This window comes from Rhizobium viscosum (assembly GCF_014873945.1).
In the GTDB taxonomy this organism is placed as follows: Bacteria; Pseudomonadota; Alphaproteobacteria; order Rhizobiales; family Rhizobiaceae; genus Rhizobium; species Rhizobium viscosum.
In genome coordinates this window covers 169099-224314 of sequence record NZ_JADBEC010000001.1, presented here as the reverse complement: position 1 = coordinate 224314, position 55216 = coordinate 169099, and the positions used below count along the sequence as shown (strand labels likewise).

57 protein-coding genes and 2 tRNA genes (2 of these 59 running past the window's edge) are annotated in these 55216 nt (G+C 59.4%); 33 read left to right on the top strand and 26 right to left on the bottom strand.

Annotation, left to right across the window (positions count from 1 at the left end; genetic code table 11):
• The 3 genes from H4W29_RS01150 to H4W29_RS01140 all read right to left on the bottom strand — a co-directional run.
• Window positions 1–414 carry the start of an NAD(P)/FAD-dependent oxidoreductase gene (locus tag H4W29_RS01150; RefSeq protein ID WP_192727321.1) on the bottom strand. Its footprint begins 924 nt before the window's first position, so the window shows 414 of its 1338 coding nt (coding positions 1–414); the start codon lies at window positions 412–414; its stop codon lies off the left edge, out of view.
• Entirely contained in the window at window positions 411–1862 is a 1452-nt protein-coding gene (locus H4W29_RS01145; protein WP_192727320.1) for a cryptochrome/photolyase family protein, read from the bottom strand. The genes H4W29_RS01150 and H4W29_RS01145 overlap by 4 nt, the downstream gene beginning before the upstream one ends.
• Before the next feature lie 103 nt (window positions 1863–1965).
• Window positions 1966–2289: a hypothetical protein gene (locus H4W29_RS01140; RefSeq protein ID WP_192727319.1), complete on the bottom strand. Its 324-nt coding sequence runs from the start codon at window positions 2287–2289 to the stop codon at window positions 1966–1968.
• A 199-nt stretch (window positions 2290–2488) separates the two neighbouring features.
• On the opposite strand from H4W29_RS01140, the gene H4W29_RS01135 reads away from it, so the two are divergent.
• From H4W29_RS01135 to H4W29_RS01120, 4 genes are all read left to right on the top strand, one after another.
• Window positions 2489–2770: a hypothetical protein gene (locus H4W29_RS01135; protein ID WP_192727318.1), complete on the top strand. Its 282-nt coding sequence runs from the start codon at window positions 2489–2491 to the stop codon at window positions 2768–2770.
• Between the two features lie 142 nt (window positions 2771–2912).
• Entirely contained in the window at window positions 2913–3500 is a 588-nt protein-coding gene (locus H4W29_RS01130; protein WP_192727317.1) for an RBBP9/YdeN family alpha/beta hydrolase, read from the top strand.
• An 88-nt stretch (window positions 3501–3588) separates the two neighbouring features.
• On the top strand, window positions 3589–4152 hold the full coding sequence (locus H4W29_RS01125; protein ID WP_192727316.1) for a methylated-DNA--[protein]-cysteine S-methyltransferase: 564 nt from the start codon (window positions 3589–3591) through the stop codon (window positions 4150–4152).
• Between the two features lie 75 nt (window positions 4153–4227).
• Window positions 4228–4617, top strand: a complete 390-nt coding sequence (locus H4W29_RS01120; RefSeq protein WP_192727315.1) for a RidA family protein — start codon at window positions 4228–4230, stop codon at window positions 4615–4617.
• A gap of 124 nt (window positions 4618–4741) precedes the next feature.
• Here the strand turns inward: H4W29_RS01120 and H4W29_RS01115 are convergent, their stop codons facing one another.
• From H4W29_RS01115 to H4W29_RS01090, 6 genes are all read right to left on the bottom strand, one after another.
• Complete coding sequence (locus tag H4W29_RS01115) at window positions 4742–5323, bottom strand: NAD(P)H-dependent oxidoreductase (protein WP_192727314.1); 582 nt, start codon at window positions 5321–5323, stop codon at window positions 4742–4744.
• Window positions 5320–6729 carry an FAD-binding oxidoreductase gene (locus tag H4W29_RS01110; protein ID WP_192727313.1) on the bottom strand — a complete coding sequence of 470 codons (1410 nt, stop codon included), beginning with the start codon at window positions 6727–6729 and terminating at the stop codon, window positions 5320–5322. The genes H4W29_RS01115 and H4W29_RS01110 overlap by 4 nt, the downstream gene beginning before the upstream one ends.
• A 1-nt stretch (window position 6730) precedes the next feature.
• Window positions 6731–8044 carry a cytosine deaminase gene (locus H4W29_RS01105; protein ID WP_192727312.1) on the bottom strand — a complete coding sequence of 438 codons (1314 nt, stop codon included), beginning with the start codon at window positions 8042–8044 and terminating at the stop codon, window positions 6731–6733.
• Window positions 8044–8898: an ABC transporter permease gene (locus H4W29_RS01100; protein ID WP_192727311.1), complete on the bottom strand. Its 855-nt coding sequence runs from the start codon at window positions 8896–8898 to the stop codon at window positions 8044–8046. The genes H4W29_RS01105 and H4W29_RS01100 overlap by 1 nt, the downstream gene beginning before the upstream one ends.
• Entirely contained in the window at window positions 8898–9722 is an 825-nt protein-coding gene (locus H4W29_RS01095; protein ID WP_192727310.1) for an ABC transporter ATP-binding protein, read from the bottom strand. Before H4W29_RS01095 ends, H4W29_RS01100 begins: the two co-directional genes overlap by 1 nt.
• A 67-nt stretch (window positions 9723–9789) precedes the next feature.
• Window positions 9790–10806, bottom strand: coding sequence for an ABC transporter substrate-binding protein (locus H4W29_RS01090; protein WP_192727309.1), 1017 nt, complete (start codon window positions 10804–10806; stop codon window positions 9790–9792).
• 184 nt (window positions 10807–10990) lie between these two features.
• Here H4W29_RS01090 and H4W29_RS01085 point away from each other — a divergent pair, with 184 nt between their 5' ends.
• The gene (locus H4W29_RS01085; protein WP_192727308.1) at window positions 10991–11941 is read left to right on the top strand and encodes a LysR family transcriptional regulator; all 951 of its coding nucleotides are present in this window, start codon (window positions 10991–10993) and stop codon (window positions 11939–11941) included.
• On the opposite strand, the gene H4W29_RS01080 is transcribed toward H4W29_RS01085, so the two are convergent.
• On the bottom strand, window positions 11942–12739 hold the full coding sequence (locus H4W29_RS01080; protein ID WP_192727307.1) for a creatininase family protein: 798 nt from the start codon (window positions 12737–12739) through the stop codon (window positions 11942–11944). It abuts the gene before it with no gap.
• A gap of 277 nt (window positions 12740–13016) precedes the next feature.
• Here H4W29_RS01080 and H4W29_RS01075 point away from each other — a divergent pair, with 277 nt between their 5' ends.
• Window positions 13017–13676 (top strand): peroxiredoxin, encoded by a 660-nt coding sequence (locus tag H4W29_RS01075; protein WP_007815641.1) that lies wholly within the window; start codon window positions 13017–13019, stop codon window positions 13674–13676.
• Window positions 13677–13865: 189 nt separating this feature from the next.
• On the opposite strand, the gene H4W29_RS01070 is transcribed toward H4W29_RS01075, so the two are convergent.
• The 7 genes from H4W29_RS01070 to H4W29_RS01040 all read right to left on the bottom strand — a co-directional run bounded on the left by H4W29_RS01070 (window position 13866) and on the right by H4W29_RS01040 (window position 18149).
• Window positions 13866–14414 carry a nuclear transport factor 2 family protein gene (locus H4W29_RS01070; RefSeq protein WP_192727306.1) on the bottom strand — a complete coding sequence of 183 codons (549 nt, stop codon included), beginning with the start codon at window positions 14412–14414 and terminating at the stop codon, window positions 13866–13868.
• A 70-nt stretch (window positions 14415–14484) separates the two neighbouring features.
• On the bottom strand, window positions 14485–15288 hold the full coding sequence (locus H4W29_RS01065) for an SDR family oxidoreductase (RefSeq protein WP_192727305.1): 804 nt from the start codon (window positions 15286–15288) through the stop codon (window positions 14485–14487).
• Window positions 15289–15328: 40 nt separating this feature from the next.
• Window positions 15329–15730 (bottom strand): GlcG/HbpS family heme-binding protein, encoded by a 402-nt coding sequence (locus H4W29_RS01060; protein WP_192727304.1) that lies wholly within the window; start codon window positions 15728–15730, stop codon window positions 15329–15331.
• A 171-nt stretch (window positions 15731–15901) separates the two neighbouring features.
• Window positions 15902–16789, bottom strand: a complete 888-nt coding sequence (locus tag H4W29_RS01055; protein ID WP_192727303.1) for a helix-turn-helix domain-containing protein — start codon at window positions 16787–16789, stop codon at window positions 15902–15904.
• Between the two features lie 89 nt (window positions 16790–16878).
• A complete protein-coding gene (locus H4W29_RS01050; RefSeq protein WP_192727302.1) occupies window positions 16879–17145 on the bottom strand; it encodes a hypothetical protein in 267 nt (88 codons plus the stop codon).
• 143 nt (window positions 17146–17288) lie between these two features.
• A complete protein-coding gene (locus H4W29_RS01045; RefSeq protein ID WP_192727301.1) occupies window positions 17289–17516 on the bottom strand; it encodes a hypothetical protein in 228 nt (75 codons plus the stop codon).
• A 558-nt stretch (window positions 17517–18074) separates the two neighbouring features.
• Window positions 18075–18149, bottom strand: a tRNA-Asn gene (locus H4W29_RS01040).
• Between the two features lie 118 nt (window positions 18150–18267).
• Between H4W29_RS01040 and H4W29_RS01035 the strand changes: the two genes are divergently transcribed.
• On the top strand, window positions 18268–18561 hold the full coding sequence (locus H4W29_RS01035; RefSeq protein ID WP_192727300.1) for a hypothetical protein: 294 nt from the start codon (window positions 18268–18270) through the stop codon (window positions 18559–18561).
• A gap of 99 nt (window positions 18562–18660) precedes the next feature.
• On the opposite strand, the gene H4W29_RS01030 is transcribed toward H4W29_RS01035, so the two are convergent.
• A complete protein-coding gene (locus tag H4W29_RS01030; protein ID WP_192727299.1) occupies window positions 18661–19050 on the bottom strand; it encodes a KTSC domain-containing protein in 390 nt (129 codons plus the stop codon).
• Between the two features lie 461 nt (window positions 19051–19511).
• Between H4W29_RS01030 and H4W29_RS01025 the strand changes: the two genes are divergently transcribed.
• The 7 genes from H4W29_RS01025 (at window position 19512) to exoR (ending at window position 28366) form a co-directional block, all read left to right on the top strand.
• Window positions 19512–19585: transfer RNA gene (locus H4W29_RS01025), tRNA-Cys, on the top strand.
• Window positions 19552–19926 carry a hypothetical protein gene (locus tag H4W29_RS01020; RefSeq protein WP_192727298.1) on the top strand — a complete coding sequence of 125 codons (375 nt, stop codon included), beginning with the start codon at window positions 19552–19554 and terminating at the stop codon, window positions 19924–19926. Before H4W29_RS01025 ends, H4W29_RS01020 begins: the two co-directional genes overlap by 34 nt.
• A 493-nt stretch (window positions 19927–20419) precedes the next feature.
• Window positions 20420–21085 carry a protein-L-isoaspartate O-methyltransferase family protein gene (locus H4W29_RS01015; protein ID WP_192727297.1) on the top strand — a complete coding sequence of 222 codons (666 nt, stop codon included), beginning with the start codon at window positions 20420–20422 and terminating at the stop codon, window positions 21083–21085.
• Window positions 21086–21316: 231 nt separating this feature from the next.
• The gene (locus tag H4W29_RS01010; RefSeq protein WP_192727296.1) at window positions 21317–22213 is read left to right on the top strand and encodes a DUF2497 domain-containing protein; all 897 of its coding nucleotides are present in this window, start codon (window positions 21317–21319) and stop codon (window positions 22211–22213) included.
• A 119-nt stretch (window positions 22214–22332) separates the two neighbouring features.
• Complete coding sequence (locus H4W29_RS01005; RefSeq protein WP_192727295.1) at window positions 22333–25176, top strand: valine--tRNA ligase; 2844 nt, start codon at window positions 22333–22335, stop codon at window positions 25174–25176.
• Between the two features lie 391 nt (window positions 25177–25567).
• The gene (locus H4W29_RS01000; RefSeq protein WP_192727294.1) at window positions 25568–26848 is read left to right on the top strand and encodes an OmpP1/FadL family transporter; all 1281 of its coding nucleotides are present in this window, start codon (window positions 25568–25570) and stop codon (window positions 26846–26848) included.
• Between the two features lie 714 nt (window positions 26849–27562).
• Window positions 27563–28366: an exopolysaccharide production regulator ExoR gene (exoR, locus tag H4W29_RS00995; RefSeq protein WP_192727293.1), complete on the top strand. Its 804-nt coding sequence runs from the start codon at window positions 27563–27565 to the stop codon at window positions 28364–28366.
• Between the two features lie 75 nt (window positions 28367–28441).
• Here exoR and xth read toward each other — a convergent pair whose 3' ends face one another.
• Window positions 28442–29233: an exodeoxyribonuclease III gene (gene xth, locus H4W29_RS00990; protein WP_192727292.1), complete on the bottom strand. Its 792-nt coding sequence runs from the start codon at window positions 29231–29233 to the stop codon at window positions 28442–28444.
• Between the two features lie 120 nt (window positions 29234–29353).
• Window positions 29354–29686: an iron-sulfur cluster insertion protein ErpA gene (erpA, locus tag H4W29_RS00985; RefSeq protein WP_112968516.1), complete on the bottom strand. Its 333-nt coding sequence runs from the start codon at window positions 29684–29686 to the stop codon at window positions 29354–29356.
• 220 nt (window positions 29687–29906) lie between these two features.
• On the opposite strand from erpA, the gene H4W29_RS00980 reads away from it, so the two are divergent.
• From H4W29_RS00980 to H4W29_RS00920, 13 genes are all read left to right on the top strand, one after another.
• Window positions 29907–31124, top strand: a complete 1218-nt coding sequence (locus H4W29_RS00980; protein ID WP_192727291.1) for a deoxyguanosinetriphosphate triphosphohydrolase — start codon at window positions 29907–29909, stop codon at window positions 31122–31124.
• A 62-nt stretch (window positions 31125–31186) separates the two neighbouring features.
• Window positions 31187–32944, top strand: coding sequence for an arginine--tRNA ligase (gene argS / locus H4W29_RS00975; RefSeq protein WP_192727290.1), 1758 nt, complete (start codon window positions 31187–31189; stop codon window positions 32942–32944).
• 61 nt (window positions 32945–33005) lie between these two features.
• A complete protein-coding gene (locus tag H4W29_RS00970) occupies window positions 33006–36287 on the top strand; it encodes an SPOR domain-containing protein (protein ID WP_192727289.1) in 3282 nt (1093 codons plus the stop codon).
• A gap of 108 nt (window positions 36288–36395) precedes the next feature.
• On the top strand, window positions 36396–37409 hold the full coding sequence (gene nagZ, locus H4W29_RS00965; RefSeq protein WP_192727288.1) for a beta-N-acetylhexosaminidase: 1014 nt from the start codon (window positions 36396–36398) through the stop codon (window positions 37407–37409).
• 25 nt (window positions 37410–37434) lie between these two features.
• Window positions 37435–38295, top strand: a complete 861-nt coding sequence (locus H4W29_RS00960) for a segregation and condensation protein A (RefSeq protein WP_192727287.1) — start codon at window positions 37435–37437, stop codon at window positions 38293–38295.
• On the top strand, window positions 38292–39014 hold the full coding sequence (gene scpB, locus H4W29_RS00955; protein ID WP_192727286.1) for an SMC-Scp complex subunit ScpB: 723 nt from the start codon (window positions 38292–38294) through the stop codon (window positions 39012–39014). Before H4W29_RS00960 ends, scpB begins: the two co-directional genes overlap by 4 nt.
• Before the next feature lie 183 nt (window positions 39015–39197).
• Window positions 39198–39389 carry a twin-arginine translocase TatA/TatE family subunit gene (locus tag H4W29_RS00950; protein ID WP_007813596.1) on the top strand — a complete coding sequence of 64 codons (192 nt, stop codon included), beginning with the start codon at window positions 39198–39200 and terminating at the stop codon, window positions 39387–39389.
• A gap of 51 nt (window positions 39390–39440) precedes the next feature.
• Complete coding sequence (tatB, locus tag H4W29_RS00945) at window positions 39441–40067, top strand: Sec-independent protein translocase protein TatB (RefSeq protein WP_192727285.1); 627 nt, start codon at window positions 39441–39443, stop codon at window positions 40065–40067.
• On the top strand, window positions 40064–40891 hold the full coding sequence (tatC, locus tag H4W29_RS00940) for a twin-arginine translocase subunit TatC (RefSeq protein ID WP_192727284.1): 828 nt from the start codon (window positions 40064–40066) through the stop codon (window positions 40889–40891). The genes tatB and tatC overlap by 4 nt, the downstream gene beginning before the upstream one ends.
• 91 nt (window positions 40892–40982) lie before the next feature.
• A complete protein-coding gene (gene serS / locus H4W29_RS00935) occupies window positions 40983–42266 on the top strand; it encodes a serine--tRNA ligase (protein WP_192727283.1) in 1284 nt (427 codons plus the stop codon).
• 4 nt (window positions 42267–42270) lie between these two features.
• Window positions 42271–43044 (top strand): 5'/3'-nucleotidase SurE, encoded by a 774-nt coding sequence (gene surE / locus H4W29_RS00930; RefSeq protein WP_192727282.1) that lies wholly within the window; start codon window positions 42271–42273, stop codon window positions 43042–43044.
• A complete protein-coding gene (locus H4W29_RS00925; RefSeq protein WP_192727281.1) occupies window positions 43041–43694 on the top strand; it encodes a protein-L-isoaspartate(D-aspartate) O-methyltransferase in 654 nt (217 codons plus the stop codon). Before surE ends, H4W29_RS00925 begins: the two co-directional genes overlap by 4 nt.
• Before the next feature lie 162 nt (window positions 43695–43856).
• A complete protein-coding gene (locus H4W29_RS00920) occupies window positions 43857–45470 on the top strand; it encodes a M23 family metallopeptidase (RefSeq protein ID WP_192727280.1) in 1614 nt (537 codons plus the stop codon).
• Between the two features lie 149 nt (window positions 45471–45619).
• Here H4W29_RS00920 and H4W29_RS00915 read toward each other — a convergent pair whose 3' ends face one another.
• Window positions 45620–46492 carry an ATP-binding protein gene (locus H4W29_RS00915; RefSeq protein ID WP_192727279.1) on the bottom strand — a complete coding sequence of 291 codons (873 nt, stop codon included), beginning with the start codon at window positions 46490–46492 and terminating at the stop codon, window positions 45620–45622.
• A 209-nt stretch (window positions 46493–46701) separates the two neighbouring features.
• Here H4W29_RS00915 and yajC point away from each other — a divergent pair, with 209 nt between their 5' ends.
• The 5 genes from yajC (at window position 46702) to H4W29_RS00890 (ending at window position 51391) form a co-directional block, all read left to right on the top strand.
• Entirely contained in the window at window positions 46702–47049 is a 348-nt protein-coding gene (yajC, locus tag H4W29_RS00910; RefSeq protein ID WP_007813582.1) for a preprotein translocase subunit YajC, read from the top strand.
• 43 nt (window positions 47050–47092) lie between these two features.
• A complete protein-coding gene (secDF, locus tag H4W29_RS00905) occupies window positions 47093–49612 on the top strand; it encodes a protein translocase subunit SecDF (protein ID WP_192727278.1) in 2520 nt (839 codons plus the stop codon).
• A gap of 4 nt (window positions 49613–49616) precedes the next feature.
• The gene (locus tag H4W29_RS00900; RefSeq protein ID WP_192727277.1) at window positions 49617–50003 is read left to right on the top strand and encodes an Mth938-like domain-containing protein; all 387 of its coding nucleotides are present in this window, start codon (window positions 49617–49619) and stop codon (window positions 50001–50003) included.
• A 2-nt stretch (window positions 50004–50005) separates the two neighbouring features.
• Window positions 50006–50854, top strand: coding sequence for a phytoene/squalene synthase family protein (locus H4W29_RS00895; protein WP_192727276.1), 849 nt, complete (start codon window positions 50006–50008; stop codon window positions 50852–50854).
• Between the two features lie 69 nt (window positions 50855–50923).
• Window positions 50924–51391, top strand: a complete 468-nt coding sequence (locus tag H4W29_RS00890; protein ID WP_192727275.1) for a hypothetical protein — start codon at window positions 50924–50926, stop codon at window positions 51389–51391.
• Between the two features lie 57 nt (window positions 51392–51448).
• Here the strand turns inward: H4W29_RS00890 and trmFO are convergent, their stop codons facing one another.
• The 5 genes from trmFO to H4W29_RS00865 form a co-directional block, all read right to left on the bottom strand.
• The gene (trmFO, locus tag H4W29_RS00885) at window positions 51449–52882 is read right to left on the bottom strand and encodes a methylenetetrahydrofolate--tRNA-(uracil(54)-C(5))-methyltransferase (FADH(2)-oxidizing) TrmFO (RefSeq protein WP_192727274.1); all 1434 of its coding nucleotides are present in this window, start codon (window positions 52880–52882) and stop codon (window positions 51449–51451) included.
• Window positions 52883–52959: 77 nt separating this feature from the next.
• Window positions 52960–53274 carry a hypothetical protein gene (locus tag H4W29_RS00880; RefSeq protein WP_192730813.1) on the bottom strand — a complete coding sequence of 105 codons (315 nt, stop codon included), beginning with the start codon at window positions 53272–53274 and terminating at the stop codon, window positions 52960–52962.
• A 4-nt stretch (window positions 53275–53278) separates the two neighbouring features.
• Window positions 53279–53518: a hypothetical protein gene (locus H4W29_RS00875; protein WP_192727273.1), complete on the bottom strand. Its 240-nt coding sequence runs from the start codon at window positions 53516–53518 to the stop codon at window positions 53279–53281.
• Window positions 53519–53641: 123 nt separating this feature from the next.
• The gene (locus tag H4W29_RS00870; protein ID WP_112545790.1) at window positions 53642–53785 is read right to left on the bottom strand and encodes a DUF1127 domain-containing protein; all 144 of its coding nucleotides are present in this window, start codon (window positions 53783–53785) and stop codon (window positions 53642–53644) included.
• Between the two features lie 295 nt (window positions 53786–54080).
• A complete protein-coding gene (locus H4W29_RS00865; protein ID WP_003558908.1) occupies window positions 54081–54227 on the bottom strand; it encodes a DUF1127 domain-containing protein in 147 nt (48 codons plus the stop codon).
• An 852-nt stretch (window positions 54228–55079) separates the two neighbouring features.
• On the opposite strand from H4W29_RS00865, the gene H4W29_RS00860 reads away from it, so the two are divergent.
• Window positions 55080–55216 carry the 5' end (the start) of a DUF2157 domain-containing protein gene (locus tag H4W29_RS00860; protein WP_192727272.1) on the top strand. Its footprint extends 982 nt past the window's final position, so 137 of the gene's 1119 nt are visible here — the first part of the coding sequence; the start codon lies at window positions 55080–55082; the stop codon falls past the right edge of the window.

Sequence of the window (55216 nt, the reverse complement as noted above, 5' to 3'; positions counted from 1 at the left end):
GTTGAAGCGGAGGATCTCGCGGATCATCCAGAGGAAAGAGGGGTTCAGCAGATTGCGCTTCTGCGCGAATATCGACGACAGCCCGCCGCCGCTCCACTCCAGCCTGCCCTGATCCAGCGACAGCGAAAAACTCATGTCGCTGGCATGCGTGGCGACGCCGAGCTCCGCAAAGAGCGCGGTGAGATTGGGATAATTGTGTTCGTTGTAGACGATGAAGCCGGTATCGACCGGAATGTTCAGCCCGTCATAGTCGACATCGACCGTTGCCGTATGGCCGCCCGGCCGGGCATCTTTCTCGTAGAGCGTTACGTCATGGACAGGATTGAGCGCCCAGGCGGCCGATGCACCGGATATGCCCGACCCGATGACGGCGACTCTGAGGCGGCGTAGCAGCGAAGGAACATGCGCGTTCATGCTGCGTCCTTTATGGCATTATAGACCCTCAGCGCCCGACGACGTGCCGTGGCGTGATCGACTATGGGTTCCGGATAGGTTTCACCAAGCGTGATCCCGGCATTTTCCAGAACGCTCTTCGGGGCGTCGAACGGCCGATGGATATATTTGTCGTCGAGCTTTTCGAGCTCCGGCACGAACTGCCTGATATAGTCGCCACCAGCATCGAACTTTTCGCCCTGCAGAACCGGATTGAAGATCCGGAAGAAGGGAGAAGCATCGGCGCCTGAACCTGCCACCCACTGCCAACTGGCCGCATTATTGGCATGGTCCGCGTCGACGAGCGTGTCGCGGAACCAGGCCTCGCCTCGGCGCCAGTCGACCAGCAGGTCCTTGACGAGAAACGAGGCCGTTATCATCCGCACACGGTTGTGCATCCAGCCATGGCGCCAGAGCTGGCGCATGCCTGCGTCGACGATGGGATAGCCGGTCTGGCCGTTGCACCAGGCATGGAATCCATCTTCATCCTCCCGCCAGCCGAAGCCGTCGAAACTGTCGTTCCAATTGTCTCTGGCCAGTTCCGGAAAATGGAAGAGCAGGTGATAGGAAAATTCTCGCCACGCCAGTTCCTTGCGGAAGCCTACGATATTGTCGGATGGGATGCTGCGGGAAAGGCCTTTTGTCGCTTCCCAGATGCGTGCCGGCGAAATCTCGCCGAACGCCAGATGCGGAGAGAGCAGGGAGGTCGCTGCCTTTCCGGGGAAATCCCGATCGGCAGAATAGTCTTGAAGTCTGTTTTCGATGAAATCCTGGAGCTTTTCATGGGCCGCCGCTTCGCCTGGCGTCCACATGTCGGGGAAGGATTTCGCCCAGTTCGGCTTGTTTGGCAGAAGCTTCCAGGAGGCGAGCGTTTCAGACGCAGGAAACTGCTTGGGGAAGCGCAAGTGCCGGGGCGTATCGACGGTTTCCGGCTCTCCGCTTTCTTCGAGCGCTCGCCAGAACGGCGTATAGACGCGATAGGGCGTGCCGTCTGATGTCTTGAGTTTCGTCGGCTCATGCAGGAGTTGGCCGGCGAAGCTGCGCACCTCCATCGCCTGCTTTTCCAGTCCATGCTTGAGGTGCATGTCGATTGCTGTGCCCGGCGGATCGTAGCGGCGGTTCCAGAATACCGCCTCCGCACCGCTTCGCTTGATGATGTCGCCCAGCACATTTCGGGCATGACCGCTGGCTAATACGAGCTTGCCGTCGTGTTTTCTGAGGGCTGTATCGAGCGCATGCAGCGAATGATGCAGCCACCAGGCCTGAGCTGCCCCGAGCGGCCCGGTGCCGTCTTCGCCAGGTTCTTGGATATAAAGCGGAATGACCGGCCGCCCCGATGCGCATGCCGCATGCAGGGCCTTGTTATCGTCAAGGCGCAGATCCTTGCGAAACCAGACGATTACCGGTCTTGCAACAGTCTCCCGTGCCAATGGCTGCTCCCCGTCTTGCCTCTCTGTCTGTTACGGAAGTACGAGGCAATCGGATCAGCAGTTTCATCAGCCGGCCTTTTTCAACGAACGGGTCCTTGCCCGATTAGTTGTCGTATTCACGGCATGCGTCGCTGATCGAAGCGCCGCTTTCACCGCCGCGTGTATCGATGCCCGTGTTCTGCTGCGGCATTCCCGGGCATTCGATTGCCTGACCGCCGATACTCTGCGTCGTGGTCGGGTCTAGCGGGCTTGCGGGAACCGGATGAATACCGTTGTCGTCATTCGTATAGTCTGACGAATAGTTGCCCGAGCCCGGGTCTGTGGAGCCGCCATTTGTCGGGCCGATGGTGTCAGGGTTGGACTGGGCAAATGCCGACGAAGCCATGCCGATGGCAAGCAGCGAGGCGGCGATAAGGGATCTGTGCATGGGAGCTATCCTCCTTGGATTTTCATCTTTGGTGACATTCTCCTAACCCCCGAGGCGATTGCTTGTTCCGAAATTTAAGCGGGGCGGTTGAATTGATTGCCATGGTTACGCGTAAACCTTAACCGCGAAACCCGCTTTGCCTTCGCTCTCCCTTGCCCTACCTGCGCAGCGAAACCCCTGTTTATGGCATGAGGCCGCCATGTTCATTTCACCGCGCGAGGCAGGCGATCTTTGCCTTCAGATGGCGCTTGCTCTCACATTGACCGTGGGCGGCATGGCGCTCGCCTCCACCGTTGTAAAAGCAACGGAGCAGCGGGCTTCCGCCATTGATGTCAACCGTCCGTCGCTCTGGTCGGCTGGCCCTGTCCGCGTCGAAAGCATCCAGCTTTTCGCCGGGCAAGAAATGGCTGCAGGCGATGGAACGGCCTGCAACGACACCATCGGCCTCAGAATATCCTGCGACCTGCTGACTTTTCGTTGAGCGGCAACCTCCTATCCCAGCGATGGATTTTCCAGCTTTCTCACTGGTTTTGGAGCTTCATTTCTTTAGTCCATAAATTTTATGGATAATTCTGGCCGAGATGTGTCGCACCAGTTTGCTGCGCATGCGCCAGGAGATAGCAATGACAAAAATCCTGATCGTGCCGGGTCTCTTCGGTTCCGACGAGGGGCATTGGCAGCACTATTGGCTTGATGACGTGTCGCAGAGCCGGATGGTCGGTCAGGACGACTGGAACCACGCTCGTCTGGACCGCTGGATGGAACGGCTGGAACAAGCATTGCTGGAGGCGGGAGAAGCCTATATCGTTGCCCATAGCCTCGGCTGCATTCTGACGGCGCGGCTCGCCGACCGGCCAGTGGCCCGCCGGGTAAAGGGAGCGCTTCTGGTCGCCCCGTGCGATTTGCCGGCCACGGAAAGGCTGCATCCCGGTTCGCTCGCTTTCGGCCCCATGCCGACAAAACCGCTCGCCTTTCCGAGCCTCACCGTCGGCAGCCTCGACGACAAATACATGTCGCTCGACCGTTTGAGCTTCTACACCCGCCTCTGGAAAACCGAGGTCCGCAACATAGGCCTCGCAGGCCATATCAACATTGCCAGTGGTTTCGGCCGTTGGACCGGCGGCTACACGCTGTTCGATGCTGTAAAAGACAAGGCGAAGGCAAAGAGACCGGAGGTATCCAAACTCAATGCGGCTGCTGCATCGGCATGACGCTTTATCGGCGCATGCGCAAGAAACGGGTTGAACTTACGCTTCCGCGGTACGATTCTGATATCAGACGGAACGCGAGGGCTTCATCATGGCTCAGAAAATGCATCAATACCTGATCTTCGAAACCGCGGGTGGCTTCTGCGGCATTGCCTGGAGCGATGCCGGCGTGACGCGATTCCAGTTGCCGACGAAGAGCGCCGAGTCGACAGAACGCTTGTTGCTGCGCCGTTTGCCGACCGCCGAACCGGGCAAGCCGACGCCGCAGATTCTGGACGCCGTTGCTGCGGTGAAGCACTATTTCGAAGGTGAGGAAGTCGATTTCTCCAGCGTCGCCGTTGACCTTGACGGCCAGGACGCATTCTTCTGCGATATCTATGCTGCCGCGCGCCGTGTCAGTTGGGGCCGCACGACGACCTACGGCACGCTGGCGAAGGAGCTTGGTGCAGGGCCGGAGGCAGCGCGCGACGTCGGTCAGGCCATGGCCAAGAACCCTGTCGCGCTCATCATTCCCTGCCATCGTGTACTTGCCGCGGGCGGCAAGATCGGCGGTTTTTCGGCACCCGGCGGTTCGACCTCCAAGCTTCGTATGCTGGAGCTGGAAGGCGTGCATGTCGGCCCGCCCGCGCCTGCCCAGCAATCCCTCGATTTTTGAGGGCACACTGCAAGCAAGTGCTTGGAATCTGCTGAAAAACCTCGCTATAAATCTCTGTCTGTAGCGAGGTTTTTCATGAAGAAGATTTTCAACCCGCCATCTGTCCGCCGTCCCTTCGGAAATTACAATCACGGCCTGCTCGTACCGCCCGGCGCATCCCTGCTGGTCACGTCCGGCCAGCTTGGAATCGGTCTCGATGAAAAGGTCCCTCAGGATGTGGCGGCCCAGGCCGAACTCTGCTTCGAGGCGATCAAGGTGATCCTTGCCGAAGCCGAGATGAGCTTTGCCGATGTCATCCGCATTTCCGGCTTCGTCACGAAGCGGGAAGATTTCCCGGCCTATATGGCAGTGCGCGACCGCTTCACGCTCGACCCGAAACCTGTCTCGACGCTCATCATCATCAACGGCTTTACCCGGCCGGAATTCCTGGTCGAGGTGGAAGTAACGGCCGCGAAGGTTTTCTAAAGTTCGATCGCAAGCTCCGCAGCGATCACGACCGCGCAGCTCACCAGCGTGCGCAGCACGCATGCAAGCCGCTTGCTAAAGGGTATCGCAATCTTTCAGATCCGCTGCACATTTTTGCGCGACTTTAGAAGCGCTCCATCGCGCTCTTCACCTTGGCGAGAAACTCTGCCCGCGTCTCCGGGGTGCAATTGTTCATGTCGTAATGAGCGAGAAAGGTGACCGGCTTGAGCGGATTGATCTGCGCCCGCAAAACACGCTTCACGATCTTCTTGGGGGGATTGCCGGCGACGAAAGCGCGGAAAGGTGTCGCGCCGTAGGTAAGCACCGCACCGAGCTTCCTGATATGGCGCAGGCGGGATTGAACCTTGCCTTCGACAAGTTCGAAGGAAACACCGGGGAGCCAGACCCGGTCGAAATAGCCCTTGAGGATCGCCGGGAAACCGAAGTTCCAGACCGGCGTGCAGATGACGAGCGCCTCGGCCTGCTTCAGCCTCTCGACATAGGGTTTCACCAGTGACGTATTGTCGGGATAATCGTGATAGACGAGCCGGTCATGTTTCGACAGGATGGGGTCGAAATTCTCCGCGTAGAGATCGCACGCATCCACCTCGTGCCCGGCCTTGGCGAGGCTCTCCAGGGTCTGTCTGTAGAGCGCCTTGCCGTAGCTTTCCTCGACCGGGTGCGAGTGGAGGACAAGAACCCTCATGAAGCCTCCATGACGGCGGCAAGGCCCGGGAAGAGGTAGTTCTTGCCGGCATTGAAATCGAAATTGGGATTCTCCCAGGCGATCATCTTGCCGGGGTTGAGCAGCCCTTTCGGATCCGTCTCATGCTTGAAGGCAAGCTGCACCTTGTCGGTGCGCTTCATGCCGCCTTCTTCCAGCGTATAGCGGTGCGGGTTGAAGATCGGGCAGCCATGATCCTGATGGATCTTGATGATCTCTTCCAGCCGCTCCTCTGTCGTGTAGCGCACCAGCGGCAGGCCCGAGCACTGGATCTGTCCGTCGAACTTGATGAATTCGAGATGGCCAGGCACCTCGTCCCCGAAAATCTCCACCATCTTCTGCACCTTGGCGACATGATCCGGCCCCGGATACTGCACCTGAAGATAGGTGAAATTCGGATCGACCTTAAGCGCCCGCAGCGTCGTATGGTTCCAGGCAAGCTCGTAGGCATGCGGGATGCCGCGCATGCTCTCGACCTTGTCGGAGCGGAACATGATCTCGCCCTTCTGCGCTGCCGTGAAGGCCAGGAAAGCATCCATGGAATGCGGAGCGATCATCAGCACGACGACCGACTGGCCCTGACGGATATAGGGCTTGTGACGGGTGAAATAGTCATGCGGGATCGGCGCGGCGATCGGCGCGATTTCCTTGACGAGAATGCCGTTGCATTTCGCCAGCGCGTCGGAGAAACGCACCGCGTCCATGAAGGTGTCATAACCGACGAGAACATCCACCCAGTCATAGGCCGGCGCGAGCGGCATTTCGATTTCGGTGATGATGCCGTTGGTGCCGTAGGCATGGCTGACCTTCTGCAGATCCCAGCCGGTAAGGTCGAGTACCCGCGGCTCCGCTTCCATGGTCACGACACGCAGGCGCAGGATATTGCCGAGGTCGCGCAACCCGCCCCAGGTGATCGAGCCCACACCGCCGGAACCGCCGGCAATGAAACCGCCGACCGTCGCCGTCTGCGCCGTCGAAGGATGAAAACGCAATTCCTGGCCGGAATGCGCGTTGGTCTGCTTGTCAAGCTGGGCAATTACGATGCCGGGTTCGCAGATGACGCGGCCCGGATGGATCTCCTTGATCTTGTCCATGGCCGCAAGGTTAAGCACGATCCCGCCGGAAAGCGGCATGGCCTGGCCGTAATTGCCCGTGCCTGCACCACGCGGTGTGACGGGCACGCCATGAGCGAAGGCGACCTTCAGCGTCTGGATGACTTCGGCCTCGTTCTTCGGCGTGACGACGATATCGGCGGTCACATTGTCGAGCTGCGCTTTCAGGATCGGTGAATACCAGTAGAAATCCCGGCTCTTCTGGCGAACGAGCGCCGGATTGTCCTCGATCGCGATACCTTCGAGTTCTTTTTTGATCTTCTGATAATCGGCCATGTCAGCCTCCAACGACGCTATCGAGTTCACGGTAATCCGGCAGGCTGCGGTCGATCACCTTGCCGCGACGAAGCACGACGCGGTCAGACTGCGGACGGGAAAGGAATTCGCTCCAGCGCCGGGCGCTGAAGAGCACGAGATCAGCAGGGCTGCCGACGGCAATACGGCCCATCTGCGGCTTGCCGGCAATCCTGGCCGGCGAGGTCGTGACGACTCGCGCCGCAGTGTCGAGCGGATGGTCGAGATGCAGGATGCGAACGGCCTCGCGAAACACTTCCACCGGATCGAGATCGCCATAGGCGTAGAAGGGGTCGCGCGTATTGTCGGAGGAGACAGCCGTCTCGACGCCGGCAGCCGCCAGTTCCTTGAACAGCGTGACACCGCGCCAGCGTGGCGTGCGGCTGGGATAACGATCCTGCAGGTACATATTGCACATCGGCAGCGAGATGACCGAAACCCCTGCTTTTTGAACAAGTTCCACTGTCCGCTGCGCCGTATCGTCGTCCTGCCGAGCGAGCGAGCAGCAATGGCCTGCTGTCACCTTGCCTTCGAACCGGTTGCGCAGAACGGCTTCAGCGATCGCCTTCAGTGTTTCTGCGCCAGGGTCGTCCGTCTCATCGACATGCAGATCGACATCGAGACCATTCTCCGCCGCTGCCCGCAAAAGCGTATCGAGTTGCCAGTCGAGCGTTGGTCCTATCCTGGTGACACCGCCAAGCAGCCCACCCTTGTCCTTTACGACAGCAACGAGATCAGCGAAAAATGCCTCGTCGACCATATTGTCCAGCGGGAAGAGAGCGACTGCCTGCAAGGCGATCTTGTCTTTCCATTCCTCCTGGATCTCGGCAAAGACCTCGAAGGAAATACGGTGCTGGGGTGCCAACGAATCCAGATGCGTGCGGATCAGCCCGGTGCCATGCGCATAGGCCGAGCGAAGTGAAAATTCCATGCGCTTGCGCACATCTGCGGCCGACCAGTTTGCCTCACGGTCCCGGCCAACCGCCTCCAGCGCACCCATGAAAGTCCCATCGGGATTGGGTTTGCGCGGCCAGATATGGCCCTTGTCCAGATGCGTATGGATATCGGCAAAGCACGGCCAGACCATGCCCTCTTTCATATCGGACTTGGCGAATTCGGCCGGTGCTGTTCCGGAAGGCAGGATTGCCGCGATGAAGCCGTCGGCAATCACGATATCCGCCTTGACGAGGCCTTCATTGGAGGCAGCAGCAAAGCCGCTGATGGCGACGGCAGGAAGTGTCGCATTGGCCAGCACGAAGCGGCTCGCATTCGGGGGAGACATGAAGGAATAGGTCATCAATTTTCCCGCTTCAGGCTGCTCTCATGCCAGCGATGCAGGCTGAGCCATGAAATGAAGGAGGTAATGGCGAAGATCGCGACGCCGAGCATGGAGAGCATGAAGAGCGCCGCAAAAAGGCGGGGAATGTTCATGCGATATTGCGATTCCAGCAGGCGGAAGGCGAGGCCGGAGCCTGCACCTGCGGAGCCTGCGGCGAATTCGGCAACCACGGCGGCAATCAGTGCAAGTCCGCCGCCGATGCGAAGCCCCGTCATGAAATATGGCTGGGCTGCCGGGATCTTCAGATAGATCAGCGTCTGCCAGCGCGAGGCGCCGTAAAGTTCGAAGAGATTGATCAGGTTGTGATCGACGCTCTTCAGGCCCTGGACCATGTTCGACAGGATCGGGAAGAAGGCGACGAGGAAGGCACAGATCAAAAGCGCCACCTGCGTTGACGGCGCATAGATCAGGATCAGCGGCGAGATCGCTACGATTGGGGTCACCTGCAGGATGACCGCGAGTGGATAGAAGGCGATTTCGATCCAGCGCGATTGCACCAGGAAGATCGCAAAGCCGACGCCGCCAATCAGCGCCAGTATCAGTGAGATGAACGTGATCTGAGTCGTGACCCAGAGGGCAGGGGCAAGTGTGCCCCAGTCGTTGATGAAGGCAGAAGCGACTGCGCCGGGGCCAGGCAGGATGTAAGGCGGAACGCCCGAGAGCACCACATAAAGCTCCCAGATGACGATGAGCACGCCGATGACCAGGAAGGGCACGACAATGCGTAGCGCCAGATCGCGCCTGCTGGCATTGACGGGATTGGGAAGGGGCAGGGGCGCGACCTCGGTCGGTTCGATGCTATCGACGCTCATCAGTGTTCCTCCGCCCCACCAATGGCCTCGATCAGCGAGCGTGACGCCGTTTCGCAGGCCTGCCGGTATTCTTCCGAGGTTCGGTAATGCGAATCCCGCTCCAGGCTGGTCGTCAGCGGAAAGTCCGCGTGGACACGGCCCGGCCGCGCCTTCATCACCACGATGCGGTTGGAGAGATAGGCAGATTCAAAGACGGAGTGCGTCACGAAGATCACCGTAATGCCCGTTGCCTTCCATAGCCGCAGAACGTCGTCATTGAGCTTCTGTCGGGTGATCTCGTCGAGCGCTGCGAAAGGCTCGTCCATCAACAAGAGCTTCGGGTTGGTCACCAGCGCGCGGGCGATCGAAACGCGCATTTTCATGCCGCCCGAGAGCTCACGCGGATAGGCATCGGCAAATTCCTCAAGGCCGACGGTTGCAAGCACCTCCATGATCCGGGCACTTGCTTCCGCCTTGGAAACGCCGCGCAGTTTCAGTGGCAGGTAGACATTGCCGAACACGGTCTTCCACGGCATCAGCGTCGGCTCCTGGAAGACGAAGCCGATATCGCCCTCCGGCAGGCCCTTCGAATTGATGCGCGAACTTGGCCAGTCGATCTTGCCCGACGTGGCGTCGCCAAGACCGGCGATGATGCGCAAGGCCGTGGATTTACCGCAGCCGGAAGGGCCGAGAAGGCTGATGAATTCGCCACTCTCGACCGTCAGCGACATGCCTGAAAGCGCGATCGTGCCGCTGGAAAAGACCTTCGAGACGGACTGCATGACGACCAACGGCCGCTTGCGTATTTCCTTCGAAGGCGCCGCCTTGGTTTCGGCTAGGGACATTGTCTCGCTCTTTTATCGAAGGGAAACGGCCCGCCGCCGGATGGCGACGGACCTTGCCTTGGGAGGCTTATTTCTTCAGCGATACACCGACGCTCTTGCAGACGAATTTCGTCGTAAAGGCCTTGGTGTAGTCGGTCTCAGGCTTGAAGACCTTGATCGCCACCATTTCGTCGAAGAACTTCTTGTAGTGAGCGTCGGTGATGCAGCCGATGCCCTTTTCCAGCCCCTCACCGGATTCGATGATGCCGTATTCCTTCATCTTGCCGATCGAATAAGCGATCTGGCCATCGGTGATTTCCGGATTGTCCTTCTTGATCAGCGCATTGGCCTTGCTGTTGTCGCCGTAGAGATAGCTGTACCATCCCTCGATCGAGGCATCGACGAAGCGCTGCACGACGTCAGGTTTGGTCTCAACCATCTGCTGGGTCGTGGTGATCATCGTCGAATAGGGTGAATAGCCATTATCGGCGAGAAGAAAGACCTTCGGCTCCCAGCCGGTCTGCTTCTGGATCTCGTAGGGCTCCGAGGTCAGGTAACCCTGCTGGGCGGATTGCTTGTCGGCGAGGAAGGGGCCTGGATTGAAATTGTAGGGCTTGTACTGCTCATCCTTGAACCCCGGAAAATTTGCCTTCATCCACTCGAAATAGGTGAGGTAGCCATCCTTGCTGAGGAACAGGGTCTTCAGTTTCGCGAGATCCCCGAACTTGTCGACGCCGACGTCGGGATGAGCGATCAGGATCTGCGGGTCTTTCTGAAAGATCGCAGCGACATCGACGAGTGGAATACCCTGTTCGACGGCGGAGATTTCGCCCTGCGGCCCGCCCATATAGAAGTCGATCTTGCCTGAGATCAGCAGCGCGTTGTTGGCGGCATTCGGCCCGCCCTGTACGATGGAAACGTCAAGGCCATATTTTGCATAGGTTCCGTCGGCGACCGCTTGATAGAAGCCGCCGTGCTCGGCCTGTGCGAGCCAGTTGGTGCCATAGCTAACCTTGTCGAGCGCATAGCCGGGCACGCTGGCGGCAAGCATGCCGCCAAGCCCAAGAACTGCAGAAAATACGGATGTTTTCAATATGTTGGACATGGTGGCGTTCCCCTTCTGGTGCCTTGGAAGCTCGTTTTCGGCCCCCGATTTTCTTCATTTGAGCGATTGCTTCGCTCTTTGAAAAGCAGCAAAATTCGTGCGCAGTGATGCCTTTTTGGCATCTCACTAGATGTCTGTGCCTAATTTGGGCGCTGTGCTTAAAAACGATGCAACGAGGTCCGCGATGCTGCACTCCAGAAAGCTTCTCTACATCAACGAGATCGCCAGGACGGGCTCGATCCGGAAGGCAGCAGCACGCCTCAACGTCGCCTCTTCGGCGATCAACCGGCAGATATTGGCACTCGAAGAGGAGATGGGCGCACCGCTCTTCGAACGCCTGCCGCGCGGCCTCCGTCTGACGGCCGCGGGCGAACTCTGCATCGAGCATATTCGCGAGGTTCTAAAGAACTACGAGCGGCTGGAAGGGCGCATCAGAAGCCTGAAAATGCAGCAGGCCGGCAAGGTGCGGCTGGTAACGACGGTCGGTCTCGCGGCAGGGCCGTTGCCGGAAATCATCGCTCGCTTTCAGTCGGAGCATCCGCGCGTTTTCATCCACCTGCGCAACGATGCCGGTACGATGACGGTCAATCCGGTGCTGTCGGGTGAGGTGGATATCGGCCTCGGCTTCAACATTCCGGCAACACCCGGCATCCGCACGCTCGGCAATTTCGATATCCCGATCGGCGTTATCCTGCCGCCAGGCCATCCGCTGATCGGACCCGGACCGATCAGCCTGGCCGATGTCGTACAGGAGCGGCTGGTGCTTGCGCAGCAGGGTACCAGCCTGCGTGAGGTCATCAACCTCGCAATGGCGAGGCTCGATGTCCCTATCGAGCCGGTTCTGGAGACCAACGCCTCGGAAATGCTGAAGAAACTGGTCAAATGCGGGGCGGGGCTCTCCATGCTGAACCCGCTCGATGTCATCACCGAATGCCGCCAGGGCGAACTGGTATTCCGCCCGATTGCCGAGCCGCACAGCCGCCATCAGCCGATGAAGCTCTTCGCCCGCGCCCGCGCGCCGCTCGATTCCGCGACCAGCCTCTTCGTTGAATATTTGCTGGCCGAGCTTGCCGGCCTTGTTCAGGAACTGCAGGCCAAGGGGCACATACCGTTGGAGCGGCCTGTCGTCGCCTGATTACTGCGAATAAAGGTTGGAGAGTGGATAGCGCTTCAAGTCATGGAGAAGCTCAACAAAGCCCTTCACCTGATGGCGGCAGATCGCTTCACCCTTTTCGGCCGTGCCTTTCGAGGCGTCGCCGACAACGCCGTTCGGATTGAGATCGTGCGCGATCCAGGCGAGCGAATGCGGCGGCAGCGGCTGGATATACTGCGATTGTTCCCGCATCCATTCAGCCTTCGATGTGAAATTCTCAGCCTTCTCCATCCGCACCAGTTCCGGCCGGAAATGCAGCATCAGCGAGGTTTCTACCTCGCCGCCATGAATGCCGTACCGCGTCTCGTGCTCGCTGATCATGCCGTCAGGATTGCCGAACCGGCCCCATTGTGTGGAAACGACGGCCATCTGATAGCGCACACGCAACTCGCGGGCGACGATACTCATGATATCGACATTGCCGCCATGAGAATTGACGATGACGAGCTTGCGCAGCCCGGCTTCCGCCACCTTCGCGCCAATCGCAGTCCAGACGGGGATCAGCAGCTCGGCGCCGAGGGAAAGCGTGCCTGGACCGTAGACGTGCTCATTGGCCTTGCCGATTTCCTGGGTCGGCAGGACGAGGATATCGAGGTCCTCTGGCCGTTGCCGGCGCAGTTCCGCCAGCATACCGTTGGCAATCGCTACATCGGTTGCTATGGGCAGATGCGGACCGTGTTGCTCTGTCGAAGCGATCGGCAGGATGGCGATGGTCGTGTCGGCAGAGAGAGCGGCAAAATCATAGGTGTTCAGTTCATTCCAGTAGAATGGTGTCGCCATCGCCGCTTCCCTCTTTGTCATTCTTCGATAGTGAGTAGGGAATAACGCGGCATGCGAAAAGCATCGATTTGCGCGCGCGCCGCTGCCTTTTTGCGCGCAGGATGTCGCTAAGCCTACCTCCCGCCACGCCTGCACGCGGAAATAAATATTCCGCCGTTGCCCCTTTCGGGGAAGGCTTTGGTTTGACCGCGCTCGGCGCAGGTCTGTAGATAGTCATCTGCACGCAGAACTGCCTGTGAGTGCTCAGATTTAACGATCCGCAATTGGAGGGCCGACCATGAGCCTACGTATCAACGATATTGCTCCCGATTTCACCGCCGACACAACCCAGGGCCCTGTTCAGTTCCATGACTGGATCGGCAATGGCTGGGCCGTCCTCTTCTCGCATCCGAAGAACTTCACGCCGGTCTGCACGACTGAGCTCGGCACCATGGCTGGCCTCGAAGGTGAGTTTAAGAAGCGCGGCGTCAAAATCATCGGCATCTCAGTCGATCCGGTTGAAAGCCACGGCAAGTGGAAGAACGACATCAAGACGGCGACCGGCTTCGATGTCGAATATCCGCTGATCGGCGACAAGGACCTCAAGGTCGCCAAGCTCTACGACATGCTGCCCGCCGGTGCCGGCGAGAGCTCCGAAGGCCGCACGCCCGCCGACAACGCCACTGTGCGCTCGGTCTTCGTTATTGGCCCGGACAAGAAGATCAAGCTGATCCTCACCTACCCGATGACGACGGGCCGCAATTTCAACGAGATCCTGCGCGCCATCGATTCTATCCAGCTGACCGCCAAGCACCAGGTTGCAACGCCGGCCAACTGGAACCAGGGCGACGACGTCATCATCACTGCCGCGGTCTCCAACGAAGACGCCATCGCCCGCTTCGGCTCTTTCGATACGGTTCTGCCCTATCTCAGAAAGACGAAGCAGCCGTCTGCGTGAGTTAGCCACTGCGCTGCTACTGTGATTGGATCAAAAGACGCCCCGGCATCCGGGGCGTCTTTATTTTTTCGGTGGCGCAGGCCTCGAGCAGAGACGCATTCTCGCTTGCCGCGAACGAGAATGGTTGCCGCGAATGTCGAAGTAGGATTGCCCGCTGCGGCGCCGCTTTGGAACGCAGGTCGGCCCGGCCTATTCGGACGGCGTTACACGGGTCCAGAAGTCGTTGAACGCGACCGAATCGAAGAAGGCCGAAGCGCGGACGATCCGGTCGTCGCGCATGTCGAGGAACCAGGCATAGGTGTTGACGTAGGGTTTCCCGTCGCGGGCGATGCCGCGGGCATCGAAAAAGACGATCACGGTGTCGCCGTCGGCATAGACGTTGCGGATCACGGGCTTCAGCGGTGCCTTCATCCGGGCATTGAACGGGCGGATCACCTCCCGCAGAAACGCCTCGCGGCTCGGATAGGTCTTCGATGCCAGCGAGTAGCCCTCGATCGTCCAGCGGACGTCGTCGGCGAGCAGGTCATAAGGGCTGCCCGTGCCGGTCGCCCAGGCGTCAAAGCCGGCCTCCACGGTTGCCTTGTTGCGGCGTTCGGTTTCGGTCTGCGCCTGTGGTGCTGCGCGCGCTTCCAGCCCTCCCAAGGCCAGGATAGCAGCGGCAATGCCGAGGGCAGCGTTGAAGATGCGGCGGGCGAGAGATCCCGGGCTGTGGACGGTTGCGCTTGCGGTGATGGACATGGCTTCCTCCAAAGATTGATGGTGGTGCGACACCCGCTGATCGGGCGTCGCCTGCGAGGCTCTGCGCCGATCAGATCTGGTTTTCCCAGGCCTTGAGCTGGTGCTCCTTCAGCATGTCTTCGATGACCTTCGGAACCACGTTGCGAAACTTGCCTGTGTCGGCGGGGACGACCTCGATCATCCGGTCGATCATTTCCTGCGGGTCCATCTTGCCTTCAGGGGTGGCGAAGAAGTCGTTGAAGCCGTTGCGCAGGTCTGCCCGCTTGGTGAAGTTCTTGCTGTCATCGAGCCAGCGGAACGGATTATCGGCCATGGTCTCGTTATAGCCGGTGTAGTAGGCGCCCGGATTGATCGTCTGGATCTTGATGCCGTAAGAACCAAGCTCCTGCTGCAGCGCTTCGGCGATTGATTCCAGAGCGTGTTTGGTGGAGACGTAGGTGCCCCAGTTGGCAGGAGTGAACAGGCCGCCCATCGAGGAGGTGAAGACCACTTTGCCCTTCTTGCCTTGGCGCACCCATTTCTGGACGACACCCTGGGTCAGTACCAGCGGCAAGAAGACATTGACTTCATAGTTCTTGCGGACGAGTTCGACCGGAATTTCCCAGACTGGGCCGGCCTCGCCCATGCCTGCATTGTTCCACAGCACGTCGAAATCCCAGCCCTGCGCCTGTTTGATGTCATAGGGGTCGGTGAGGTCGAGGCGCTCGACGCGAAAGTTCTTCAGGCCGAGAGCGGCCGCTTCTTCGCGCAGCGGCGTGACCTGCGACGAAACCTGCGTGGTGGCGATGATGGTATGGCCGTTCTTGGCCATGCCGATGCCGGCGGCTTTGCCGAAACCGGACCCTGCGCCAGTGATGAGAATGGTCTTGGTCATAATAACGTCCTTTCGATGTGCTTGGGGTTGAAAAAGCATTTCAAGCGGCGAGGGCGGCCGCTGCAGCCTGGGCAATTTCGAGGTCCTGGGCGACGGCGCCTCCCGATACTCCGACCGCACCGATCACGATGTTGCTTCCATCGGTGAGGGGAATGCCGCCGGCGAAGACGACGAGGCCGCCATTGGTCTGCTCCAGGCCGAACGAGGTGCCGCCGGGTCTGCAGAATTCGCCGATTGCTTCGGTGCGCATGGAAAACAGTGCCGCCGTCCGGGCCTTGTTAACGGCGATGTCGATGGAGCCCAGCAGGGCTCCGTCCATGCGGACAAACGCCTTCATATGGGCGCCTGCGTCGAGGACCGCGATATTGGCTGGAACGCCGATTTCTCTTGCCCGCGCCTCACCGGCGGCGATGACCCTGCGGGCTTCGTCAGTGGTAATCATTTCCCTGTCTCCCGTTTCGTTCGGGGATTAATGCTCCCCGTTCGATGAGACAGGTGTAGGCCGGAAGGCGCTTTGCGGTATTTCCATCTCTTGCTGCAGTATTTGCAGATCTTGCGCTCGGACTGGCGCACAAAGGGCGGGCGAACGCGTCAGGACGGCGGATATTGCTATTTAGGAGGTGAAGAGTGCGCGGTACTGGCCAGGCGTCAAGCCGGTCATCTTACGGAAGACACGAGTGAAATTGGCCTGCGAGCCGAAGCCTGTATCGATGGCAATCTCCACCAGCGAGGACTGCGCTAGCCGCAGCTTCTCCTTGGCCGCCTCGATCCGTCGCAGGGTGACGTATCGATGTGGTGCGAAACCGGTGGCCGCACGAAACGTGCGGGAAAAATGAAAGGGGCTGAGGCAAGCCTCGGCGGCAAGGTCTTCGAGCGAGATCTCCGCCGCGATGCGGGCCTCGATGAAATCTAGGACGCGCCTTAGCCTTTTCGGATCGATGGCGGGTGTCCGCGTCGGCGGACGCCAGCGGGTGGACGAATAGGTGCCGAGCAAATGCGCCGCGAGGGCCAGCTGAATCCCGTCGAGAAACAGCCGGTCCGTCGCTTCCAGCTTTCGATTCAGCACGCCACGAAAGAGCTCACCGATCTGCAAGACCACTGGATCAGGGACACCGCCCGCATAGGCGAGCTGCACCTTGGTCGGGTCTATGTCGAAATTCGACAGCGCGTGCTCACCGACGAGCGATGGCGGCAGGAAGATGTGAAGGGACTCGGGCATGCTGCCGACGATCTCTACGGCGCTTTCATTGACACCGGCAGGACATACCCATGCGACGCCGGGGCGGGCGATTGCCTCCCGCCGGTGACCGTCGCCGGTCCACCTGATCTTCGACTGACCCGACAACAGGACTGCTATTTCCGTGCATTCGAGTGTAAGATCGACCTGCCAGCCCGGATCGAAGCGCCGGAGTTCGACCTGCAGCCCTGAACATTCAACAAGCCCGCCCACCTGCTTGCTGGTCGGATATTTTCTGTCCCCTTGCGATGCGTCGAAATCCATATCGCATCCTCGTCGTGAAGATCGGTCTTCTATTTTGATTTATGAATGAAAATCGGGTCACGCTGATATAGGGAGCCCGCGCATTGCGATCAGGATTTTGACGAAAATTCAGGCGAGTGCAAGTACGCACCGCTACCGTCGGCCGATGCAAAGAGGCTATCGGCCTTGGTTTCTTCCTTCAACAGCAACGGAATGTTGTCTCCGGAGGCCAGCATTGATCGGCCTATCTTCTTGGCTATGCCAAAGCGCCTGGCTTTCTCCCCAACCGTTCGCGCCGTGATGTGGACGCCGGTGGCTGCCGTGCTGCGTTCGGCGATTTGCTGGGGAGTTCGGAGATTGTCGAGGATGTCGGTCATTGGCCACCAATTGCCACACGGATCGCCGCCGGCACGAATGCCGAAAGCATCCTGATCTTCCTCAATGTGATGGATAGGCGGGATGGCCTGCGCGGATCGGTGGGCTATTGAAACGAAATGGAGCGGTCAAAGTATCGTGAGCGTCAAGAATAGGCACCAAAAGCCAAGAGAAGTGCGCCGACCGCGATAATGGCAATGGCCTGCCAGTTTTGGGATATTCCGAGGAACCTGATGCCTTGGTGCCGTGGTTCCAGCGTGCTGCCGCCCTGGGGCATTTGATGCGGATCACTCGCTCGTCGACGAAGCGCCGATAAAAAGAAAAAAAGTAACCCGCCAATTATAAGAGCGGCACCGATCAAGATAGACCACATCGTAGCCTCCGCTAGCGACAAGTGTCTGAGTTAAACCAGATTCGGACTTGATAGTTCCGCCTTAGCTGAGGGCAGGTGATGTCATTTCGCCGTCTGACAGGAAGATGACGTCCCTCTCGAGGACGGCCGAGGACGAATATTATGTTCAGGTCATTGGCGCCCGCTGTAAGCCGCTGCGCGTGTTTGTGCAGGAGATCAGCGGAGACGCCTCGAATTGCCTATAGGTTTCCATCCTGCCGGCAGGCGAGCGGCGCGTTTTTACACGCCGCGGACGACGACCGTTGCGCCTTAGCGCGGTCGTCGATCTCTCCAGCCGATGGCGGTCCGCTGCTCTGCCCGTCGGTTCCTGTTGCCACATGGCCGGTGGGAAGATCTTTTTACCATGCCGCCACAAGCGTGCCCGTCGGCCTCACCAGCCGGCGGGCAAACCTTTTCGGAAGTACGGTTATCCACATGAGTCGAACCGCAGAAAACGCGTTTTCAAAAGCGGGGGGGAAATGAGGAAGAAAAGCGCCTGCTTCGGAAGTCTCAACGAAAACAGGCGCTTTTCTTCAAATATGGCTCCCCGGGCCGGATTCGAACCGGCGACCTGTCGATTAACAGTCGAATGCTCTACCGCTGAGCTACCAGGGATCACCGCTTGGCCGCGGCGTGAGCGGGGTAATACAAATGCTTTCCCGATTTGCCAAGCAGTTTTTTCAAAAAAATGAAATCAGCTTGTATTCGCGGGGCCTGCGCCCATCTCTTGTGGATGACTAGCAGGCAAAATGGGCCGAAAAAGGCCGGAGAAAAGCGTTTCGGTATCGATCATAGGGATGGCAAGCTGGTTCTCGGCTCGCTGCGGGTGCCGATGCCGCGCTCGCGCATCGCACGCATGACGACCGGAGCGCTGCTCATTTTCGGTGGCATTCTGGGTTTTTTGCCTGTCCTCGGGTTCTGGATGCTGCCGCTCGGCTTCCTCGTCTTATCCCACGACCTGCCGATAGCACGCAGATGCCGGCGACGCGTCGCGGTCTGGTGGCATCGCCGAAAGCGCCCTGCGTGAAGTCGCCAAGGAAGCCATAAGCGGCCATGTCGACGACGGGCTGATTGAACTGCCTGCCGGCAGATCGGTACACTGCGGGTTGCGTGGTGGTGAGCTCCTTTACTGCGGAGAGACGGCGGGCCTTTGGCCAGAGGCTGGAGAGGTCGTGCCCGCCTCTGTGATCTCCGAGAGGTGGATTGGCAGTTCGCCATTTTCCTCAAGCGCCGTCGCCGTGATCACAAGTGCACCGACGAGAATTATCAGCAGCTTCACCGCATGGGAGCTGAGGTTGGCTTTTCGCCACCAGCCGGTCTGAACACGCGAAGGCTCGAGATAATATTTGTAATAAAATTCGGGATCGCTGGTTTCGACGAGATTGTCATAGATATGCGGCGGCACCCCGACATGCCGGACTGGGCGACGACCGGCGAATTTGGCATGAAGAACCTGGGTTCCTGGATCGTAGGATACGGCGCGGATCTGTTTGGAATTCAACGGCACCCAATTCATCTCTGCTCCTGTCTCTCCCATAGGGGAGCATGGAATGACGATTCTGAAAGTCAAGTTAAGAATTCGTTACTAATGCTTGAGGGGATGTTTTGATTTCCCTAATATAAAGAAAGTGAAGGCGTTGTTACGATTGCAGATTGCGCCTTCTGGATGAATATAAGTGATCAGCTAAACTCGTTGAGATATGCCTATTGTGCAATTCAGATAGCCTGGAGGCCTGTCTGAGTAGCTGTTAGCCCAATTGTTGTTCAACCGAGCGCAAATTTCCAGCGGAATGGGCCTTTTATCATCAGCTGTGCGTACGACTGTCGCGGCGTCCGTCGAGGCTGGATCGGTGCTTGTTCTGTAGGCGCCGGATGTGGCCGGAGTTTGAAATTGCAGGAAATGTTTTTGGAAAGCCCTCTTGCGATTTCCTTACGATCATTCTAAACGCTCGCCACGGCTAGAATGACAGCCTATGAGGCCTCGTGGCGGAGTGGTGACGCAGAGGACTGCAAATCCTTGTACCCCGGTTCAATTCCGGGCGAGGCCTCCAAAAAATTTCCACCACATAGAAATCTGATCCGCTTCATAAATGAGGCGTGGCAGCGTTGCGTCAGTCTCGCATCACCAGATGCAGGGAACCTGGGCGAAATCGAATTGGGCTGGCTTGATGCCGGTGAGGAAATAAAGCGCCCGCAATCCGCCGCTGCGCAGGCCCGCCAGATAGCCGGCATCGTCCTCTGCCGTTTGGTTCTCTATGTGCATATCGGGGCCGAGCAGTCGTTGAACCGCCTGCGCCGATATCCGTGTGAAATTACAGATGGCGCCGCTTTTGAACTTCACAAGCAACAGCCGCGCTTCCGGATTGTAGTGAAGCGCTTCGATATCTGGTGATTGAATGGCGAATGTTTGCATGCGGCCAAACTAGCGAAAGCCGCGACCGGCGCAACAATATGGTTGATATAGAGTTAATGGCGTAATCGACTGTGCCGACTTGATCCGACTGGGCGTCGAAATCTATTTCTCCGGCGCGCCGTGCGAGCGGCCAGGAAATTTTTACTGGGAGAGACCGATCTGTTCAGCTCGTCTCGCGGTCCAGCAGCCCGCAGCAGAATATGCCGACGAGCGCTGCGGCGATGAAAAAGTCGAACAGCGTGAAATATTCCAGAATGGCAGACATGGCCTGCTCCTCCTCATTTCCTCCGATTAGAATAATATCATGGAATCGTAATTTGCTCCACGCGGAAGTTGCAGCAATCGTTTTTCAGCTGTTGCATGCGGGGAGGGGTTTCCGGGATTCTTCAAACGGGTCTCCGGCAAGCCTTGAAAGCATCGGTGCCGGAGATTAAGAGACGGAAGACAGAACCGCTTTCATCGGCGAGAGGATATGATGGATTTCGAAGCAGCACGCGTAAAGATGGTCGACAACCAGGTCCGCACCACGGACGTTACCTCGCATTCGGTGCTGACGGCCTTCCTCACCGTCCCGCGCGAGGCGTTCGTGCCGGAGAAGGCGAAGATGTTGGCTTATATCGATAATGATATCGAAATTGCTCCGGCAACCGTCGGCAATCCAGGCCGTTTCATCATGGAGGCGTCTCCGCTCGCCAAGCTGCTGCAGCTAGCCGCCGTCACCAAGGATGATGCCGTTCTCGAAGTCGGTGCCGGCACGGGGTACGCCTCCGCTCTGCTGTCGCTGATCGCGGGCTCCGTCGTGGCGCTCGAATCGGACGAGACCCTTGCTGCTGAAGCCAAGGCAAATCTCGCCGGTTATGCAAATGTGCAGGTGGCAACTGGCCCGCTTGAGAAGGGCAATGCCGCCGGCGCCCCCTATGATCTGATCTTCATCAACGGTTCGGCGGAAGAAGTTCCTGCGGCGCTTCTTGGCCAGTTGCAGGATGGCGGCCGTCTCGTTGTCGTGCAGGGTTATGGCAATGCTGCTCGCGCGAAAGTCTTCGTCAGCGAGCGCGGCGCTGTTTCCGAAAACGTCTTCTTCAATGCTTCGGTCAAACCGCTGCCCGGTTTCGCCAAGGCTCGTGAATTCGTATTCTAAGGCGTTTCTACCGACGGTTTTTTGAGCGGGCGCCATGGGCGCCCGTTTTTGTTTCGGCTGTCTTAAAAGCCTTCACAGACTTCGCTTACACTTGGGTAACAAAACTGTGCATGGCTGCATTTGTTTGATTCGCGCTGATTTTTTTCCCCTTTGGGGTATTCTAAGGTCATAGTGATTCGGGTGCATGCTCCACGCCATCCGGTCGTTGTTTAAGGGATAACGGGGATAGATATGGCTCAGCCAGGTGTAGTGCGTGAACCGTCCATGGAAGAGATCCTGGCCTCCATTCGCCAGATCATCGAAAGCAATGAGCCAGGCGCCGGAAAGGCGATTTCCGCCTCGCTTCCTCCCGTTTACGGTGCGGAAGAGGACAACGACTCCGAAATCCATCTGACGGTTGACGATACCTATGCCGGCGTCGAGTTCCCGGAGCCGTCTGCGCTGCGTCCCGATCCGCGTTTCGTCGCTGCAAATTCTGCCGGTATTGCGCCTGAGCCGGAAATGCCGGCCCGCGCCATGTCACTTGCCGATGTCGCAGCCCGCGTCCGCGCCGCTTCCGAGCGTAGTGCCGTTCAGGCCGGCCAGGTTCTCCGTGACATGCCGCGTGATATGCCCCAGGTGTTCCGCGAACCGCAGCCGCAATTCGAGCCGCAGTCAGCTTATGACGCGCCGCACGCAGCGCCCACCCCCCGCCCGGTCGAGCCGGCTCCGGCTCCCCGCGTTGCCCCCGTCCCCCACTATGCGCCCGAGCCTGCGCCGGTCTTTGCCGAGCAGCGCCTGCCCGAGGTTCCGCAGCCCGCGCTCGTCGAGGAGGCACCCATGCTTCCCGTCGTCGAACAGCGCGTCGAGCCGGTGGCCTTCCAGCCCGCCGAAGTTACACCTTTGCGTGTAGCGGAAGACGTTCAGCCGTCACTTCTGTCCCAGAAAACCGGCCTGCAGGTTGGCCGTTCTTTCGAAGAGCTCGCCGCTGCCATCGATGGCGCAGCCGAGCGCCGCTCGCTGGATGAGATTGCCGAAGACATGCTGCGGCCGATGCTGCGCGAATGGCTAGACGACAATCTGCCGACGCTCGTCGAACGCCTCGTGCGCGAAGAGATCGAACGTGTGGCGCGCGGCCCGCGCCGCTGATCGGAAACGCTTTTTCCAGACAAGAGCCGCTCCGGTCCCCGGGGCGGCTTTTTTATTGACTTGGCCGTGGCCATCCTATTTACAAAACGCCCATCCTCGAACCTCGAATTGGTCAGAAAATGCTCGAAAAGACCTACGATTCCGCCGCAGTCGAACCGAAAATCGCCGCGAAATGGGATGAGGCCGATGCCTTCCGCGCCGGCGCCAATGCCAAGCCAGGCGCCGAGAGCTTCACCATCGTCATCCCGCCGCCGAATGTCACCGGCTCGCTGCACATGGGCCACGCGCTGAACAACACGCTGCAGGATGTCTTGGTGCGGTTCGAGCGTATGCGCGGCAAGGATGTGCTCTGGCAGCCCGGCATGGACCATGCCGGCATCGCCACGCAGATGGTTGTCGAGCGCAAGCTGATGGAACAGCAGCTTCCCGGCCGCCGCGAGATGGGCCGCGATGCCTTCATCGAAAAGGTTTGGGAGTGGAAGGGCGAATCGGGCGGCCTGATCTTCAACCAGTTGAAGCGTCTCGGCGCTTCCTGTGATTGGTCGCGTGAGCGCTTCACCATGGACGAAGGCCTGTCGCAGGCCGTTCTCGAAGTCTTTGTCACGCTCTACAAGGAAGGGCTGATCTATAAGGACAAGCGCCTCGTCAATTGGGATCCGAAGTTGCTGACGGCGATTTCCGACATGGAAGTCGAGCAGATCGAGCTCAAAGGCAATCTCTGGCATCTTCGCTATCCGCTGGAAGACGGCGTCACCTACCAGTTTCCAATCGCTTTTGATGAGGAGGGCAAGCCCACCGAATTCGAAACGCGCGACTACCTCGTAGTTGCAACGACGCGGCCGGAGACGATGCTTGGCGATACCGGCGTTGCGGTTAATCCCAAGGACGAGCGTTACAAGTCGATCATCGGCAAGCACGTCATCCTGCCGATCGTTGGCCGACGCATTCCGATCGTTGCCGACAGCTACGCCGATCCGACCGCCGGCAGCGGCGCGGTCAAGGTTACACCGGCGCATGACTTCAACGATTTCGATGTCGGCAGGCGCACCGGGCTGCGTGTCATCAACATCATGAATGTCGACGCCACGATTACGATCAAGGACAATGAGGATTTCCTGGAAGGTCTCGATCACCCGGCCGCCTTGCATGGCGCATGGGACCGGCTGGAAGGCCAGGATCGTTTCGTTGCACGAAAGATCATTGTCGAGATTTTCGAGGAAGCCGGCCTGCTCGACAAGATCGAGCCGCATAAGCATATGGTTCCGCATGGGGATCGGGGTGGCGTGCCGATCGAGCCGCGTCTGACCGAGCAATGGTGGGTTGACAACAAGACCCTTGCCAAGCCTGCCATTGCCTCCGTTCGCGAAGGCCGAACAAAGTTCGTCCCGAAGAACTGGGAAAACACCTATTTCCAATGGATGGACAATATCCAGCCGTGGTGCATCTCCCGTCAGTTGTGGTGGGGGCACCAGATTCCGGCCTGGTATGGCCCGGATGGTCAGGTTTTCGTCGAGAAGACTGAAGAGGAGGCGCTGCAGGCTGCCATCCAGCACTACCTGTCGCATGAAGGACCGATGAAGGCCTATGTCGAGGACCTGCTCGAGAACTTCAGGCCGGGCGAGATTCTGGTCCGTGACGAAGACGTGCTCGACACCTGGTTCTCCTCGGCCCTCTGGCCGTTCTCGACGCTTGGCTGGCCGGACAAGACGCCCGAGCTGGAGCGATATTATCCGACCAGTGTTCTTGTCACCGGTTTCGATATCATCCCGTTCTGGGTTGTTCGCATGATGCAGATGGGCCTTCATTTCATGAAGGACGAGGACGATAACCCGGTCGAGCCGTTCCATACCGTCTATATTCACGCCCTGGTGCGCGACAAGAACGGTCAGAAGATGTCGAAGTCGAAGGGCAACGTCATCGACCCGCTCGAACTGATCGACGAATATGGTGCAGACGCGCTGCGTTTCACGCTGGCGATCATGGCTGCACAGGGCCGTGACGTGAAGCTCGACCCGGCTCGCATCGCCGGCTACCGCAATTTCGGCACCAAGCTCTGGAACGCCACGCGCTTTGCCGAAATGAACGGCGTCAAGAGCGATCCTCATTTCGTGCCGGAAGCGGCTGAACTCACCATCAACCGCTGGATCCTGACGGAGCTTGCCCGCGCGGAACGTGACGTAACGGAAGCGCTTGAAGCCTACCGCTTCAACGATGCCGCCGGGGCACTCTACCGGTTCGTCTGGAACCAGTTCTGCGATTGGTATCTCGAACTTTTGAAGCCGGTCTTTAGCGGTGAAGACGAAGGCGCGAAGGCCGAAGCTCAAGCCTGCAGCGCTTATGTTCTCGAAGAGATCTACAAGCTGCTGCATCCCTTCATGCCCTTCATGACCGAGGAGCTGTGGGCGCATACGGCGGGTGAGGGCCAGGAACGTGACGACTTGCTATGCCACACCGAATGGCCGTCGCCTTCTTACGCCGACAATGCTGCGGCCGATGAGATCAACTGGCTGATCGACCTCGTTTCCGGAATCCGCTCGGTGCGCTCGGAAATGAACGTGCCGCCGTCGGCCACCGCGCCGCTCGTCGTCGTTGGCGCCAACAGCTTGACGCGTGAACGGCTGTTCCGTCATGACGCGGCCATCAAGCGCCTGGCGCGTGTCGAGGCTATTTCGCTGGCGGAATCTGCACCGAAGGGTGCCGCTCAGATCATCGTCGCCGAAGCGACCGCCTGCCTGCCGCTTGGCAACCTAATCGATCTTGCGGCGGAAAAGAGCCGCCTCGAAAAGGCGATTGCAAAGGCCGAGGGCGAGATCGCGCGCATCGATGGCAAGCTCTCGAATGAGAAGTTTGTTGCCAATGCCAACCCCGAAGTGGTGGAGGCGGAACGCGAGCGTCACGCCGAACTGACGAGCCAGATCGAAAGCCTGAGGACTGCTCTGGCGCGAGTTAGCGAAGTAGGATAGTCGCGGGTAACGAGTATATTATTCCTGAAGGCGCGTTCCCTTGGAGCGCGCCTTTTGCGTTCAAAAGCATGATGATTCTATAAAATTAGCCCTTTTAGGGCCGCTACCCCTGTGGATATCACCCATTTGGGGCATGCTGTGCGCGAAAACTGACACTGTTGTCAGTTTGATACAGCTTCTACTGTTGATGAAAAAAGAATCTAACAGGCGCCCTGAAAGTCCACAGATTAAAGAATATAATTTTATTCATCCGATTTTTTGACGTGCCCGTCAATTAGTTACGTAAATTAGTCATAACGCAACTTCGCATCGCAGCGGAGCGCCTCGTTGCGATTTGTTAAGTTCACTAGCACAGTGTGATTACATCAATTGCTTGAGTGGGGGAGACACAATGGCAGCGCGTATGTTTTCCAGGGGCGTAACATCGCTCATTATTCTTTCGGCACTCGCTTCACCGTCCTTCGCGGGTGGTCTGGAGCGTGGCGGCTACAATATCGATCAGTTGTTCGATACGTCGCCTTTCTCGTTTCAGTCGGGCATCCTTTACGTGTCACCGCAGCGCAAGCTTAAGGACGCTCGTGACACGCAACCCTCGGCATCGACCGGTGGCGGCAATCTGAACAACCGTTCGAGCACCGCCGACGAGACTACCAATTATACGATCCCTTATTTTGGCTTTAAGGCTGGCTTTGCCGATGCGGTCGACTGCCTTGTTGACTATTCGGAGCCCTTCGGCGGCCATTCCAATCCCGGCTTGAACTGGGCCGGTGCCAACAACAACATCGAGACGGAGATCAAGACCCGTAATTATGGCGGCACCTGCTCCTATCGCTTCGATGTCGGTCCGGGACAGCTTCGCTTCATCGGCGGCGCCTTCTATCAGGAAGTCGAAGGCTTCAAGGAGCGTCTGGTTTCGACGGCCCCGATCGCCTTCGGCACGGGCAATGGCATCGGCCGCCTCGATCTCGAAGACAATAGCTGGGGCTGGCGCGCGGGTCTCGCTTATGAGATCCCGGAATATGCGATGCGCGCGAGCCTCGTCTATAACAGCCGCGTAAAGTACGACAATCTGACGGGTACGGTCGATCTCACTCAGGTTACTGGACCCGGTGCACCGCTGAATGCCGCTCCCTATGGAAGGGTCACCCCCGTTTTCGGTTCCGCCGAAGCACCGGATTCGTTGGAGTTGAAGTTACAGAGCGGTATCGCTCCGGATTGGCTCGCTTTCGGTTCGGTCAAATGGACGAACTGGAGTGTGCTGCAATCCGTGCCGTTCTGCCCGACATCGACAAAGGGCGTAATCGCCTGTACCTCTGGCGGCGATACGGAACTGACCTCGCTCGACCTTCTCTATCGCGACGGCTGGACCATCACCGGTGGCGTCGGCCACAAGTTCAATGACCAATGGGCCGGCGCCGTCAGCCTGACCTGGGATCGTGGCACCAGCCAGGGCTATGGCGCTCAGACTGATAGCTGGACGCTCGGTGTCGGTGCAGCCTTCACGCCGACCGAGCACATTGAATGGCGCGTCGCCGGTGCCGTTGGCGTGCTGACGAGCGGTTCATCCGGCGTCGTTACCCAGAACGGTGTCACCTTTGGAGATGATGTCTCCTATTCCTTTGGCAACGACCTTGTCGCCGCGTTGTCGACCAGCCTAAAGGTCAAGTTTTAATTCCCTGATTTGAAGAATTGAGGAGCCCGGCAGTGCCGGGCTCTTCTTCGTTTGCCGCCATTAATCATTCCATCTTCTCGTCTCGTTTTGTGACGATTCAGCAACACTTTTTTACGATGGTTCGCGTATGGTGTCGGCGGGGCGAATTTGTCCATTTCCCGCCACAAAGAGGGCGCAGCGCTATTAGCGGGCGAGGAGATGACAAGCGTAGGGTGTGCGTAAGCAGTAGCATGGGTCGAATTTTTTCCGGTAACGCCAGACAAAGCGACAGCAGGGGCGAGAAGCCAGCGGCAGCGGCCGTTTTGCTTTTCGCCAAAGGCATTTCCGGCCGGGAATCCGCCTCTCCGGTAGTGTTGCAGATTCACGACTTTCCGTCATTTTCGCGCCCCCGGCATGAAGCTTCGTTCTCTAGGCACGGTAGCGATACCGGTTTGGTCACATTTGCTGTTTACGAAGACGATAAAGGCGGACGGGCGGGGACTCGGGTCGCGAAAGGAGTACCGCAGGCATCACATGCGAGCCGTGCCGGAAGCCGGATGGTTCACAAGGATGTGCTGGTTTTGAAAGAGGGGCATGGGGCTGGAAGCGACGCGGGTAAAGGGGCCTTGGAGCCCGCCGCGGGATCGCTCGCCTGGAAGGAATGCATCCACGCGGGCAGAACGGCGAAGAAAGCCGCCGCCAGGCGTCTGTGATGAACGAAAGAAACCGGTAGAGATGGTAACGTCCGAGTTCAGATTGTTCAAATTCATGCTGGTCAGCATGTTGATGGCCGTTTCCCTGGCTTTAGCCTGTCCGGTCCTGGCATTCGACATCAAGACAGGTGTGACGAAGGAATCGGGACCTTTCGATCTCTTCAAATTCGGTTTCAAGGCTTACAAGAACGGTCAGAAGGAAGAGGCGGTCGAGGCTTATAAATACGCCGCCGAAAAGGGCCACACCGGTTCACGCTGGGCGCTCGCCAATATGTATGCTGATGGCGACGGTGTCGCGCAGGACGATTTCGAGGCCTTCAAGATCTACAGCGAGATTGCACAGCAGGGCGTCGAGCCTGGCTCGGAGGATACCGGCTTCTTCATCAACGCGCTGCTGTCGCTTGCCAACTATTACAAGCACGGCATTTCCGGCAGCCCGGTGAAGATTGATCTCAATCAGGCCCGCCAGCTCTATTTCCAGGTTGCCTCCACCTTCGGTGTTCCCGAGGCGCAGTTCCAGCTTGCGCAGATGATGCTGGCTGGCGAGGGCGGCAGCGCCAATATCAATCAGGCCAAGAAGTGGCTCAATCAGGCCCGTAAGAGCGGTCATCCTGGCGCCATGGCGGTCTTTGGCAACATCCTCTTCGATGAAGGCCAGTCTGCTCGCGGTCTCGCGCTGATGACGGCGGCTCTCGACCGCTGTAAGCCGAAGGATTGCAGCTGGATGCAATCGCTTCAGGAAGATGCCTTCTCGATCGCCAGCGAAGCGGATCGGCGCACGGCCGTATCCCTGTCGCACTCGATCGCGACCGGCTCGGACGATTGAGTTATCGAGCAATTCCAGCAAAAGTGCGCTGCGGTTTTGCGTCCGGAATCGCGTAAGACGGAAATGCCTTAAATCTCAGGCCGCGAAATCGAAGTAAGCCACGACAGGTACGTGGTCCGACGGCTTTTCCCAGGCGCGCACATGCTTTTCGATCGCCGCTGACGTCATGCGGTCGGCTGCTTCCGGCGACAGCATCAAATGGTCGATGCGGATGCCGTTGTTCTTCGGCCAGGCGCCGGCCTGATAATCCCAGAAGGAATAGAGCGCCGTCGCATCGGTTGCCGAACGCACCGCATCGACGAGACCGAGATTTTCCAGTCGGCGGAAGGCTTGGCGCGTCTGCGGCAGGAAGAGTGCGTCGCTTTCCCAGACCTTCGGGTCGAAGCAGTCGTGTGGCTCGGGAATGACATTGTAATCGCCGGCCAGAATGAAAATTTCCTCGTATTCGAGGCGCTCGGCCGCGAATTTGCGCAGGCGCTCCATCCAGGCGAGCTTGTAGGGGTATTTTTCCGTTTCCGGCGGGTTGCCGTTCGGCAGGTAGAGGCAGCAGACGCGCGCCACCTTGTTGCCGGGAAGGGAGAAGACGGCTTCGAGGAATCGCGCCTGCTCATCAAGCGGATCGCCCGGCAGGCCGCGATTGACTTCGGATGGCGAGCTTTTGGAGAGAATGGCAACGCCGTTGAAGCCCTTCTGACCATGCGTTTCCACATGGTAGCCGAGCGCCTCGATTTCCAGCCGCGGGAAGCCTTCGTCGATCGTCTTGATTTCCTGCAGGCAGACGATATCAGGACTGGAATCCTTCAGCCATTGCGTGAGGTTGTCGATACGCGCCTTGACGCCATTGATGTTCCAGGTCGCGATCTTCATGGCTTTATCCTGCTCTCTGTCCTGAGCGCTCTTCTATCGTGCTCCGGCGTCTGCGGACAAGACAAGAAACCGGCCGGAGGAAAATCTTCGGCCGGTTATCAATGGAAAGTAGTTCTTGAATCAGATTGCGAAGCTGGTTCCGCAGCCGCAGCTTGCCACCGCATTCGGGTTCTTGATCTGGAAGGACTGGCCGAGCAGGTTGTCGACGAAATCGATCTCGGAGCCGGCCATATAGACCAGCGAGAGACTGTCGATCAGCACCTTGGCATCATTCTTCTCGACGACGATATCATCGTCGGCTGCGCCATCCACAAGGTCGAATTTGTAGGAAAAGCCGGAACAGCCACCACCTTCGACGGAGACGCGCAGCGCGCTCTTGCCGGGATCGCTGCCGACGATAGCGGCAATACGCTTTGCCGCGGCATCGGAAAGGGTTACATTCGCTTCAGTCATTTTTCCTCCTGCCGGGGTCAAGATCCGGAGAGAATCTCATTTGGACGTTTGATGTTCAAACGCATGATATCAAAGAAACTTATCATGATCCTCCCGTAAAGGACAGGATCTGGCGAAGCGGCCGACATAGCGCCTCTTTGCCGTTTCTGTAAGCTATAGGTATGAAGAGCGGATAGCGGCGTCAATGGGCAAGGCTGCAACACGTTAGTGACGGTGAAGAATGAGCTTCGACAGGCATGCATTGGGTTTCGGTTATGGCGAGCGGGCGGCCTATGCGGCGGATCCATGGAATTCGCGTGGGCGTCTCTATCACGAGAGCGGCAGCCCGACGCGTTCCGATTTCCAGCGAGACCGCGATCGCATCATCCATACGACCGCCTTTCGCCGGCTGAAGCATAAGACGCAGGTTTTCATCGCCCAGGACGGCGACCATTACCGCACGCGTCTGACGCATACGATAGAGGTAGCACAGATTGCCCGCGCGCTTGCCCGCGCCCTGAAGGCTGACGAGGACTTGGCCGAGGGCGTGGCGCTCGTCCACGATTTCGGCCATACGCCCTTCGGCCATACAGGCGAGGATGCGCTGCATGAAGAACTGCTGCCCTATGGCGGCTTCGACCACAATGCCCAATCCTTGCGCATCGTCACCAAACTCGAGCGGCGTTATGCCGAATTCGACGGCATCAATCTGACTTGGGAGAGCCTTGAAGGCCTCGTCAAGCACAATGGTCCGCTGCTGACGGCCGATGGGGTCGGCACGCGCGGACCAGTGCCGCAGCCGATTCTCGATTATTGCGAACTGCATGATCTGGAGCTTGCAAGCTATGCGAGCCTGGAAGCCCAGGCAGCAGCGATCGCCGACGATATCGCCTACAATACCCATGACATTGATGATGGTCTGCGCTCGGGCTACCTGAATTTCGAGATGCTGGAGGAAATTCCCTTCCTCGCCGGGCTGATGGCCGAGGTAAGGGAGCGCTACCAGCATCTGGAGCCGAGCCGCTTCACGCATGAAATCATGCGCCGCCAGATCACGCGCATGGTGGAGGATGTCATCGGTGTGGCGCAGAAGCGCCTGGCAGAGCTGAAACCGCAGAGTGCTGACGATATCCGCAAGGCGGATCATGTGATCGCAACTTTTTCGGGTGAGATGGCCGAGACCGACAGGCAGATCAAGGAGATGCTCTTCAAGCGCATCTATCGCAACCACGATATTATGCGCATCCGCGCCGGTGCCGCCCAGATCGTCAAGGATCTCTTCGGCGCTTACATGGCCAATCCCAAGGAGATGCAGAGCCATTATTGGGTCGACCATATCGCCGGTCTCTCCGATGCGCCGAAAGCGCGGCATGTCGGGGATTATTTGGCCGGCATGACGGACACTTATGCCATCAGTGCCCACAGGCGATTGTTTGACCACACTCCGGATTTGCGATAGGCAGCGGGCGCCCGGCAACCGCCGGCAAACCTGTTGGCACAGCCTGTGCATGGAAGAGTGCGATGAACCTTTTTACCGATTTTGAAGCCAGGATTAAAAACGCCCTTGAACAGCTCGATCTGGTCAAGGAAAAGCGATCCGAGCTCGATTTCGGTCGCATTGCCGTAGAACCGCCGCGTGATGCGAGCCACGGCGATGTGGCGACCAACGCCGCCATGGTGCTTGCCAAATCGCTCGGCACCAGTCCGCGCGCGCTTGCCGAAATCATCATTGCCAAGCTGAAGGAAGACGCCGACGTCGCCGAGGTTTCGGTCGCCGGCCCGGGCTTCATCAATATCAGGCTCTCCGTCGGCTACTGGCAGCGCCTGCTGAGCGCAATGATCCAGTCAGGCACCGGCTATGGCCGCTCGGGACTGGGGCAGGGCAGGAAGGTCAACGTCGAATATGTCTCGGCCAACCCGACCGGCCCGATGCATGTCGGCCATTGCCGCGGCGCCGTCGTCGGTGACGCGCTGGCGAACCTGCTTGCCTTTGCCGGCTACGAAGTCGTCAAAGAATATTACATCAACGATGCCGGCTCGCAGATCGATGTGCTCGCTCGTTCCGTCTTCCTGCGTTACCGCGAGGCGCTCGGCGAGAAGATCGGCGAGATTCCGTCCGGTCTCTATCCTGGCGACTATCTGGTCCCGGTCGGAGAATCGCTTGCTGCCGAATATGGCGTGCGCCTGCACAACATGCCGGAAGAGCAGTGGATGCCGATCGTCAAGGATCGCGCCATCGAGATGATGATGGTGATGATCCGCGAGGATCTTGCCGCCCTCAACGTCCATCATGACATCTTCTTCTCGGAACGCATGCTGCATGCCAATGGCGCAGCGGCAATCCGCACCGCCATCAACGACCTGACCTTCAAGGGCTATGTCTACAAGGGTACGCTGCCGCCGCCGAAGGGCCAGTTGCCTGAGGATTGGGAAGACCGCGAACAGACTCTCTTCCGCTCGACCGAGGTCGGTGATGATATCGACCGTGCGCTCATCAAGTCGGACGGCTCCTACACCTATTTCGCCGCCGACCTCGCCTACTTCAAGAACAAGTTCGACCGCGGCTTCGACGAGATGATCTATGTGCTCGGCGCCGACCACGGTGGCTACGTCAAGCGTCTCGAGGCGGTTGCGCGCGGCGTTTCCGACGGTAAGGCGAAGCTGACGGTGCTGCTTTGCCAGCTCGTCAAGCTCTACCGCGACGGCGAGCCGGTGAAGATGTCGAAGCGGTCGGGCGATTTTGTCACATTGCGCGATGTCGTCGAAGAAGTCGGACGTGATTCGGTCCGCTTCATGATGCTTTACCGCAAGAACTCGGAGCCGTTGGACTTTGATTTTGCCAAAGTAACGGAGCAATCCAAAGATAATCCGGTCTTCTACGTGCAGTATGCACATGCGCGTTGCATGTCCGTCTTCCGGCAGGCGAGGGAAGCCTTCCCGGATCTTGCCCCGACACCGGAGCTTTTGGCGCAATCCGTTGCAGGCATTACGGATTCGGCCGAATTGCAGCTCATTGCCAAGGCTGCAGAATTCCCGCGTATCGTCGAAAGTGCAGCCCAGTCTCAGGAGCCGCATCGCATCGCTTTTTACCTCTATGATCTTGCCAGCGCCTTCCACGCGCATTGGAACAAAGGTAAAGATCAGACTGAATTACGATTTGTTAACGATAAGAACCGAGAATCAAGTATTGCCAGACTTGGGCTGGTGTACGCCGTCGCGTCGGTTTTGAAGTCGGGACTTGCCATTACAGGCACTGCCGCACCGGACGAAATGCGATAACGTCACCATTTCCCCACAATGCGCTGGCATTTGAGTGTTTGCGTTTTTGAGTGGGATGGGCATGGCTGATAAACGACTTGCGTATGACACGCGTGGAAAAGACGATATGTTTGCCGACGACGATCCGTTGGCAGAACTCGCTCGAATCGTTGGCTTTGAACCCCGCGTTGCGGCTAATACCGTAAGCGAACCTGAGCGGCATGAGCCGGCTCTCGATCTCGAGGATGAGCTTCTCCGCGAGTTCGAGCGTTACGATGCGCCGCGTCCCCTGGCTGATCTCGATCATCCTGCTGAGCCGATCGCTCAGGAAGTCGAAACCTACGACTATGTCGAGCCGGTGCACGAGGACGTGCCTTCCATCGGCGAAGAGCTTGCTCCGTCGGTTATGTCCGATTTCGAGACGCCCGTCGTCGAGCCCGAACTGGCCGCACCTGAACCGGTCGCAGCAGAATGGGAAGCGCCTGACGCCACCGATTGGGCTCCCGCTCCGTCGAAGCCTGTCGCTGTTCCCGCAGAACCTCCGGTTACCTTCACGGCCTATGGCGGCGCCCGCGATCTGATCGAAGAGCTTGAGCTTTCGATCGGCGGCTCTGTCGCTCCGGCCGTTCAGCCGCCGGCGAAGGCGCCGCAATGGTCGGCTGCCAGCATCCGGCTGCCGCTCGCCAATTTTCACGCGCCGCGTCGCGAAGAGCCGGTTCTTTCCGAGCCGGTCGTCGACACACCCGTTGTTGAGCCGACTCAGGATTCGGTTGAAGCTTTCGTAGACGAGCCCGGGTTTGTAGCCGAGCCGGAATTGACGGTCGAACCCGAAGTGGTTACGCCTGAGGTAACTGAAGAGCCTCAGGCGGTCGCCGCGGTTGAAGCAGCAGATTTCGAGCCGGTTGTGGCCTCCTTCGGTTTTCCGGCCGAGATCGATCGCCACGAAGACCTCGCCCTGCCTGAAGAGCCTGTCGCAACGTTCGAAGATGTTGCTGCCTTCGAAGAGCCGGCCGAGCCTGACAATGCCGGTTTCGATCTGATTGCGGCAGCAGCCGAAGGCGACGTCCATGCCGATGCAGCCTTGACGGAAGCCCTGCCGAAGTCGACCTTTGATGCGGATGCCTTTGATCTCGACGATCTCCTGGCGGATGTTTCCCGTTATCCGGTGCCGCAGCGTGCTGCTGCCCCCGTCGTGTCTGAGCCTGTTGCCACGCCACCGGCGCCGCAGCCGGTCGAGGCTCCTGCCGCGCCTGTTTTTGATGCTCCCGTCTTTGAGTCTCCCGTCTTTGAGGCCCCTATCTTCGAAGCGCCTGTCTTTGACGCGCCCGTTGCTCGTGCGACGGCTCAGCCGACAGTGATTGCGCCCGTGCCGATGAGCCGTGCGACGCCCGTTCTTCGTCAGCCCGAAGCGCCCAAGCCGGTCGTTCGGGAGCCGGTAGAGCCGGTCTCGCAGCCTATCGCGCCAGCGCCGGTCGTCACGGGTCAGCCGGAACTGGAGGCAGAAGACCCCTTTGCCGGCCACGATTTCGAATTGGATCTCGCCGGCATCGAGCTGGAGCTCGCCGATCTCGATTTCTCCGAGCCGCCGGCTCCTCAGCAGAAGCCTGAGCCCGTGCGTGCAGCGCCCGTGGTCGCAGCTCAGCCTGCGCCGCGTTTGCAGCCGCAATCCGCACCGGTTTTCGTGCCGGAGCCGCAGCCAGCACCGGTGAGTTATGCCAAGCCGGCGCCGGCAAGCGAATCCACCGAGGATCTGCCCTTCGATCCCTCGATGATCTCCGATCCGGAAGATCGTCCCGAGACGGTCGAGGACATGCATGTTCCGACACTACCGCCTGTCGAGCATACGGAGCCGGTCGCCAAGACCGCCGATTTTGATTTCGATCTCGATGCCGAGATCGCTAGCTTCTTCGAGCCCGCCAAGCGGCAGGAAAAGGCGCCGGTCGCCCCTGCCTGGACGCCCTCGGCCACTGCTGCAACGGCCGCCGCTGCGGCCAAGCCGGCAAGCAACGCCTTCGCTGATGGTCTTGATGATTTCGAACGCGCGCTGGAAGAGGACTTCCGCCGCAGTGTCCGCGAGCCGGTCGAGCGTCGCGAGAACGTTTCCGAAGTCCATATCGAATCCGCAAGCCAGACTGCCGATTTCAACCGCGCCCGCTCCATGCGCCGCCTGCTGGCTGCAGCCGCCATGCTGGTCGTTTTTGCCGGTGGCGCTTACGGCGTCTATAGCTGGGTGTCCAACGGTGCCGGCCTCAGCATCGCCAGCTCCGGCGAGCCGCGCGTCATCACTGCGGACAAGGATCCGGTGAAGGTCGCTCCCGAGAATCCGGGCGGCAAGACCGTGCCGAACCAGGACAAGGCTGTCTATGATCGTGTCGCAGGTGCCGCCGAAGAGCCGAAGCAGAAGGCTCTGGTCTCCTCCGACGAACAGCCGGTCGATGTCGTCCAGCGCACGCTGACGCCTGAAGTCTCGCCTGATGATGATGAGGGTAGTGGCGATTCAGTCCTGCCGACTGCCGTCGGCGAGACGCAGGATCCGCGCCTGCTGCCGGACCACAACGCGACTGCGGATGCCTCCGCAGCCGATGACGATGCAACGCCGTCCGTCTCGCCACGCAAGGTCCGCACTATGATCGTCAAGCCGGACGGTACACTGGTTGCCCGCGAAGAGCCGGCACCTGCCGAGCAGTCCGCGCCGGCAAAGGAAGTCGCATCGGCAACGCCCACAGCCCAGCCGGCCGCGACGCCGTCTGCCGCAAGCTTCCCGGCCAGCACCGGCAATCAGGATGGCAATCAGGTTGCCTCCGCCGCCCTTCCGCCCGTCGGAGCAGCGCCTGCAGCCCAGCCTGCTCAGACGGCCAAGGTGGCTGAGGTGAATGCCGCAAACGCAAATCAGGTCGACCCGCCGGTTCGTCCAGTCAAGACGACACCGATCACCGATGCAGCCCCCGCTCCGGCGACCGATACGGCGCCTGTCCCGACGGCTCGCCCGGCCGAACAGCCGGTCAATGTCGTCGGCACCGTAACCGAAAACGGCAATGTCCGCCCGACGGCCCAGCAGAAGCCGACGCAGGTTGCTTCTGCACCGGCAGCGGCCGCCCAGCCGGTTCCGGCAGCTGCTAGCGGCGGCTACGGCATCCAGATCGCATCGCTGCCATCAGAGGATGAGGCAAAGAAGTCCTACGCCAGCCTGTCGAAGAAGTTTGCAGGTGTTCTCGGTGGCCGCGCTTACGAAATCCGCAAGGCGGATATCGCCGGTAAGGGCACCTTCTACCGTGTCCGTATCCCGGCCGGTTCGAAGGATGAAGCCGCCGCGCTTTGCGAGCAGTATCGCTCGGCCGGCGGAAGCTGCCTGATCTCCAAGTAAGCTTTCTGGCTTCCTCTATCGCAACGGCGGGTTTGTCCCGCCGTTCTTTTTTGTGGGATCGCGCTTGACCTCGCTCGCAATTCGCTGAGCGACCCTTATGATTCGGGTATGACCGAATCAAAAGCAATGATCCTTGGCTGCAGCGGCCTCAAGCTGACCGACGAAGAGAAGGCCTTCTATAGGGCAGAGCGGCCGTGGGGCTTCATCCTTTTCGGGCGAAACATTTCCGAAGCCCAGCAAATCAGCGATCTCGTTGCCGAGCTGCGCGATTGCGTCGGCTGGCACGCGCCCGTGCTCATTGATCAGGAGGGCGGTCGCGTCCAACGCATCCGCCCGCCGATCCTGCAGCACTATCCGCCGGGGCGGGCGCTTGGCGATCTCTATCGCCGCGACCGTGCGCTTGGCCTGCGCGCCGCCTGGCTGATGTCGCGCCTGCATGCCTTCGATCTCCAGAGGTTAGGCATCAATGTCGATTGCCTGCCGGTGCTGGATGTACCGGTCGAAGGCAGCAGCAATGTCATCGGCAACAGGGCCTATGGCGGCGATCCCGTCACCGTCACGGAAATGGGCCGGGCCGCCGCCAAGGGGTTGAAAGCCGGCGGCCTGCTGCCGGTCATGAAGCACATGCCGGGGCATGGGCGCGGTTTTGCGGATTCCCATCTGGAGCTGCCAGTCGTCACGGTATCGCGCGAAGAGCTGGAAGCCCACGACTTCCCGCCCTTCATCGCCATGAAGGACGAGTTGATGGCCATGACCTGCCATCTCGTCTTCACGGCAATCGACCCGCATAATCCGGCAACCACTTCCCGCAAGGTGATCGACGAGGTCATCCGCACCGAGATCGGCTTCAAGGGCTTGCTCCTGTCCGACGACAGCTCGATGAATGCGCTTTCCGGCACGATCGGCGAACGTGCGGCGAATATCATTGCGGGCGGCTGCGATATTGTGCTGCATTGCAACGGCCATATGGACGAGATGCGCGAGGTCGTGGCAAATGTTCCGCCGCTGACAGGTCTTGCGCGCGAGCGGGCACGACTGGTCGAGGAAGGTTTCCCGACGGCCGATGCTACGGACGAGGCAACGATAAGAGCAGAATTCGACGCGATGTTTGCGACAGCTTGAGCAGGGGCCGGAAAGGCAGGGTAGGGTGAATACGATCAAAGGCACGGAGCGGTCTCATGCGGCGTCGACGCCGATGGACAAGCTGTGGCAGGAGAATGGCGCCGAACGCGCCACTCATGAGCCGGCGCTGGTGATCGATGTCGCCGGCTTCGAAGGCCCGCTCGACCTTTTGCTCTATCTCGCCCGCAACCAGAAGGTCGATCTGTCGCGCATTTCGGTCCTGGCTCTTGCCGAGCAATATCTGCAGTTCGTCGAAAGCGCGCGGCGTATCCGCATCGAGCTTGCTGCCGATTATCTCGTCATGGCGGCCTGGCTCGCCTATCTGAAATCGCGACTGCTGATCCCGCAGCAGGTGAAGGATGATGGCCCCTCGGGTGAGGAAATGGCCGCAACGCTCGCCTTCCGGCTGAAGCGGTTGGAAGCGATGCGCCAGGTGGCCGATGGCCTCGTCAACCGCAACCGGCTCGGTCGCGATATCTTCACTCGCGGCGCGCCCGAACATATCCCGCATCGCCAGCAATCGGCCTATGAGGCCAATCTCTACGATCTTCTGAGCGCCTACGCAGCCTTGCGACAGCGTCATGCGATCACCCAGGTGACGATCGAGCGGCGCAACGTCTGGTCACTCACCGACGCCCGCGAACTGCTGACCCAGATGATCGGCGATATCGTCGACTGGACGGCGCTCGAGCAATATCTGCTGCGGTATCTTGCAAGCCCCGCCGAGCGCGTCACGGCCGTTGCCAGCGCCTTTGCCGCCTCGCTGGAACTGGTGCGCGAGGGCAAGCTGGAGATCCGCCAGGATGGCGCCTTCCAGCCGATCTATATGCGTCGCGGCCCGAAACATGCCACCCTGCAGGTGGTCGAACAGGAGCAGTCGGATTGATCGGCGCGCAGGACGAGGACTTTGAAGGTGAAGATGGGGAAGGCGAAGACGTTTCCCGCAATCTGCAGGCGGAGATCGAAGCGGAGCGTATAGCCGAAGCGCTGGTCTTCGCCTCCGCCCAGCCGGTATCCGAAGGTTTCATCACCGAGCGTCTGCCGAAGGGGTTTAAGGCGCGTGAGATCATGCTGCGCCTGAAGGACTACTATGCGCCGCGTGGTGTCAACCTCGTGCAGGTCGATGATGCCTGGGCCTTCCGCACCGCTGCCGATCTATCCTTCTTCATCCGTCGCGATGAGAATGAGGTCCGCAAGCTTTCCCGTGCAGCCCTCGAAGTGCTGGCGATCATCGCCTATCACCAGCCGGTGACGCGCGCCGAGATCGAGGATATCAGAGGTGTTCAGACCTCGCGCGGCACACTCGACGTGCTGATGGAGGCGGGCTGGGTGCGTTTCCGTGGCCGCCGCCGCACGCCGGGCCGGCCGGTGACGCTTGGCACGACACGGGATTTCCTCGACCATTTCGGCCTCGAGGAATTGCGCGATCTGCCGGGTCTCGAAGAGCTGAAGGGCGCCGGCCTTCTCTCCGGCCGCATCCCCGCCAATTTCAACATTCCGTCACCCCTCATGAACGATGAACTGACGGAGGACGAGGATCCGATTACACAACTGGACCTTGAAGAGCTTGGGCTGCTCGCCCCGGGCGGCGCTTCCGAGGAATGATGAAGCTTGGTCTTGCTTTTGCCACGCCCGCGCAAAACAATGTCAATCACGACTTTTCGATGGACGAATGGCTTGTCACAAAGGCCGATACCGTGACATTAAGCTCAATCCAGAAGGATTGATGTTGGAAACCGTATCGGAAATTCTTACATCGAGGGAACATCGCAACAGGGAGTATGAGTAATGGGTTCTTTTAGCATGTGGCACTGGCTTATCGTTCTGGCCATCGTGCTTTTGTTGTTCGGTCGCGGCAAGATCCCGGAACTGATGGGCGACGTTGCCAAGGGCATCAAGAGCTTCAAGAAGGGCATGACGGACGAAGACGCGCCGGAAGCAGCAAAGACCGTCGATCACAAGGCCGACGAAACGAAGTAATCACGTACGGGAAAGGGCGCTGCCCCCGCGCCGCCCGTTCAGGAGCCTTGCATGTTCGATATTGGCTGGACCGAACTTTTGGTTATCGCGGTCGTTCTGATCGTGGTTGTCGGTCCGAAGGATCTGCCGCCGATGCTGCGCGCTTTCGGCAAGATGACGGCACGTGCCCGCAAGGTCGCGGGCGAGTTTCGTGCCCAGTTCGACGAAGCGCTGCGCGAAGCCGAGCTTGACGACGTGCGTAGCACGATCAGCGACGCTCAGAAGCTCAACCCGGTCAACAGCCTGCGCGAGGCGATGAATCCGCTGCGCCAGATGGGCAACGAGATCAAGGCCGACCTGCAGAATTCGACGAAGGTCGAGAAGCCGGCAGAGCAGGACACGGAGAACAAGACGGAAGTCCCGCCTGCGGAAGTGACGGCGCCGGCGCCGTCTCTGAGCCTGCCGGAAACGCCGCCGGTCGTCCCCGCGCCGCAGCCGGTCGCCGCAGCAGCAGTTGCGCCGGTGGCGCTGGCTGAAAAACCGAAGGCCGTGCGCAAGCCGCGTGTTAAGGTGGCAGATAAGGCTGATGCGGCTGCAGTGGTTGCCGTGCCGGTCGAGAAGCCGAAGCGTGTTGCCGCAGCAAAGAAGCCGACAGAGGTCAAAAAGCCTGCCGCCAAAAAGAAGAAGGATGAGGCATGAGCGGTGATATACAAGACAAGCCGCAGCCGTTGATCGAGCACCTGATGGAGCTGCGCACGCGGCTGATCTGGTCGATCGCTGCCTTCTTCATCGCCTTCATCGTGTGCTTCATCTTCGCCAAGCACATCTTCAATTACCTCGTCTATCCCTACAAGCTTGCTGTTAGCTGGGCCCATCTCGATGTCGAGAAAGCGCAGCTGATCTATACGGCACCGCAGGAGTTCTTCTTCACGCAGGTCAAGGTCGCCATGTTCGGCGGTCTTGTGATCGCCTTCCCGATCATCGCAGCGCAGATCTACAAGTTCGTCGCTCCCGGCCTCTACAAGAACGAACGCCAGGCTTTCCTGCCGTTCTTGATCGCATCGCCGATCCTGTTCCTTATGGGCGGCGCGCTGGTCTATTTCTTCTTCACGCCGATGGTCATGTGGTTCTTCCTGTCGATGCAGCAGGCGCCGGGCCATGACGAAGTTGCGATCTCGCTCCTGCCGAAGGTCTCGGAATATCTGAGCCTCATCATGACGCTCGTCTTCTCCTTTGGCCTCGTCTTCCAGCTGCCGGTCATCACCACACTTCTGGCCCGCGTCGGTCTTCTGACATCGCAGTGGCTCGCCGAAAAGCGCAAGTTCGCGATCGTGCTTGCCTTCGTCGTGGCTGCGGTGCTGACGCCGCCCGATCCCATGTCCCAGATCGGTCTTGCGCTGCCGACGATCCTTCTCTACGAGATTTCCATCTACGCGGCACGACTCGTGGAGCGTCAGCGTTCCAAACAGGCGCTTGAAGAGGCCAGCAAATCCTCTGACGTCGCCAAGACGGACAGCGTCTGACCGGTTCCTGACATTTCCTTGAGTACTGCTGTTTCCATCCGGTCGGGGTTTCTCCGACCGTTCATGTCTGTTGAAACGATCTGGAACGACGATGCTCGATATCAAATGGATCCGTGAGAATCCCGAGGCTCTCGATGCCGCCCTCGCAAAGCGTGGTGCGGAGCCCTTGTCGCAATCTCTCATCGCCCTTGATGAAAAGCGCCGCTCCGCCGTGCAGAAGGCGCAGGACCTGCTCTCCCGCCGCAACGCCGCCTCCAAGGAGATCGGTGCTGCCATGGCGCAGAAGAACGCCGAGCTTGCCGACAAGCTGAAGGCCGAGGTCGCCGAGATCAAGGAAACGCTGCCGGCTGCTGAAGAGGAAGAGCGTGCGTTTTCCGCCGAACTCAACGACCAGCTTTCGCGCATCCCGAACGTACCGCTCGACGATGTGCCGGTTGGCAAGGACGAGCACGACAATGTCGTGACCCGCATCGTTGGCGAAAGGCCACGCTGGAACCATACACCGAAGGAGCATTTCGAAATCGGCGAAGCCCTAGGCTATATGGATTTCGAGCGTGCAGCCAAACTCTCGGGCTCGCGCTTCACCGTTCTGACCAGCCAATTGGCCAAGCTCGAACGTGCGCTCGGCCAGTTCATGATCGACCTGCACACGACCGAGCACGGCTATACCGAAGTGTCTTCGCCGTTGATGGTGCGCAACGAAGCGCTGTTCGGCACTGGCAACCTGCCGAAGTTCGAGGAAGATCTCTTCAAGACGACCGATGGTCGTTACCTCATCCCGACGGCGGAAGTGACGCTGACCAACCTGGTACGTGAGGAAATCCTCGATCAGGAGAAACTGCCGCTGCGTTTCACCGCTCTCACGCCGTCCTTCCGTTCGGAGGCAGGCTCTGCCGGTCGCGACACGCGTGGCATGCTGCGCCAGCACCAGTTCTGGAAGTGCGAGCTGGTCTCGATCACCGATGCAGAAAGCTCGATTGCCGAGCACGAACGCATGACCGCCTGCGCCGAGGAAGTGCTGAAGCGTCTCGGCCTGCATTTCCGCACGATGACGCTCTGCACCGGCGATATGGGCTTCGGCTCGCGCAAGACCTATGACCTTGAGGTCTGGTTGCCGGGGCAGAATACGTTCCGCGAGATATCGTCCTGCTCGGTCTGCGGCGATTTCCAGGCACGGCGCATGAACGCCCGCTATCGCGGCAAGGACGACAAGGCGACGAAGTTCGTTCATACGCTGAACGGTTCCGGCACAGCTGTCGGCCGCTGCCTGATCGCGGTCTTGGAAAATTATCTGAACGAGGATGGTTCCGTCACGATTCCGGACGCTTTGCTGCCCTATATGGGCGGTCTGACGAAGATCGAACGGGCGGCTTGAGACAATGCGCATCCTGCTGACGAATGACGACGGTATCCATGCCGAAGGCTTGGGTGCGCTGGAAAGGATCGCAAGGGCGCTTTCCGACGATGTCTGGATCGTCGCCCCCGAAACCGACCAGAGCGGCCTTGCGCATTCGCTCAGCCTTTCGGAGCCGTTGCGGCTCCGAAAGATTTCCGACAAACACTATGCGCTGCGCGGCACGCCGACCGATTGCGTCATCATGGGCGTCAAGCAGGTGCTGGATATCAAGCCGGACCTCGTTCTGTCCGGTGTTAATTCCGGCTCCAACGTCGCCGATGACGTGACCTATTCCGGCACCATCGCCGGAGCCATCGAAGGAACGATGCAGGGCGTGCGCTCCTTCGCCCTCAGTCAGGCCTATATCTATGATGACGGTGCCCGCATCCTGCCCTGGGAGGTGTGCGAGGCACACGCGCCGGCGCTGCTCGAAAAGCTGATGACGGTCGATCTTCCTGAGGGCACCTTCCTGAACCTTAATTTCCCGAACTGTCGTCCGGACGAAGTCGAGGGCGTTGACGTGACCGCGCAAGGCAAGCTTGCCTTCAACCTGCAGGTCGATGCGCGCACGGATGGTCGTGGCTTCCCCTATTATTGGCTGAAATTCGGCGAGCGCGCCGGCGCCTTTACCGAGGGCAGCGATATTCACGCTCTGAAGCATAATAAGATTTCGGTAACACCTTTGAAACTTGATCTGACCGATTATTCCGTGACGGACCGCGTGGCGCGGGCCCTCGGACACGGAGTAAAGGGTTGACGGCAAAACTGGCCGAGAAGGAAGGCTTCGCAGCGCTGGTCTTGAGATTGCGTGCGGAAGGCATTTCCGACATCGATTTGCTGACGGCTGTCGAGCAGACGCCGCGCTCGCTTTTCGTCCCGCCGCAATTCACCGAGAACGCCTATTCCAGCCGCACTATCCCGATCGAGTGCGGCTCCTTTCTGGAGGGCGTCGATTTCGCCGTCCGTCTTTTGCATCATCTGAAGATCCGCCCTGGTCAGCGCGTGCTCGAAATCGGCACGGGCAGCGGCTTTACCGCGGCGGTCATCGGTCGCATTGCAGAGCGCGTATTGACGGTCGATCGCTACAAGACGTTGACGCTTTCGGCCCAGCGCCGCATGGAGACGCTCAGCCTGCGCAGCGTCATTATCCGTCAGGCAGATGGCAGCAACGGGATGCAGGGCGAGGGCACTTTCGATCGCATCCTCGTTACGGCTGCCTTCAATTCCATGCCGCGCTTTTATGCCGATCAGCTGGTGTCCGGCGGTTCCATGATTGCGCCGCTGATGATCTCCGAGAATGAATGTCGCATGGTGCGGCTGACAAAGACCGGCAGCCGCTTCGAGCGGGAAGAGCTCTTCGACGCTCCCTATCTGCCGATTGTTCCAAGGCTTGCTTCGCAGCTTTAGACCGGCAGCCTACAAGGCCTGGCGGGCTATGATTTTTCGCCCGCAAACTTATGGTTATCAAGTTCTCAAAAATATAGCACTGATTCCAGCGCCTTAACCGCATGGTAACACTAACGCGCTTTAATAGATTCACAAATGGTTGCGTTCTAAGTGGGTCGAGTCATGCGTTTCAGTCTTTCGCCGAAGTTCGGGAAATCGGCCGGCAATTTTCTGGTCGTCGCCTTGCTGGCGAGTGCAGCAACAGGCTGCAGCTCCGATGTAACACGTTTCGGCAGTCTGTTTTCCTCCTCCGGGCAGGATCAGATGACGACAAATTCGATCCCGCGCAGGAGTTTCAACGGGCCGCAGGGCGACCCGGTGCCGCGCGCCGATCTCGGTGGTTCGGCCATGCAGCCCTCCTACGCTCAGAATGATGCGATGAACCAGCCCTATCCGGGCCGCCCGAGCTATAATCCAGTCGCCACCTCAAGCTCCCCCGCACGGATGGCGTCCGCACCGGTTTCCGTTCAGCGCACCGAACTCGCGCCGCCGAGCGCAGCGTCTGTTTCTCCCCGTCAGCGGGAAAGAGACGTTGCGCTTGCCCAGCCGTTTCCGGCGGCTCCGAAACCCGATCGCATCGCTCCGGCGGGCGTGAATGCGCCGAGAGTTGCTCCCGATACGCTGACGACGGGCACGACGCCGAAGGTTTCGGGCTGGTCGGGGACCAATGCGCCGTCGGTCACGCTGCGTCCGGGTGAAAACATCGCTATCCTTTCCCGCCGCTATGGCGTTCCGGAAAAGGAAATCCTGCGTGTCAACAATCTGAAGACCGCTTCCGCGGCGCAACCCGGTCAGGCGATCCTCATCCCGACCTTCAACGGTGGCAACAATGCCGCCAAGGCCGCAGCCCAGTCCGCCGATCTTTCCAAGCCCGGCAACCTGCCGCAGCCGACGAAGGGCCAGGAGCAGAAGGTTGCAGTCGTTCCGGGCGCCAATTCGGTTCGCGACAAGACTGTCGCAAGCGCAGATCCGACAGGCAAGGTTCCTCCGGCAGGCGGCAAGAATCCGAACGGTGGTGCCGGCTCCTATACGGTCAAGCAGGGTGACTCGCTTGCCAAGATCGCCAAGGCGACGGGCGCCAACATCGACGATATCAAGGCGGCCAACAATCTGTCGGCGAGCTCGATCCGCATCGGTCAGGAACTGAAGATCCCGAATGGCGGGGCTTCCGCCGACACGGTCAAGACGGCCTCTATCCCGGCGCAGAAGGTCGAGCAGGTCAAGCCTGCCCAGCCGGCGAGCGCTCCGGTCCAGACAGCTTCCGCGCAGCCGGCGCCCTATAAAGCTCCTGCCGCCACACAGACGGTCGATGATGTCGAGAAGAAGTCCGATGTCAGCGCGGCTGCTCCGGAAGCCACCGGCATCGGCAAATATCGCTGGCCGGTCCGTGGCCAGGTGATCGCGGCCTATGGCGCCAACGTCAACGGCAGCCGCAATGATGGCATCGACATCTCGGTTCCGCAGGGCACTGCGATCAAGGCGGCTGAAAATGGCGTGGTCATCTATGCCGGTAACGGCCTGAAGGAACTCGGCAACACGGTTCTCGTCCGTCACGACGACGGCACCGTCACCGTCTACGGCAATGCCGATACGCTGAGCGTCACCCGCGGCCAGAAGATCCAGCGTGGCCAGACGGTCGCCGTGTCGGGCATGAGCGGCAACGTCAAGCAGCCGCAGGTTCACTTCGAGGTTCGCAAGGATGCGTCCCCGGTCAACCCCATGACATTTCTTGAATAGGTGACATTTCTGAGTAGGTAGTGCGTCTCAGGAAAGTGCAAAAGCCGGGCAGCAGCCGGGCTTTTGTCGTTTTCCGGGCTTTTATCGTTTTAAAGCGTGTCACCCAAACCCGTAGCGGTTTCGCGATGACCATACGCGCCAGGGAATGCTTAAGCGCGGTCGAGATGGATCCGCATGCGGCCGGCCAGGTCCTGGATATATTGCCAGGCGACACGACCGGAGCGGGCGCCGCGGGTCGTTGCCCATTCCAGCGCCTCGGCATGCATCTTCTCGCGCTCAAGGCCGAGCTTGAAGTGTTCGGCATAGCCGTCGATCATCGTCAGATAATCTTCCTGGCTGCATTTGTGGAAACCGAGCCACAGGCCGAAACGGTCAGAGAGTGAAACTTTCTCCTCGACAGCTTCGGACGGATTGATTGCCGTCGACTGCTCGTTTTCCATCATGTGACGCGGCAGCAGGTGGCGCCGGTTGGACGTGGCATAAAACAGCACATTGTCAGGACGCCCTTCCACGCCGCCATCGAGCGCCGCCTTGAGCGACTTATAAGCGGTATCGTCATGGTCGAAGGAAAGGTCGTCGCAGAAGACGATGACGCGATGCGGCGTATCCTTGAGGAGGTCGAGGAGCGTCGGCAGGCTGGCAATATCTTCGCGATGCACTTCAACGAGCTTCAGTGATACGCTGCTCTCGCGGCGCACATCTTCATGCACGGCCTTGACCAGCGAAGACTTACCCATGCCACGTGCGCCCCAGAGCAGCACGTTGTTGGCTGCATAGCCCTCGGCAAAGCGCACGGTGTTTTCGTGCAGGATATCGCGCACGTGATCGACGCCGCGGATGAGCTTCAGAGCCACGCGATTGGGGTGCTTGACGGGCTGCAGATACTGGCGGGCAGGGGACCAGACGAAACAGTCGGCGGCGTTCCAATCATTGGCAGCAGGTGGGGCGCCGGCCAGCCGTTCGACTGCATCTGCAAGCCTCTTCAGCTCCTGCAGCAGAACGCTATTGATTTCTTCGGCCATCGGGTGCCTCCTTCATAGATTGCAGCGATCATCCGCTTTCGCTTTTTTGATGCGGGGTAGCATGGCGTTTCCACAGCGGAAAGGTTATGAGGCAGCGGAATCGGTACGCTTTCCGGCTGTTTTTGTTGCATTCACAAGGGCTGCAACTATAGTCCGGCGACTTGAAAAGAGAGGCGGGGTTCCGCCGCCCATAGCCTGAGGAGCTTAGCATGTTTATCACCCCGGCATTTGCCCAGAGCGCAACTGACGCCACGAGTGCTTTCGGCGGCTCAGGCCTCGAAATGATCATCCTATTCGTACCGCTGATGGTGGTCTGGTATTTCCTGCTCATCCGCCCGCAACGCGCGCAGGCCAAGAAGCGTGAAGAGACCTTGAAGGCGATCCGTCGCGGCGACCAGATCGTCACCGGCGGCGGCCTCGTTGGCAAGGTCACGAAGGTTGTCGACGAGAAGGAAGTCGAAGTCGAAATCGCCGAAGGCGTGCGTGTGCGCATCGTCCGCACCGGCATTTCCGAGGTCCGCGTCAAGGGCGAACCGGTCAAGGCCGACGCTGCATAACATGCGATAGCAACACCCGCCGGATCGGAAGATAGTCGAGAGAATGCACAATTTTTCCCGCTTGAAAACACTTCTGATCTGGTTGGTTGCGATTGCCGCTGTTGTCGTTGCTGCGCCCAATCTCCTGAGCCAGGCGCAGCTCTCTTCCCTGCCAAGCTGGATCCGGCAGGACCGCGTCACGCTCGGTCTCGATCTGCAGGGCGGCTCCCGTATCGTACTGCGCCTCGAACGCTCCGATATTATCCGGGACCGGCTCGAGGCAACGGTTGCCAGCGTTCGTGACAAGCTCCGCGGCGCCGGTATCCGCTATACGGGGCTTACCGGAACAGCACAGACGGTGACGGTCAAGGTCACCGATACGGCGCAGCTTCAGGCCGCCGCCGATCTCCTGAAGCCGCTGACCTCAGCCAATGTCTCGCTCCAGCAGGGCAATGATGGTCAGTTGACGCTGCAGATCTCGGACGAGGCTATCGATGCAGACACAGTTGCTGCGCAGACCCGCTCGCTCGATATTGTCGCCCGCCGCATCGCCGGTTTCGGCAAAGAGAATTTCACTGTTCGTCCCGACGGAAACGATCGTATCGCTGTGCAGGTTCTGGGCTCCGTCGATGCCGAACGGCTGAAGAACCTGCTGAACGAGCCTGCCGCACTCTCCTTCCACCTCATTGATGAGAGCATGACTGCCCAGCAGGCGCTCGCTGGTCGCTGGCCCGCGACATCGCAGGTGCTTTATTCGCTCGATGATCCGCCGGTTCCCTATCTCGTCGATCGCACTGCGATAGCGACAGGTGCCGATTTTGCCGAAGTCGATACCAAGACCGATCCGCAGACCCAGGACAGCGCGATTGTCTACAGGCTGAATGCCGAGGCGGCAAAACGTCTGGCTCAGGCAACGAGCGCCAATGTCGGAAAACACCTTGCCATCGTCTTCGACGATCAGGTCATGGCCGACCCGGTCATCGAAACGCCGATTTCAGATGGAAGCGGCGAGATATCAGCCAATTTCTCCGAAGAGGGCGTTCAGGACCTGGCCGTCATGCTGAGGGCAGGCGCGCTGCCGGCGACGTTGACGTCAGTGGAAGAGCGCACCGTCAGCCCGGTCTTCGGCTCCGAATCCGTTTTTTCCGGTCTTGTCGCCGGCATTGTCGCTGTCGTGCTCGTGGCAACGCTGATGATTGCACTCTACCGCATGCTCGGCATCATCGCCGTCGTGTCGCTGGCCTTCAATCTGGTGTTGATCGTCGCGGTGCTGAGCCTTGCGGGTGCGATACTGACGCTTCCGGGCATTGCCGGCCTCGTGTTGATCGTCGGCATGGCCGTGGATTCCAACGTGCTGATCTATGAGCGTATCCGCGAAGAGGAGAGGGTGCCGCATACCGCCTTCGCCCAGGCGGTCGAGCGTGGCTTCTCGCGCGCCTTTGCTACGATCGTCGACGCTAACGTTACGATCTTCATCGCTGCCGTCATTCTGTTTTTTGTCGGCAGCGAATCCATCCGTGGCTTTGCGGTGACGCTGGCCGTCGGCATCCTGACGACCATTTTGACGGCCTTCACGTTGACGCGCAGCTTCGTGGCCACGTGGCTTGCAAGACGTCATCCGCGCCATTTGCCGAAGAGTGCGCTGACCGGACTGTTCGAGCATGCCAACATTCGTTTCATGGGCATCCGCCGTTACGTCTTCACGGCATCGGCGGCACTTTGCATCGCCGCCATGCTGGCCTTCGCGACGGTCGGTCTGCAGCTCGGCATCGACTTTACGGGCGGTTCGCTGATCGAGGTCAAGGCGAAGCAGGGTAATGCCGATATTGCCGATCTGCGTGCCCGCCTCAACGAATTGAACCTTGGACCGGTGCGTGTTGAGCGCATCGGCGACGCGACGAATGCGCTGATCCGTGTCGGCTCGCAGGACGGCGGCGAAAATGCCGAACAGTCGGTCGCAACGTTCATTCGCGGCGAACTGGCTGAGGACTACGATTTCCGCCGCGTCGAGGTCGTCGGCCCCGCCGTCTCCGGCGAGTTGACGATGCTGGCGACGATCGGCATTCTTGCCTCGCTATTCGCCATCCTCGTCTATATCTGGATCCGCTTCGAATGGCAGTTTGCGGTCGGCGCAATCGTTGCGACGCTGCACGATGTCATCATCATGCTCGGCCTCTTCGTACTGACTGGCATGGAGTTCAATCTGACGAGCGTCGCAGCGCTTCTGACCGTCGTCGGCTATTCGCTGAACGATACCGTTGTCGTGTACGACCGCATGCGCGAAAACCTGAAGCGCTACCGGAAGATGCCGCTGCCGATCCTGATCGATGCGGCAATCAACCAGACACTCTCGCGCACCATCCTGACGGCCGCCACGACCCTGCTTGCGCTGCTTGCGCTCTACATCTTCGGCGGCGCCGTCATCCGCTCCTTCACATTCACCATGCTCTTCGGCGTTGCGCTTGGGACATTCTCCTCCATCTATATAGCGGCGCCCGTTCTCATCATCTTCCGGCTGCGCCGGGAGAGCGGTGGCGAGGACGAGGGCGATATCAGCATGAAATCCGGCAAGCCGGCGGTATAGTTACATGGCAAAAGGCATTGAAATCCGCGACGCCCATTTCCCGGGTCGCGCTCCCATCGACACCTACGGCAATGGCGGCTTCCGCTTTGCGGATATGTCGCATCGTGGCTCCATCCTCTGCCTGCCCTCGGGCATTCACGGCTGGGATATGGACGTGACAAAGCCGCTATCGGTGGAGAATTTTCGCCGTGTAATCGATGAGGCCGCCGATATCGAAGTGCTCCTCGTCGGCACCGGTACGGAACTGCGTCGCTTGCCTCAGGAATTGCGCGCGGCGCTGAAGGCGCGGGGTATCTCTTCCGACCCGATGAGCACGGGTGCTGCCGTGCGCACCTTCAATATCATGCTCTCCGAACAGCGTGCCGCCGCCGCCGCCCTGATCGCGGTCTGAACATGACCGATCCAAAGACGAACCAGGATGTCAGCCTGGCGATGCTGCGCGACACCGATCGCGACCGGTACCTCGCTTGCCTGCTGTCGCCTGATGACAAGCGCGGCGCGCTCGCCGCTCTCTATGCCTTCAATGCCGAGCTCGCCCGTATTCGCGACCTCGTGCACGAACCGCTGCCCGGCGAAATCCGCATGCAATATTGGCGCGACCTTCTGGAAGGCAATGCACACGGTTCGACCGAGGCCAATCCGCTCGCGGCAGCCCTTCTTTCGGCCGTCGAGGCGCACAGGCTTCCACGCCAGACGCTCGTGAACATGATCGAGGCGCGGATATTCGATCTCTACGACGACCCGATGGAAAGCCGCACCGCGCTGGAAGGCTATGCGGGCGAAACGGCCTCTGCCCTCATCCAGCTTGCTGGCCTCATCCTTTCCCCTGATGAGGCGATGAAATCCGCCGATGCCGCCGGTCATGCCGGCGTGGCCCAGGCGATTTCTGGCATGCTGCTGCTAATGCCGCTCCATCGACGCCGCGGCCAAGTGTATATCCCGCTCGAAATTCTCTCGGCGACGGGTCTCGACCGGGAGACCTTCCTGGCTGGTGCCGATAAGCCGCGGATCTCTGCGGCCATCGAAGCGTTTGCCGGGCTCGGCCGTGATCACCTTGCCAAGGCGAGGGCGTCTGTTCTGCCGCCATCGGTACTGCCCGCCTTCCTGCCTGTTGTGCTTGCGGAACCGGTACTGATGAAGGCGCAGAAGCGCGGTGCAACCGTTCTGGAAGCATCGCTTCAGGAGCCGCAATGGCGCCGTCAGATGCGTATGGCATTTGCCGGCATGCGCAAGAAAATCTGACAACGGTCAAATTCGCGCAAGTCTCGCGCGTTATGTCAGGCACAACCCCATTCTAAACGGAGAATCCGCGTGGGCATTATCGTCTGGTGCGTTCTTTTCGCCATCGTCATCCTCTTTGCCTTCGTGGCGACGCGCATGGCTGCTCAGAACAAGGAAGATGGCCTGCACGATACGGGCCTTGCCATCATCGAATTCGGCCGTGCTTTCCCCAATGAAGCAATCCGCCAGCTTCAGGCGACCGTTGACGGTCAGGCCGTTTTCGTGCGTCTGCATGACAACAAGGCTGGCTTCATGCGCAATATGTCGCGCCACTTTTCCTGCCATCTGATCGAGCCGGGGACCGTGCGGGTTCTTGCCTCTGAAACGGGCAGGGGACTGAGCATCGATTTCATCAATGCGCCCCATCACAACGGCACTTACGAATTTGCCTCTGCGAAGGAAGCGTCCGAAGTGTCGCTCTGGCTGCTCGGCAACTATGTTGCCGAGCCGGATAAGGAATTGCCTGCGCCGAATTCGTCTGCCGCAAACGGCCACTAGTCAAAATAAAAATACAGGGCTTTCCCGAGCTTCGAAGAAAAGCGGAAATGCCTTATCTCAGGCGCTTTCGGCGAGCTTGACGTCCTGACCCAGCCAAGCGGCGCAATCTGCAAGCGCTCGCTTGGCAATCAACTGCCGCTTCATGATCGTCTTGTCCTTGCCACGGAAGCGCTTGACACCTTCGGGCTTGACGATCGAGCCGGGCTGAAGCTCCGGAAACAGACCGAAATTGATGTTCATCGGCTGGAATGAGCGCTTGCCCGGCTCCTCGTCGGTGACGATATGACCGCCGGTGATATGGCCGAGCAGCGAGCCGAGCGCCGTTGTTGCAGGAGGAGGCGAAACGGGCTCTCCCTTGCGTTCCGCAGCGGCAAAGCGGCCGGCCAGCAGACCCACGCTTGCGCTTTCCACATAACCTTCGCAGCCGGTGATCTGACCGGCAAAACGCAGGCCCGGCCGCGACTTCAGCGTCAGCGACGGATCGAGCAGGGTGGGCGAGTTGATGTAGGTGTTGCGGTGCAGGCCGCCGAGCCGGGCGAAGTCGGCATTCTCCAGGCCCGGAATCAGGCGGAAAATCTCTGCCTGCGCACCATATTTCAGCTTCGTCTGGAAGCCGACCATGTTGTAGAGCGTGCCGAGCGCATTATCCTGGCGAAGCTGCACGACGGCATAGGCTTTCACGGTCGGATTATGTGCGTTGGTCAGGCCCATCGGCTTCATCGGCCCATGGCGGAGCGTCTCACGCCCGCGCTCGGCCATGACCTCGATCGGCAGGCAGCCGTCGAAATAGGGCGTGCCCTCCCACTCCTTGAAGCCGACCGTATCGCCGGCAATGAGGGCATCGACGAAGGCATTGTACTGCTCTTCGGTCATCGGGCAGTTGATATAGTCCTTGCCGGTACCGCCGGGTCCAACCTTGTCGTAACGCGACTGATACCAGCAAATATCCATATCGATGCTGTCGCGATAGACGATCGGCGCAATGGCATCGAAGAAGGCAAGAGAATCCTCACCCGTTTCCGCCTGGATGGCACTCGCAAGCGACGGCGCCGTCAGCGGACCGGTGGCGATAACGGCCAGATCCCATTCCTTCGGCGGCAGGCCGGAGATTTCCTCGCGTACGACCGTGATCAGCGGATGTTCGTGGATTGCCTTGGTCACGGCAATAGAGAAGCCATCACGATCGACAGCCAGTGCGCCGCCTGCCGGCACCTGATGTTTGTCAGCCGACGCCATGATCAGCGAACCGGCCATGCGCATTTCCGCATGGATAACGCCAACGGCGTTGCTGGTAGCATCGTCCGAACGGAAGGAGTTGGAGCAGACAAGCTCGGCAAGTCCATCGGTCTTGTGCGCATCCGTGCCACGCACGCCGCGCATTTCATGCAGGATCACAGGAACGCCGGCATTGGCGATCTGCCATGCAGCTTCAGAGCCGGCCAGTCCGCCGCCGATGACATGGATAGGGGAGTAGGAGGAATTGTTGCTCATTGGCGGCTGATATCACGCCAGGACATGCGATCCAACAATAGAATCAAAAACGGCGCCGGGCCGGCGCCGCAACGTGATCAGTTCTGCTCTCTCGTTCCGGGCCATGCTTCGCGCTGGTCGGTATCTTCGAGGTCGGCAGCGACAACGTATGTGTCGCCATGTTCCCGCGCCGCTTCACGTTGTGCAGCAAGGTTAGGGAGATCGTCGGGAGTCGGTTCTTCCGCATGTGCGGTAAAGGCGTCTATTTCACCCTTTGGTGAGGGGTCATTCTTACGACGGGCATCTAGTGTCCGGGAGGTTTCGTCCGCAATTTCGCGCCGACGCGCGTCTGCAGCCGGGCTGTCTTCTGCCCGCGCATCGTCAGTTGCTTTTTCGAGAATGGTTCTGGCCATGATATTACCTCCAGAAGCGGCTTGTCTCGACGGATTGGCGGCCGAGCAGATAGCCGATGCTGAAAGCCAGAACGCCGATACCCACAACGACGGAGCTGGCAGTGTGGGGATGATCCGCCGCACCCGTTGCAACGGCCTGCACTTCGCGCTTGACTGCAGAGGCTGTATCGGAAGCAGCCTTGCGAATGCCTTCGGGCTTATTCGCCGGCTGGCCGGTAAAGCCGGCATTGAGTCGGTTTGCCATTTGTAGTCTCCTTTCGTGAAGGAGAACTGACGGAAGGCGGTAGGGTTCCGACAAAGAAAGAGCAAAGCCCAAAAACGAAAACGGCGCCTGATGACGCCGTCTTGGAGAATGGTGCTCGCTTTATTAGCGGAACGAGCGGGATGCGATGCCGCGGATGTCGTAACGGCTCACGCCGATGTCGGCGAGCGTCTGGTTGGACAGGTTGCCAAGTTCGTTGAGCGTGCGGCGGTAGCTAATCCAGCTCTTTGCAATGCGGATCGGGTTCATGGTCTTTTTCCTCAGATGTCTTGTGCAGGCGGCGGGGATCGCCGTCTCTGCGGTTGACATCTATATAATCGAGATCCCCGATATTGTGCAGTGCAAATAAAAGGCGTCTGCTATGCAATTGTGCAATCTGATGCTCGCAAATTATGCAGCGCACGATTTTTGAGCGGATAAAGAATTAACGCTTCCGCAACTTTTGCGGCAGCCTGACCGACAGGAAAAAAGAAAACGCCCGCTGCGCAGGCAGCAGGCGTTTTGGGAAGGCAATCTGCTTGGGAGGAGCAGCGATTACCTGTACTTAGCGGGCGGAAGCTTCGCGAGCAACGCGATGGATGTCCGAACGGTCGATGCCGAGGTCATGCAATTCGCGGTTGGTCATGCGACCGAGTTCAGTAACGGTCTGACGATACTTGCGCCAGTTATTGAAAGAGCGAGAGAAGTTCATGTTAATCCCCTTTCCTAGGGCTTGATCCTGCCAGCAGCCTGTCTTCGGCGCTGACCTCTACTTGATGACCAGAATATATGTTGCGCCGCGAAGAACTAACAGAGCCAAGATTTCAAGCCACCTATGCATGATTCGCAAAGCTCAAGCCGTGATTTACATGCTTTGGCCATTTTCTGGTCAATGAATAGGCAGAACGATTTTTTCTCAGCCTGCCATTTTCGCAGATGGATATTTGGTGTGCCGGGGGCGTCCGCGAATGGTCTTTCCCGTAGGTGCATTTTCTCGATGCGTCCTGGCGAACAACAACAGGCCTCGCGCTCTTAAAGCGCTCTCCCGACTGCCCCAGACGGCTTAACGATTGTTTTACCCTGCTTCACGCGAAAGCCCGAAAAGGCAGCGTGCTAATCGTTTAACCACCTGTTAAGCAAAACGCCCACCGGAGGAGGATCCGGCGGGCGTCATGATGGTGACTGGCAACTGGGAGGAGGAGTGTTGCCAGTCTATCGCAGGGCGCTGGGAGGAGGAGTGCGCGTCTGCGAATCTCGTCACGGACATATCATCCGCAGGCTTCCGGAAACCCGGGCCGGGGCGCCATCCCCGTGCTTCGATACGAGGTAAATAGTATGACTTTTGATTCTTTTGCAGTGCAATATATTCATGAGGGCTATGCGGTTCATGCATGCCTCTTCGCAACGAGTATATATTAGCAATGATGCGGTTAGTGTTTCGTTAACGGCTGACCTAATTAAGACCAGTGAGGAATTTGCATATTTCAAATACCGGCGTTTCCGCGCGCAGATCCTGCGCTATAAATGCAGAAGCCGAAGATGGCAGATCAATGCGGGGTAGGGCATGTATCGGGGCAGGTTGGAGCGGGATCTCTCGCTCTGGGTGGAGAAGGGACTTCTTGAGGAAGAGACGGCGAAGACGCTACTGGCCGAATACGACACCCGCCCGGCAAGTTTCAGCCTCGGCCGCGTGCTGATGGG

What these genes read in the sequence shown, in the direction of transcription:
- H4W29_RS01030 (WP_192727299.1), bottom strand. Translation starts at nt 19,050, where the DNA reads ATGAATTGGGTGCCGTTGAATTCCAAACAGATCCGCGCCGTATCCTAC.
- H4W29_RS01075 (WP_007815641.1), top strand. Translation starts at nt 13,017, where the DNA reads ATGAGCCTACGTATCAACGATATTGCTCCCGATTTCACCGCCGACACA.
- H4W29_RS01110 (WP_192727313.1), bottom strand. Translation starts at nt 6,729, where the DNA reads ATGGCCGATTATCAGAAGATCAAAAAAGAACTCGAAGGTATCGCGATC.
- H4W29_RS01140 (WP_192727319.1), bottom strand. Translation starts at nt 2,289, where the DNA reads ATGCACAGATCCCTTATCGCCGCCTCGCTGCTTGCCATCGGCATGGCT.
- H4W29_RS01055 (WP_192727303.1), bottom strand. Translation starts at nt 16,789, where the DNA reads ATGGATTTCGACGCATCGCAAGGGGACAGAAAATATCCGACCAGCAAG.
- H4W29_RS01080 (WP_192727307.1), bottom strand. Translation starts at nt 12,739, where the DNA reads ATGGCGACACCATTCTACTGGAATGAACTGAACACCTATGATTTTGCC.
- H4W29_RS01085 (WP_192727308.1), top strand. Translation starts at nt 10,991, where the DNA reads ATGCTGCACTCCAGAAAGCTTCTCTACATCAACGAGATCGCCAGGACG.
- erpA (WP_112968516.1), bottom strand. Translation starts at nt 29,686, where the DNA reads ATGACTGAAGCGAATGTAACCCTTTCCGATGCCGCGGCAAAGCGTATT.
- xth (WP_192727292.1), bottom strand. Translation starts at nt 29,233, where the DNA reads ATGAAGATCGCGACCTGGAACATCAATGGCGTCAAGGCGCGTATCGAC.
- H4W29_RS01000 (WP_192727294.1), top strand. Translation starts at nt 25,568, where the DNA reads ATGGCAGCGCGTATGTTTTCCAGGGGCGTAACATCGCTCATTATTCTT.
- H4W29_RS01065 (WP_192727305.1), bottom strand. Translation starts at nt 15,288, where the DNA reads ATGACCAAGACCATTCTCATCACTGGCGCAGGGTCCGGTTTCGGCAAA.
- H4W29_RS01035 (WP_192727300.1), top strand. Translation starts at nt 18,268, where the DNA reads ATGACTAGCAGGCAAAATGGGCCGAAAAAGGCCGGAGAAAAGCGTTTC.
- argS (WP_192727290.1), top strand. Translation starts at nt 31,187, where the DNA reads ATGAACCTTTTTACCGATTTTGAAGCCAGGATTAAAAACGCCCTTGAA.
- H4W29_RS01120 (WP_192727315.1), top strand. Translation starts at nt 4,228, where the DNA reads ATGAAGAAGATTTTCAACCCGCCATCTGTCCGCCGTCCCTTCGGAAAT.
- H4W29_RS01045 (WP_192727301.1), bottom strand. Translation starts at nt 17,516, where the DNA reads ATGTGGTCTATCTTGATCGGTGCCGCTCTTATAATTGGCGGGTTACTT.
- nagZ (WP_192727288.1), top strand. Translation starts at nt 36,396, where the DNA reads ATGACCGAATCAAAAGCAATGATCCTTGGCTGCAGCGGCCTCAAGCTG.
- H4W29_RS00870 (WP_112545790.1), bottom strand. Translation starts at nt 53,785, where the DNA reads ATGAACCCGATCCGCATTGCAAAGAGCTGGATTAGCTACCGCCGCACG.
- H4W29_RS01100 (WP_192727311.1), bottom strand. Translation starts at nt 8,898, where the DNA reads ATGAGCGTCGATAGCATCGAACCGACCGAGGTCGCGCCCCTGCCCCTT.
- H4W29_RS00980 (WP_192727291.1), top strand. Translation starts at nt 29,907, where the DNA reads ATGAGCTTCGACAGGCATGCATTGGGTTTCGGTTATGGCGAGCGGGCG.
- yajC (WP_007813582.1), top strand. Translation starts at nt 46,702, where the DNA reads ATGTTTATCACCCCGGCATTTGCCCAGAGCGCAACTGACGCCACGAGT.
- H4W29_RS00875 (WP_192727273.1), bottom strand. Translation starts at nt 53,518, where the DNA reads ATGGCAAACCGACTCAATGCCGGCTTTACCGGCCAGCCGGCGAATAAG.
- H4W29_RS01060 (WP_192727304.1), bottom strand. Translation starts at nt 15,730, where the DNA reads ATGATTACCACTGACGAAGCCCGCAGGGTCATCGCCGCCGGTGAGGCG.
- tatB (WP_192727285.1), top strand. Translation starts at nt 39,441, where the DNA reads ATGTTCGATATTGGCTGGACCGAACTTTTGGTTATCGCGGTCGTTCTG.
- H4W29_RS01125 (WP_192727316.1), top strand. Translation starts at nt 3,589, where the DNA reads ATGGCTCAGAAAATGCATCAATACCTGATCTTCGAAACCGCGGGTGGC.
- H4W29_RS01005 (WP_192727295.1), top strand. Translation starts at nt 22,333, where the DNA reads ATGCTCGAAAAGACCTACGATTCCGCCGCAGTCGAACCGAAAATCGCC.
- H4W29_RS01010 (WP_192727296.1), top strand. Translation starts at nt 21,317, where the DNA reads ATGGCTCAGCCAGGTGTAGTGCGTGAACCGTCCATGGAAGAGATCCTG.
- H4W29_RS01130 (WP_192727317.1), top strand. Translation starts at nt 2,913, where the DNA reads ATGACAAAAATCCTGATCGTGCCGGGTCTCTTCGGTTCCGACGAGGGG.
- trmFO (WP_192727274.1), bottom strand. Translation starts at nt 52,882, where the DNA reads ATGAGCAACAATTCCTCCTACTCCCCTATCCATGTCATCGGCGGCGGA.
- H4W29_RS01115 (WP_192727314.1), bottom strand. Translation starts at nt 5,323, where the DNA reads ATGAGGGTTCTTGTCCTCCACTCGCACCCGGTCGAGGAAAGCTACGGC.
- H4W29_RS01015 (WP_192727297.1), top strand. Translation starts at nt 20,420, where the DNA reads ATGATGGATTTCGAAGCAGCACGCGTAAAGATGGTCGACAACCAGGTC.
- H4W29_RS00920 (WP_192727280.1), top strand. Translation starts at nt 43,857, where the DNA reads ATGCGTTTCAGTCTTTCGCCGAAGTTCGGGAAATCGGCCGGCAATTTT.
- H4W29_RS00895 (WP_192727276.1), top strand. Translation starts at nt 50,006, where the DNA reads ATGACCGATCCAAAGACGAACCAGGATGTCAGCCTGGCGATGCTGCGC.
- H4W29_RS01095 (WP_192727310.1), bottom strand. Translation starts at nt 9,722, where the DNA reads ATGTCCCTAGCCGAAACCAAGGCGGCGCCTTCGAAGGAAATACGCAAG.
- H4W29_RS00970 (WP_192727289.1), top strand. Translation starts at nt 33,006, where the DNA reads ATGGCTGATAAACGACTTGCGTATGACACGCGTGGAAAAGACGATATG.
- H4W29_RS01105 (WP_192727312.1), bottom strand. Translation starts at nt 8,044, where the DNA reads ATGACCTATTCCTTCATGTCTCCCCCGAATGCGAGCCGCTTCGTGCTG.
- H4W29_RS00880 (WP_192730813.1), bottom strand. Translation starts at nt 53,274, where the DNA reads ATGGCCAGAACCATTCTCGAAAAAGCAACTGACGATGCGCGGGCAGAA.
- surE (WP_192727282.1), top strand. Translation starts at nt 42,271, where the DNA reads ATGCGCATCCTGCTGACGAATGACGACGGTATCCATGCCGAAGGCTTG.
- H4W29_RS00865 (WP_003558908.1), bottom strand. Translation starts at nt 54,227, where the DNA reads ATGAACTTCTCTCGCTCTTTCAATAACTGGCGCAAGTATCGTCAGACC.
- H4W29_RS00900 (WP_192727277.1), top strand. Translation starts at nt 49,617, where the DNA reads ATGGCAAAAGGCATTGAAATCCGCGACGCCCATTTCCCGGGTCGCGCT.
- H4W29_RS00915 (WP_192727279.1), bottom strand. Translation starts at nt 46,492, where the DNA reads ATGGCCGAAGAAATCAATAGCGTTCTGCTGCAGGAGCTGAAGAGGCTT.
- H4W29_RS01090 (WP_192727309.1), bottom strand. Translation starts at nt 10,806, where the DNA reads ATGTCCAACATATTGAAAACATCCGTATTTTCTGCAGTTCTTGGGCTT.
- secDF (WP_192727278.1), top strand. Translation starts at nt 47,093, where the DNA reads ATGCACAATTTTTCCCGCTTGAAAACACTTCTGATCTGGTTGGTTGCG.
- H4W29_RS00950 (WP_007813596.1), top strand. Translation starts at nt 39,198, where the DNA reads ATGGGTTCTTTTAGCATGTGGCACTGGCTTATCGTTCTGGCCATCGTG.
- H4W29_RS01135 (WP_192727318.1), top strand. Translation starts at nt 2,489, where the DNA reads ATGTTCATTTCACCGCGCGAGGCAGGCGATCTTTGCCTTCAGATGGCG.
- H4W29_RS01070 (WP_192727306.1), bottom strand. Translation starts at nt 14,414, where the DNA reads ATGTCCATCACCGCAAGCGCAACCGTCCACAGCCCGGGATCTCTCGCC.
- exoR (WP_192727293.1), top strand. Translation starts at nt 27,563, where the DNA reads ATGGTAACGTCCGAGTTCAGATTGTTCAAATTCATGCTGGTCAGCATG.
- serS (WP_192727283.1), top strand. Translation starts at nt 40,983, where the DNA reads ATGCTCGATATCAAATGGATCCGTGAGAATCCCGAGGCTCTCGATGCC.
- tatC (WP_192727284.1), top strand. Translation starts at nt 40,064, where the DNA reads ATGAGCGGTGATATACAAGACAAGCCGCAGCCGTTGATCGAGCACCTG.
- H4W29_RS01050 (WP_192727302.1), bottom strand. Translation starts at nt 17,145, where the DNA reads ATGACCGACATCCTCGACAATCTCCGAACTCCCCAGCAAATCGCCGAA.